The organism is Caulobacter sp. CCNWLW153 (assembly GCF_036889365.1).
Classification (GTDB): domain Bacteria; phylum Pseudomonadota; class Alphaproteobacteria; order Caulobacterales; family Caulobacteraceae; genus Caulobacter; species Caulobacter radicis.
This window is the reverse complement of record NZ_JBAKFV010000002.1, coordinates 335,958-391,666: the sequence shown is the minus strand read 5'-3', so window position 1 is coordinate 391,666 and position 55,709 is coordinate 335,958. Positions and strand designations below refer to the sequence as shown.

The 55,709-nt window shown below is 66.8% G+C and carries 53 protein-coding genes (2 of these 53 cut by a window edge); 27 read left to right on the top strand and 26 right to left on the bottom strand.

From position 1 onward, the window contains the following. A protein-coding gene (locus V6S85_RS05535) for an ABC transporter permease/M1 family aminopeptidase (RefSeq protein ID WP_334348299.1) crosses the window boundary here: on the top strand, window positions 1-810 show its 3' end. Its footprint begins 2,790 nt before the window's first position; the window shows 810 of its 3,600 coding nt (coding positions 2,791-3,600); its start codon lies beyond the left edge, outside the window; its stop codon occupies window positions 808-810. A 226-nt stretch (window positions 811-1,036) separates the two neighbouring features. Here the strand turns inward: V6S85_RS05535 and V6S85_RS05530 are convergent, their stop codons facing one another. Beyond that, the gene (locus V6S85_RS05530; RefSeq protein WP_116569269.1) at window positions 1,037-1,633 is read right to left on the bottom strand and encodes a DUF4142 domain-containing protein; all 597 of its coding nucleotides are present in this window, start codon (window positions 1,631-1,633) and stop codon (window positions 1,037-1,039) included. Window positions 1,634-1,749: 116 nt separating this feature from the next. Here V6S85_RS05530 and V6S85_RS05525 point away from each other — a divergent pair, with 116 nt between their 5' ends. Further along, entirely contained in the window at window positions 1,750-2,946 is a 1,197-nt protein-coding gene (locus V6S85_RS05525; protein WP_334348298.1) for a CaiB/BaiF CoA transferase family protein, read from the top strand. Window positions 2,947-3,110: 164 nt separating this feature from the next. On the opposite strand, the gene V6S85_RS05520 is transcribed toward V6S85_RS05525, so the two are convergent. Next, window positions 3,111-4,163, bottom strand: coding sequence for an aldo/keto reductase (locus V6S85_RS05520; protein WP_334348297.1), 1,053 nt, complete (start codon window positions 4,161-4,163; stop codon window positions 3,111-3,113). Between the two features lie 196 nt (window positions 4,164-4,359). Between V6S85_RS05520 and V6S85_RS05515 the strand changes: the two genes are divergently transcribed. Further along, window positions 4,360-5,106, top strand: coding sequence for a Bax inhibitor-1/YccA family protein (locus tag V6S85_RS05515; RefSeq protein ID WP_101720337.1), 747 nt, complete (start codon window positions 4,360-4,362; stop codon window positions 5,104-5,106). Window positions 5,107-5,172: 66 nt separating this feature from the next. On the opposite strand, the gene V6S85_RS05510 is transcribed toward V6S85_RS05515, so the two are convergent. The 3 genes from V6S85_RS05510 to acnA form a co-directional block, all read right to left on the bottom strand. Continuing rightward, the gene (locus V6S85_RS05510; RefSeq protein WP_334348296.1) at window positions 5,173-5,502 is read right to left on the bottom strand and encodes a DUF2794 domain-containing protein; all 330 of its coding nucleotides are present in this window, start codon (window positions 5,500-5,502) and stop codon (window positions 5,173-5,175) included. 617 nt (window positions 5,503-6,119) lie between these two features. After that, window positions 6,120-6,830 (bottom strand): DUF1223 domain-containing protein, encoded by a 711-nt coding sequence (locus tag V6S85_RS05505; RefSeq protein ID WP_334348295.1) that lies wholly within the window; start codon window positions 6,828-6,830, stop codon window positions 6,120-6,122. A 173-nt stretch (window positions 6,831-7,003) separates the two neighbouring features. Further along, entirely contained in the window at window positions 7,004-9,691 is a 2,688-nt protein-coding gene (gene acnA / locus V6S85_RS05500) for an aconitate hydratase AcnA (protein WP_334348294.1), read from the bottom strand. A gap of 181 nt (window positions 9,692-9,872) precedes the next feature. Between acnA and ccmA the strand changes: the two genes are divergently transcribed. From ccmA to V6S85_RS05470, 6 genes are all read left to right on the top strand, one after another. Further along, window positions 9,873-10,490, top strand: coding sequence for a heme ABC exporter ATP-binding protein CcmA (gene ccmA, locus V6S85_RS05495; protein WP_334348293.1), 618 nt, complete (start codon window positions 9,873-9,875; stop codon window positions 10,488-10,490). Beyond that, a complete protein-coding gene (gene ccmB, locus V6S85_RS05490) occupies window positions 10,487-11,152 on the top strand; it encodes a heme exporter protein CcmB (RefSeq protein ID WP_116490964.1) in 666 nt (221 codons plus the stop codon). Before ccmA ends, ccmB begins: the two co-directional genes overlap by 4 nt. A gap of 164 nt (window positions 11,153-11,316) precedes the next feature. Continuing rightward, complete coding sequence (locus V6S85_RS05485) at window positions 11,317-12,429, top strand: HlyD family secretion protein (RefSeq protein WP_334348292.1); 1,113 nt, start codon at window positions 11,317-11,319, stop codon at window positions 12,427-12,429. 12 nt (window positions 12,430-12,441) lie between these two features. After that, entirely contained in the window at window positions 12,442-14,037 is a 1,596-nt protein-coding gene (locus tag V6S85_RS05480) for a DHA2 family efflux MFS transporter permease subunit (RefSeq protein WP_334348291.1), read from the top strand. Next, window positions 14,037-14,645, top strand: coding sequence for a TetR/AcrR family transcriptional regulator (locus V6S85_RS05475; RefSeq protein ID WP_116569278.1), 609 nt, complete (start codon window positions 14,037-14,039; stop codon window positions 14,643-14,645). Before V6S85_RS05480 ends, V6S85_RS05475 begins: the two co-directional genes overlap by 1 nt. A 382-nt stretch (window positions 14,646-15,027) precedes the next feature. After that, window positions 15,028-15,849, top strand: a complete 822-nt coding sequence (locus V6S85_RS05470; RefSeq protein WP_334348290.1) for an arginase family protein — start codon at window positions 15,028-15,030, stop codon at window positions 15,847-15,849. 162 nt (window positions 15,850-16,011) lie between these two features. Here V6S85_RS05470 and V6S85_RS05465 read toward each other — a convergent pair whose 3' ends face one another. Then, a complete protein-coding gene (locus tag V6S85_RS05465; RefSeq protein WP_334348289.1) occupies window positions 16,012-17,760 on the bottom strand; it encodes a DNA methyltransferase in 1,749 nt (582 codons plus the stop codon). A gap of 282 nt (window positions 17,761-18,042) precedes the next feature. Further along, a complete protein-coding gene (locus V6S85_RS05460; protein WP_334348288.1) occupies window positions 18,043-18,327 on the bottom strand; it encodes a DUF2218 domain-containing protein in 285 nt (94 codons plus the stop codon). A gap of 202 nt (window positions 18,328-18,529) precedes the next feature. On the opposite strand from V6S85_RS05460, the gene V6S85_RS05455 reads away from it, so the two are divergent. Further along, window positions 18,530-20,779 (top strand): TonB-dependent siderophore receptor, encoded by a 2,250-nt coding sequence (locus V6S85_RS05455; protein WP_334348287.1) that lies wholly within the window; start codon window positions 18,530-18,532, stop codon window positions 20,777-20,779. A gap of 6 nt (window positions 20,780-20,785) precedes the next feature. On the opposite strand, the gene V6S85_RS05450 is transcribed toward V6S85_RS05455, so the two are convergent. Continuing rightward, window positions 20,786-21,766: a helix-turn-helix transcriptional regulator gene (locus V6S85_RS05450; protein ID WP_334348286.1), complete on the bottom strand. Its 981-nt coding sequence runs from the start codon at window positions 21,764-21,766 to the stop codon at window positions 20,786-20,788. Window positions 21,767-21,956: 190 nt separating this feature from the next. Between V6S85_RS05450 and fepB the strand changes: the two genes are divergently transcribed. The 6 genes from fepB to V6S85_RS05420 all read left to right on the top strand — a co-directional run bounded on the left by fepB (window position 21,957) and on the right by V6S85_RS05420 (window position 29,443). Continuing rightward, the gene (gene fepB / locus V6S85_RS05445; RefSeq protein WP_334348285.1) at window positions 21,957-22,934 is read left to right on the top strand and encodes a Fe2+-enterobactin ABC transporter substrate-binding protein; all 978 of its coding nucleotides are present in this window, start codon (window positions 21,957-21,959) and stop codon (window positions 22,932-22,934) included. A 71-nt stretch (window positions 22,935-23,005) separates the two neighbouring features. Beyond that, on the top strand, window positions 23,006-23,983 hold the full coding sequence (locus V6S85_RS05440) for a FecCD family ABC transporter permease (protein WP_334348284.1): 978 nt from the start codon (window positions 23,006-23,008) through the stop codon (window positions 23,981-23,983). Further along, entirely contained in the window at window positions 23,976-25,040 is a 1,065-nt protein-coding gene (locus V6S85_RS05435; protein ID WP_334348283.1) for a FecCD family ABC transporter permease, read from the top strand. Before V6S85_RS05440 ends, V6S85_RS05435 begins: the two co-directional genes overlap by 8 nt. A 67-nt stretch (window positions 25,041-25,107) precedes the next feature. Beyond that, complete coding sequence (locus V6S85_RS05430) at window positions 25,108-25,887, top strand: ABC transporter ATP-binding protein (RefSeq protein ID WP_334348282.1); 780 nt, start codon at window positions 25,108-25,110, stop codon at window positions 25,885-25,887. Then, complete coding sequence (locus V6S85_RS05425; RefSeq protein WP_334348281.1) at window positions 25,884-27,188, top strand: NtaA/DmoA family FMN-dependent monooxygenase; 1,305 nt, start codon at window positions 25,884-25,886, stop codon at window positions 27,186-27,188. The genes V6S85_RS05430 and V6S85_RS05425 overlap by 4 nt, the downstream gene beginning before the upstream one ends. Before the next feature lie 227 nt (window positions 27,189-27,415). Next, window positions 27,416-29,443, top strand: coding sequence for a DUF3363 domain-containing protein (locus tag V6S85_RS05420; RefSeq protein ID WP_334348280.1), 2,028 nt, complete (start codon window positions 27,416-27,418; stop codon window positions 29,441-29,443). 2 nt (window positions 29,444-29,445) lie between these two features. Here the strand turns inward: V6S85_RS05420 and V6S85_RS05415 are convergent, their stop codons facing one another. The 4 genes from V6S85_RS05415 to V6S85_RS05400 all read right to left on the bottom strand — a co-directional run bounded on the left by V6S85_RS05415 (window position 29,446) and on the right by V6S85_RS05400 (window position 31,757). Then, complete coding sequence (locus V6S85_RS05415) at window positions 29,446-29,880, bottom strand: ribbon-helix-helix protein, CopG family (protein ID WP_334348279.1); 435 nt, start codon at window positions 29,878-29,880, stop codon at window positions 29,446-29,448. Then, entirely contained in the window at window positions 29,877-30,395 is a 519-nt protein-coding gene (locus tag V6S85_RS05410; protein ID WP_334348278.1) for a DUF2840 domain-containing protein, read from the bottom strand. The genes V6S85_RS05415 and V6S85_RS05410 overlap by 4 nt, the downstream gene beginning before the upstream one ends. A 123-nt stretch (window positions 30,396-30,518) precedes the next feature. Continuing rightward, window positions 30,519-31,253, bottom strand: coding sequence for a hypothetical protein (locus V6S85_RS05405; RefSeq protein ID WP_334348277.1), 735 nt, complete (start codon window positions 31,251-31,253; stop codon window positions 30,519-30,521). 6 nt (window positions 31,254-31,259) lie between these two features. Further along, window positions 31,260-31,757 (bottom strand): Panacea domain-containing protein, encoded by a 498-nt coding sequence (locus tag V6S85_RS05400; protein WP_334348276.1) that lies wholly within the window; start codon window positions 31,755-31,757, stop codon window positions 31,260-31,262. A gap of 605 nt (window positions 31,758-32,362) precedes the next feature. Here V6S85_RS05400 and V6S85_RS05395 point away from each other — a divergent pair. The 3 genes from V6S85_RS05395 (at window position 32,363) to V6S85_RS05385 (ending at window position 35,064) form a co-directional block, all read left to right on the top strand. Continuing rightward, entirely contained in the window at window positions 32,363-32,893 is a 531-nt protein-coding gene (locus tag V6S85_RS05395; RefSeq protein WP_334348275.1) for a hypothetical protein, read from the top strand. Between the two features lie 254 nt (window positions 32,894-33,147). Next, complete coding sequence (locus V6S85_RS05390; RefSeq protein WP_334348274.1) at window positions 33,148-33,333, top strand: hypothetical protein; 186 nt, start codon at window positions 33,148-33,150, stop codon at window positions 33,331-33,333. Between the two features lie 12 nt (window positions 33,334-33,345). Further along, a complete protein-coding gene (locus V6S85_RS05385; RefSeq protein ID WP_334348273.1) occupies window positions 33,346-35,064 on the top strand; it encodes a recombinase family protein in 1,719 nt (572 codons plus the stop codon). Window positions 35,065-35,132: 68 nt separating this feature from the next. On the opposite strand, the gene V6S85_RS05380 is transcribed toward V6S85_RS05385, so the two are convergent. From V6S85_RS05380 to V6S85_RS05365, 4 genes are all read right to left on the bottom strand, one after another. Beyond that, complete coding sequence (locus V6S85_RS05380; RefSeq protein WP_116569279.1) at window positions 35,133-35,948, bottom strand: enoyl-ACP reductase FabI; 816 nt, start codon at window positions 35,946-35,948, stop codon at window positions 35,133-35,135. Window positions 35,949-36,034: 86 nt separating this feature from the next. Next, the gene (gene fabB / locus V6S85_RS05375) at window positions 36,035-37,249 is read right to left on the bottom strand and encodes a beta-ketoacyl-ACP synthase I (RefSeq protein WP_334348272.1); all 1,215 of its coding nucleotides are present in this window, start codon (window positions 37,247-37,249) and stop codon (window positions 36,035-36,037) included. Window positions 37,250-37,318: 69 nt separating this feature from the next. Continuing rightward, window positions 37,319-37,834, bottom strand: coding sequence for a 3-hydroxyacyl-[acyl-carrier-protein] dehydratase FabA (gene fabA, locus V6S85_RS05370; protein ID WP_101720350.1), 516 nt, complete (start codon window positions 37,832-37,834; stop codon window positions 37,319-37,321). Window positions 37,835-37,919: 85 nt separating this feature from the next. Beyond that, window positions 37,920-38,459, bottom strand: coding sequence for an SH3 domain-containing protein (locus V6S85_RS05365; RefSeq protein WP_334348271.1), 540 nt, complete (start codon window positions 38,457-38,459; stop codon window positions 37,920-37,922). Window positions 38,460-38,532: 73 nt separating this feature from the next. On the opposite strand from V6S85_RS05365, the gene V6S85_RS05360 reads away from it, so the two are divergent. Together V6S85_RS05360 and V6S85_RS05355 are read left to right on the top strand one after the other, a co-directional pair. Continuing rightward, a complete protein-coding gene (locus V6S85_RS05360) occupies window positions 38,533-39,519 on the top strand; it encodes a 2-hydroxyacid dehydrogenase (RefSeq protein WP_116490956.1) in 987 nt (328 codons plus the stop codon). A 119-nt stretch (window positions 39,520-39,638) separates the two neighbouring features. Continuing rightward, entirely contained in the window at window positions 39,639-41,717 is a 2,079-nt protein-coding gene (locus V6S85_RS05355; protein WP_334348270.1) for an alpha/beta hydrolase family protein, read from the top strand. A gap of 182 nt (window positions 41,718-41,899) precedes the next feature. On the opposite strand, the gene V6S85_RS05350 is transcribed toward V6S85_RS05355, so the two are convergent. The 3 genes from V6S85_RS05350 to V6S85_RS05340 all read right to left on the bottom strand — a co-directional run bounded on the left by V6S85_RS05350 (window position 41,900) and on the right by V6S85_RS05340 (window position 45,137). Further along, the gene (locus V6S85_RS05350; RefSeq protein ID WP_334348269.1) at window positions 41,900-42,706 is read right to left on the bottom strand and encodes a DUF3800 domain-containing protein; all 807 of its coding nucleotides are present in this window, start codon (window positions 42,704-42,706) and stop codon (window positions 41,900-41,902) included. A 48-nt stretch (window positions 42,707-42,754) separates the two neighbouring features. Continuing rightward, window positions 42,755-44,269: an acetyl-CoA hydrolase/transferase family protein gene (locus tag V6S85_RS05345; RefSeq protein WP_334348268.1), complete on the bottom strand. Its 1,515-nt coding sequence runs from the start codon at window positions 44,267-44,269 to the stop codon at window positions 42,755-42,757. Window positions 44,270-44,399: 130 nt separating this feature from the next. Beyond that, window positions 44,400-45,137, bottom strand: a complete 738-nt coding sequence (locus tag V6S85_RS05340; protein WP_334348267.1) for a HesA/MoeB/ThiF family protein — start codon at window positions 45,135-45,137, stop codon at window positions 44,400-44,402. Between the two features lie 5 nt (window positions 45,138-45,142). Between V6S85_RS05340 and hslV the strand changes: the two genes are divergently transcribed. The 4 genes from hslV (at window position 45,143) to V6S85_RS05320 (ending at window position 50,881) form a co-directional block, all read left to right on the top strand. Then, a complete protein-coding gene (gene hslV, locus V6S85_RS05335; protein WP_165829005.1) occupies window positions 45,143-45,742 on the top strand; it encodes an ATP-dependent protease subunit HslV in 600 nt (199 codons plus the stop codon). Between the two features lie 127 nt (window positions 45,743-45,869). Further along, window positions 45,870-46,709 carry a DUF4440 domain-containing protein gene (locus V6S85_RS05330; protein ID WP_334348266.1) on the top strand — a complete coding sequence of 280 codons (840 nt, stop codon included), beginning with the start codon at window positions 45,870-45,872 and terminating at the stop codon, window positions 46,707-46,709. Continuing rightward, on the top strand, window positions 46,706-48,001 hold the full coding sequence (hslU, locus tag V6S85_RS05325) for an ATP-dependent protease ATPase subunit HslU (protein ID WP_116569285.1): 1,296 nt from the start codon (window positions 46,706-46,708) through the stop codon (window positions 47,999-48,001). The genes V6S85_RS05330 and hslU overlap by 4 nt, the downstream gene beginning before the upstream one ends. A gap of 366 nt (window positions 48,002-48,367) precedes the next feature. Continuing rightward, window positions 48,368-50,881: an FtsK/SpoIIIE family DNA translocase gene (locus V6S85_RS05320; protein WP_334348265.1), complete on the top strand. Its 2,514-nt coding sequence runs from the start codon at window positions 48,368-48,370 to the stop codon at window positions 50,879-50,881. 179 nt (window positions 50,882-51,060) lie between these two features. Here V6S85_RS05320 and V6S85_RS05315 read toward each other — a convergent pair whose 3' ends face one another. From V6S85_RS05315 to V6S85_RS05295, 5 genes are all read right to left on the bottom strand, one after another. Then, window positions 51,061-51,339, bottom strand: coding sequence for a hypothetical protein (locus V6S85_RS05315; protein ID WP_116490949.1), 279 nt, complete (start codon window positions 51,337-51,339; stop codon window positions 51,061-51,063). A gap of 78 nt (window positions 51,340-51,417) precedes the next feature. Continuing rightward, on the bottom strand, window positions 51,418-51,930 hold the full coding sequence (locus V6S85_RS05310) for a DsbE family thiol:disulfide interchange protein (protein WP_334348264.1): 513 nt from the start codon (window positions 51,928-51,930) through the stop codon (window positions 51,418-51,420). Further along, complete coding sequence (gene ccmD, locus V6S85_RS05305) at window positions 51,927-52,103, bottom strand: heme exporter protein CcmD (RefSeq protein WP_116569288.1); 177 nt, start codon at window positions 52,101-52,103, stop codon at window positions 51,927-51,929. The genes V6S85_RS05310 and ccmD overlap by 4 nt, the downstream gene beginning before the upstream one ends. A 7-nt stretch (window positions 52,104-52,110) precedes the next feature. Next, entirely contained in the window at window positions 52,111-52,860 is a 750-nt protein-coding gene (gene ccmC, locus V6S85_RS05300; RefSeq protein ID WP_116569289.1) for a heme ABC transporter permease CcmC, read from the bottom strand. A gap of 49 nt (window positions 52,861-52,909) precedes the next feature. Continuing rightward, a complete protein-coding gene (locus tag V6S85_RS05295; RefSeq protein ID WP_334348263.1) occupies window positions 52,910-53,518 on the bottom strand; it encodes a Spy/CpxP family protein refolding chaperone in 609 nt (202 codons plus the stop codon). 295 nt (window positions 53,519-53,813) lie between these two features. Between V6S85_RS05295 and V6S85_RS05290 the strand changes: the two genes are divergently transcribed. Next, complete coding sequence (locus tag V6S85_RS05290) at window positions 53,814-54,707, top strand: DMT family transporter (RefSeq protein WP_116569546.1); 894 nt, start codon at window positions 53,814-53,816, stop codon at window positions 54,705-54,707. On the opposite strand, the gene V6S85_RS05285 is transcribed toward V6S85_RS05290, so the two are convergent. Both V6S85_RS05285 and V6S85_RS05280 read right to left on the bottom strand, forming a co-directional pair. After that, a complete protein-coding gene (locus V6S85_RS05285; RefSeq protein ID WP_334348262.1) occupies window positions 54,704-55,132 on the bottom strand; it encodes a putative signal transducing protein in 429 nt (142 codons plus the stop codon). The genes V6S85_RS05290 and V6S85_RS05285 overlap by 4 nt on opposite strands. 12 nt (window positions 55,133-55,144) lie before the next feature. Then, a complete protein-coding gene (locus V6S85_RS05280) occupies window positions 55,145-55,600 on the bottom strand; it encodes a hypothetical protein (protein WP_334348261.1) in 456 nt (151 codons plus the stop codon). A gap of 96 nt (window positions 55,601-55,696) precedes the next feature. Between V6S85_RS05280 and V6S85_RS05275 the strand changes: the two genes are divergently transcribed. Beyond that, window positions 55,697-55,709, top strand: the 5' portion of a protein-coding gene (locus V6S85_RS05275; RefSeq protein WP_334348260.1) for a surface-adhesin E family protein. It continues 491 nt past the right edge of the window; 13 of the gene's 504 nt are visible here — the first part of the coding sequence; its start codon is at window positions 55,697-55,699; its stop codon lies off the right edge, out of view.

The following is a 55,709-nucleotide window of genomic DNA, read 5'->3' as shown; positions in this document are numbered from 1 at the left end:
ATGGTCACCTATGTCGGCGCGCACGAGATCGGCCACCAGTGGTGGGCCCACCAGGTGCTGGGCGCCGACCAGCAGGGCTCGACCATGCTGTCGGAGACCTTCGCCCAGTATTCTGCCCTGATGGTGATGAAGCGGATGTATGGCGAGGCCCAGATCCGCAAGTTCCTGAAGTTCGAGCTCAACAGCTACCTGCGCTCGCGCGGCGGCGACGTGCTCGAGGAGCAGCCGCTGGCCCGGGTCGAGAACCAGGGCTACATCCACTACCGCAAGGGCTCGCTGGTCATGTACCGGCTGCAGCACGAGGTGGGCGAGGAAACGGTCAACCGGGTCCTGCGCAAGCTGATCGCCGACCACGGCTTCAAGGGCGCGCCCTATCCGACCACGCTCGACTTCCTGGCCGCCCTGCGCGCCGAGGTCCCGGCCGACAAGCAGGCCCTGGTCACCGACCTCTTCGAGAAGATCACGCTCTATGACCTGAAGACCAAGAGCGCGAGCGTGAAGAAGCGGGCCGACGGCCGGTTCGACGTCAAGCTCGTGGTCGAGGCCAAGAAGATGTACGCCGACGGTCGCGGCAAGGAGACGGACGCGCCTCTGAACGAAGTGCTGGACGTGGGCCTGTTCACCGCCGAGCCGGGCAAGAAGGGCTTCGAGCAGAAGAACGTGGTGGTCATGGAGCGCCGCCCGATCCGCAGCGGGACCCAGACCCTGACCTTCGTCACGCCAGTCGCCCCGCGCTTCGCCGGCGTCGACCCGTACAACTTCGTCATCGACCGCAACGGCGACGACAACGTCGTGAAGGTGGCGGACTGACCTGCTCCTCCCCCGCAAGCGGGGGAGCGGGACCACGAAGTGGTGGAGGGGGCGGCGGCGCGCACAGCGCTCCGTCCCTCGCCCCCTCCGTCACGCTGCGTATCCGCAGCGCGCCACCTCCCCCGCTGACGCGGGGGAGGTGCATGACGCCCCAAAGAAAAACCCCCGGCCTCGCGACCGGGGGTTTTCCACGTCAGGGCTCCAGAGAGCCTTACTGCATGCCGTTCTACTTCATGCCGTTCTTCAGGCCCTCGGCCATGTTCAGGTGCTCCTGGATCTTCGGCGCGGTCTCGGCGGCGAAGGTCTTGATGGCCGCGTTGTCGCCGTCCTGGGCGTAGCGCTGGAACAGGTTCAGCGCGGCCTGGTGGGCGTCGACCTGGTCATCGGCGTACTTCTTGTCGAAGTCCTTGGCGTCGGCCTTGTTCAGGTCGTCCAGCTTGCCTTGCAGGTCGTCGGGCAGGGCGGCCGGCAGGGTGAAGGTCGCGCCCGAGGCGGCGATGGCGGCCTTCAGGCCCTGGCTGGTGGCGGTGTGGGCGTCGATCATGGCCTGGGCGAACTTCTTCACGTCGGCGTTGGTCGAGCGCTTGAGGGCGATCTTGGCCGACTCGATCTCGAAGGTGTCGCCGGCGGCGGCCTTGGCCGAGAAGTCCGGCGCCTTGGCCTCGTCGGCCATGGTCGGGACGGTGGCGGCGGGGTTGGCGTCCGGGGTCGCGGCCTGCTCGGCCGGGGTCGCCGCGCCCTTGGTTTCGTCGGTCTTCTGGCCGCAGGCGGCGAGGCTGAGAGCGGCGAACGCGGCGCCGACGATGAGAAGCTTGCGGGTCATGGCTTTCTTTCCCTACGTGTTTTTCTAAGGAAGAAGCGGCAGCTTCACGCGCCGCCGTCATGGCGAAGAAAGCCTCACGGCCGCGTGATGGTTCCGTGATCGGGGAGAGGAACAAAATGACCCAAGGACCGTTGGCGGGCGTCCGCGTCATCGAGATGGGACAGCTGATCGCCGGTCCGTTCTGCGGCCAGGTGCTGGGCGACTTCGGCGCCGAGGTCATCAAGCTGGAAGATCCCAGGACCGGCGACCCGATGCGCCAGTGGGGGCGCTCCAAGCCCAAGGGCCTGTCGCCCTGGTGGCCGGTGATCGGCCGCAACAAGAAGTCGGTCACCGTCGACCTGCGCACCGACGAGGGTCGCGCCATCGCCCGCGACCTGATCGCTGCAGCCGACGTCGTGGTCGAGAACTTCCGACCCGGCACGCTGGAGAAATGGGGCCTGGGCTACGACGAACTGGCCAAGACCAATCCCGGCCTGGTCATGGCTCGCGTCTCGGGCTTCGGCCAGACCGGCCCCTACGCCAAGCGGGCCGGCTACGCCCTGGTCGGCGAGGCCATGGGGGGCCTGCGCCACATCACCGGCGAACCCGACCGCAATCCGGCCCGGGCCGGCATATCGATCGGCGACAGCCTGTCGGGCCTCAACGCCGCGCTCGGCGTGATGATGGCCCTGCACGCCCGCCACGCCACCGGCAAGGGCCAGGTGGTCGACACGGCGATCTACGAGAGCGTGCTGACGGTGATGGAGAACCTGGTCACCGAGTACGACCTGACCGGCTACATCCGCGAACGTTCGGGCGCGGTGCTGCCCGGCATCGCCCCGTCCAACGTCTATCCGACGAAATCGGGCGAACTGGTGCTGATCGGCGCCAACCAGGACACCCTGTTCAAGCGCCTCTGCGACCTGATGGGCCGCCCGGACCTGGCCGACGACCCCCGCTATCGCGACCACGCCGCCCGGGGGATCAACCAGGCCGAGCTCGACGCCCGCATCGCCGCCTGGACCCTCGACCAGGACATCGACGACCTGCTGCCGAAACTGGAGACCGCCGGCCTGGCCACGGGCCGCATCTACCGCGCCCCCGAAATGCTGGCCGACCCGCAGTTCCAGGCCCGCGAGTCTATCGTCAGCGTGCCCCATCCGGTGTTCGGCCAGGTGAAGATGCAGAACGCCTTCCCCCGCCTGACCGACACCCCCGGCGGGGTGCGCTGGCCGGGCCCCACGCTGGGCGAGCACACCGAAGAGGTGCTGACGCGTGTGGCCGGGATGTCGGCGGAGAAGATCGCCGAGTTGAAGGCGCGAGGGGTGGTCTAGCGTCGGAGATCCTCCCCCTGAAGGGGGAGGTGGCCCGAAGGGCCGGCGGGGGAGGTGCCTGATGAAGTCAGTTCACCCATAAAGCCAGCAATCCCTTCCCCCTCAGTCGCTCCGCGACAGCTCCCCCTTCAGGGGGAGCATCCTCAGGAACGGCCGCACCCCGATCACGGGCAAGGATTCGGCCGCGCGGCATGGATGGCGTTGACCGCCTTCTCCAGCTCCTCGGTCCATTCCACGTCGAAGGCGTCGATGTCGGTCTTCAGCTGGTCCATGCTGGTCGCGCCGATGATGGTGGCGGTCACGAACGGGCGGGCGTCGACGAACTTCAGGGCCAGCTGGGCCGGATCCAGGCCGTTCTGCCGGGCCAGATCCACATAGGCCGTGAACGCCTCGATCGCGCCGGGGCCCTCGTAGCGCTGCATGCGGTTGTAGAGCGCCTTGCGCGAGCCCTCGGGCAGGTTTCCGCCCAGGTACTTGCCGGTCAGCTGGCCCTGGGCCAGCGGCGAGTAGGCCAGCAGGCCCACCTGCTCGCGCATGGCGATCTCGGCCAGGCCGTATTCGAACACCCGGTTGGCCAGGTGATAGGCGTTCTGGATCGAGGCGATGCGCGGCAGGCCCCGGCTTTCGCTCTCGGCCAGGAATTTCATCACGCCCCACGGAAACTCGTTGGAGACGCCGATGCTGCGGATCGAGCCCTTCTTCACGTGCGCGTCCAGCGCCTCGAGGATGTCGCCGAAGCGCTCGTAGTCGTCGTCATAGTCCTTGTAGGTCTGGCCGCCGAACACCCGCACGGCGCGGTCGGGCCAGTGCAGCTGGTAGAGGTCGAGATAGTCGGTCTGCAGGCGCCTCAGCGAGCCTTCCACCGCCTCGTCGATCTGGGCCTTGGTCTGGCGGGTGCTGGCGCCGTCGGCGCGCATCCAAGGCAGGCCGCCGAAGGCCGAGCCGCGGCCGGCGACCTTCGAGGCCAGGACGATGTCCTTGCGACGCCTCGTCTTGGCCAGCCAGCTGCCGATGTAGCGCTCGGTGCTTCCTTGCGTCTCGGCGGTGGGCGGGCTGGCGTACATCTCGGCCGTGTCCCAGAAGGTGACCCCGCGGCCCAGGGCGTAGTCCATCTGGGCGTGGGCCTCTTCCTCGCTGTTCTGCGAGCCCCAGGTCATGGTGCCCAGGCAGCAGCGCGAGACCTGGATGCCGGTGCGGCCGAGTTCGACGTAGTCCATGAAGTCCCCTGCTTGGCTTTGCCGTCCTATTTAGGACGTCGCGGCGCGTAGGCGAACCCAAACCTCGGGCGCCAAGACATACTTTGATACATTCGCGCGCCCCTGCTCTTTCCGCGGGAAGCCTTGCGTCGGACGCCATTCGATCCGATATTTCACACGTGTCCCCTCAGGGACGTTGAAATAAGGGTTTCTTTCGATGAACGACTTCAACCGCGACTATGCGCGCACGATCCCGGCGGATCGCGTCGACATGTCGGTTGACGCCGGGCTGCGCACTTTCATGCTCGGCGTCTACAACAAGGTGGCGCTGGGCCTGCTGCTGTCGGCCGCCCTCGCCTGGACGACCAGCTCGTTCCCGCCGGTGCGCGACCTGCTGTTCCAGGTGAACGGCAACCGCGTGGGCTACACTCTGCTAGGCATGGTCATCGCCTTCGCCCCGCTGGGCATCCTGCTGTTCTCGAGCTTCGTGATGAAGTCGATCAACCCGCGCACGGCGGGCGTGATCTACTGGTCGATCGTGTCGCTGATCGGCGCGTCGCTCGGCACCGTGGTGCTGATGTACACCGGCGGCAGCGTGGCCTCGACCTTCCTGATCACGGCCACGGCCTTCGGCGCGCTCAGCCTGTTCGGCTACACCACCAAGAAGGACCTGACCGGCTTCGGCAGCTTCCTGATCATCGGTCTGGTGGGCCTGATCCTGGCCTCGATCGTGTCGATCTTCTTCCCGTCGGGCCCGCTGGTCTTCGCGATCAACGCCATCGGCGTGCTGATCTTCGCCGGCCTGATCGCCTACGACACGCAGAACCTGAAGATGACCTACTACCAGGTCGGCGGCGACGCGGCCGCCAAGTCGGTGGCCACCAACTACGGCGCGCTGAACCTGTACCTGGACTTCATCAACCTGTTCCGCTTCCTGCTGTTCTTCCTGGGCGACCGCCGCTAAGGCGCCTTCCAGGCCGAAACGACGAAGCCCCGGCGGATCGCTCCGCCGGGGCTTTTTCGTGGGCCGCTAGTCCACCACCTTGAACCGGCCCTTGTCGAACAGCCGCAGCACCTGGGCCAGGTCGTGGCCGCGCTTGAGCACCAAGCCGCCCTGGCCGCGCACCAGCCACTGACCCTGCTTGCGAGCCAGTTCCGGCCACTTCTCGACGCGATAGAGCGGGGCCTCGGCGGCGTGGCGAAAGATCGAGAAGGCCGCGTGATCGCTGGCGCCGCCCATGCCGTAGTCGCGCCACTCGCCGGCCGCGACCATCCGGCCGTACAGCCGCAGCAGCTGGTCGATCTCACGTCGCTCGAAGAACACGACGCCGCCGACGGGAGGGGAGACATCCAGGGCCATCGGACGAATCCTAACCCCAAATCAGGCGTTTAAGCGAGCGTCGCAAAAGCGCAACATCGTTCGACGAAGCGAAAAGCCAAGCTGGACCAGGCCACGAAATGACCTTGTTTCGGTCGTTCGCCCGCCCGCTTCCCCAGCGAAAAAGTCAGTGTCGGCTGATCGGAGACCCCACGGTCCAGGATCCTGAACAGCCCCCCCAGCCCCCCTTGATCGCGGGCCGGTCGGCCGACAGACCAAATCAAGAGAACCCCTCTCTTAAACTGCAGAGCCCGCGTGGAGCCCCCTCCCACGCGGGCTTTTCGCATCTGGGGTTCTTGCCTCGATTTCTTGGCGGCTTGCGGAACTGCAAAGATCGCCACAGAGCCGCCCCACCCCGTCGCGAAACGACCCTGATCGCGCCCTTCGTCGGCCGCTTGGCCCCTCGATAGTCTCATGGTCGGTCGATCGGAACGCCTTGCGGTCCGGGATCCTGAACAGCCCCTCCAGCCCACCGGCTCGCGGGCGGCCCGTTCGACCGGCGCGTATCTTCTATCCCCTCCCCTAAAGACCCCGCTTCGCCGATCATCCCCTAAGGCGAGGCGGGGTTTCTTTTGCGTGGAGAGCGGAGAAGGAGAGCCCTACCGGCTCTTGCCGCCGGGGGGCAGCACGCCCAGCACCCGGCCGCCCTTGGCGCCCTGGACGATGATGGCGGTGGCCAGGTCGTCGTCCTTGGCCAGCGCGGGCAGGCGGTACATCTTCGGACGGCCCGTCCAGGCGCCGATCTTGACGATCTCGCGCACGACGTTGCGGTGGACGATGGTCTGGCCGCGGTTGTCGCCGCGCTTGACGGCGATCTCCTGCTTGCGCGGATCGAAGCGCACCAGCCACACCTCGGCCCCGCCGCGCGGCGAAGCGCCAGAGCCGATGGCGACGCGACCCGTCCCGACGAACTCCATGTCCGGAGCCGGCGGCAGGTGGGCGGCGTCGATCAGCTTCTCGACGGTCTCGGCCTTGGCGCCCGAGGCCTGTACCTTGCCGGCCACCACCACCTGGGGCGTGGGCACGTCCCGCAGGGCGAAGGCCTTGGCGTAGGCGCGCTGGCGCTCGCCGAAGGCCGGCTTGGCGAAGGTGTCCTTCCAGCCGAGATAGTCCCAGTAGTCGACCGAGTAGGTCAGCGCCAGGACGTCGTCGCGCTCGGCCAGCTCGGCGGCGGCCAGATTGGCCTTGCCGCAGGACGAACAGCCCTGGGAGGTAAACAGCTCGACCAGCACGGGCGACTTGGCCGCGGCCGGGGCGGCGACGAGGCTCGTCAGGGCGAGGGAAAGAAGAGAGATCAAGGCCGTACGCATGTGCGGCGCACTTAAGCCAAGAAACCGCTGCGTCGCCCCTCACGAGGCCGTGAAATGGCCGCTTCGGCCCCAGGAAATCCACACGACAACGATGTCGGGCTCCCGACAAAGCAAAACGGCCGGCCCCAGGGGGGCCGGCCGTCTCGTATTCAACGTCTGAAGACCGTCGCTGCTTAGTCGGCCTTGGCCAGGTTACGCAGCACGTAGTTCAGGACGCCGCCGTTCTTGAAGTATTCGAGTTCGGTCGGCGTATCGATGCGGCAGCGCACCGGGAAGCGGGCGATGCGGCCGTCGGTCGGGCGGTAGAGCTCGACGATCAGCTGCTTGCGCGGAGCCAGGTCCGTCAGGCCACGGATCGAGACCAGCTCTTCGCCGGTCAGCTCCAGCTTCTGCCAGCCGTCCTGGATGAACTGCAGCGGCAGCACGCCCATGCCGACCAGGTTCGAGCGGTGGATGCGCTCGAAGCTCTCGGTGATCACCGCGCGGACGCCCAGGAGCTTGGTGCCCTTGGCGGCCCAGTCACGCGACGAGCCGGTGCCGTATTCCTTGCCGGCGAACACGACGGCCGGACGGCCTTCGGCCTGGTACTTCATGGCCGCGTCGTAGATCGGCATCACTTCGCCCGAGGGGAAGTGCTTGGTCACGCCGCCTTCGATCTCCGGGGTGATCTTGTTGCGGATGCGGATGTTGGCGAAGGTGCCGCGCATCATGACTTCGTGGTTGCCGCGGCGGGCGCCGTAGCCGTTGAAGTCGATCGGCTCGACGCCGTGGTTGACCAGGTACTGACCAGCCGGGCTGGAGGTCTTGATCGAACCGGCCGGGCTGATGTGGTCGGTGGTGATCGAGTCGCCGAACACGGCCAGGACGCGGGCTTCCACGATGTCGGTGACCGGCGAGGGGGTCATCGACATGTTCGGGAAGTACGGCGGGTTCTGGACGTAGGTCGACTCGCCTTCCCAGGCGTAGGTCTGGCCGCCGGTCACCTTGATGCCCTGCCAGTTCTTGTCGCCCTTGAAGACGTCGCCGTAGCGGCTGGCGAACATCTTCTCGTTGATCGACTTGCGCTGCAGGGCGGCGATGTCCTCGTTCGACGGCCAGATGTCGCGCAGGAAGACGTCGTTGCCCTTCTTGTCCTTGCCGATCGGCTGGGTGTTCAGGTCGATCTTCAGCGAACCGGCCAGGGCGTAGGCCACCACCAGCGGCGGCGAGGCCAGGTAGTTGGCGCGGACGTCCGGGTTCACGCGGCCTTCGAAGTTACGGTTGCCCGACAGCACCGAGCAGGCGACCAGGTCGTTCTCGTTGATCGTCTTGCTGATGTTTTCCGGCAGCGGGCCCGAGTTGCCGATGCAGGTGGTGCAGCCGTAGCCCACCAGGTTGAAGCCCAGGGCGTCGAGGTGCTTGGTCAGGCCGGCCTTGGCCAGGTAGTCGGTGACCACCTGCGAGCCGGGGGCCAGCGAGGTCTTCACCCACGGCTTGGCCTTCAGGCCCTTGGCGACCGCGTTCTTGGCCAGCAGGCCGGCGGCGATCAGGACCGAGGGGTTGGAGGTGTTGGTGCACGAGGTGATGGCGGCGATCACCACGTCGCCGTGGCCGACGTCGAAGTCCTCGCCTTCCACCGGAGCGCGGAACTCGGGGCTTTCGGCCTTGCCGAACTCACCGACCAGCGACTCGGCGAACTTGCTCGAGGCGTCCGACAGCAGGACGCGGTCCTGCGGGCGCTTGGGGCCGGCCAGCGACGGCAGGACGCTGCCCAGGTCCAGTTCCAGGCTGTCGGTGAAGGTCGGCTCGGCGACGCCGGGCTCCCACCACAGGCCCTGTTCCTTGGCGTAGGCTTCCACCAGGGCGACGCGCTCGGCGTCGCGGCCGGTGCCCTTCAGGAAGGCGACGGTGGCGGCCGAGATCGGGAAGAAGCCGCAGGTGGCGCCGTATTCCGGAGCCATGTTGGCGATCGTCGCCTGGTCTTCCAGGGTCAGGTTGGCCAGGGCGTCGCCGTAGAATTCGACGAACTTGCCGACCACGCCCTTCTTGCGCAGCATCTGGGTGACGGTCAGCACCAGGTCGGTGGCCGTCGCGCCTTCCGGCATGGCGCCGGTCAGCTTGAAGCCGATGACTTCCGGGATCAGCATCGGGATCGGCTGGCCGAGCATGGCGGCTTCGGCTTCGATGCCGCCGACGCCCCAGCCCAGGACCGAAAGGCCGTTGACCATGGTGGTGTGGCTGTCGGTGCCGACGACGGTGTCGGGGTAGGCGACTTCCGAACCATCGACCTGGGCGGTCCAGACGGTCTGGGCCAGGTACTCCAGGTTCACCTGGTGGCAGATGCCGGTGCCGGGGGGCACGACGCGGAAGTTGTTGAAGGCCGACGAGCCCCAGCGCAGGAAGCGGTAGCGCTCGATGTTGCGCTCGTATTCGCGCTTCACGTTGGCGTCGTAGGCCTTCGAGTCACCGAAGTTGTCGACCATCACCGAGTGGTCGATGACCAGGTCGACGGGGTTCAGCGGGTTGATCTTGGCCGGGTCGGCGCCCAGGGCGACCATGGCGTCGCGCATCGCGGCCAGGTCGACGACGGCCGGAACGCCCGTGAAGTCCTGCATCAGCACGCGGGCCGGGCGGAAGCTGATCTCGTGCTCGACCGAGCCCTTGTTTTCCAGCCAGTTGGCGACGGCCTTCAGGTCGGCTTCGTTGACCGAGACGCCGTCTTCGTAACGCAGCAGGTTTTCCAGCAGCACCTTCATCGAGACGGGCAGCGAGCCCGTGCCGGCCAGACCGGCTTCCTCGGCGGCGCGAAGGCTGTAATAGACGTAGGTCTTACCGTCGACGACGAGTTCGCGGCGGGTTTTGAGGCTGTCTACAGACGCCATTTGGAAGGATCCCTTCTCTGTTCACGGCCGCCGGAAAACCACTCCCGGGATCGCGCGATCGAGGCGGACCCACAGCGTCCATCCTCGCGCCGCGTACGCCCCATCCAATGCGGAGGGTGACGGCCGAGCGCTTCTTAGCGCCGGTTACCCACAACGTCCATGCGCGCGGCATGGACTTCAAATGATGAGAGCCGTTCGCATAAAGGGTTTGAGCCTGTCGCGGGGCGAACGGACCCTGTTTTCGGGGCTGGATCTGGACCTCGAAAGCGGTGACGCCGTGGCCCTCACCGGCCGCAACGGTGCGGGGAAAACCAGCCTCCTGCGAGCCGTCGCCGGCCTGCTGCGCCCCCAGGCCGGAACCATCGGTTTCGAAGGCTCCGAAGGGCGGATACTGGAGGCCGAAGCCGCCCGCGCCGACCACCTGCACCTGGCCGGCCACCATGACGGCCTGAAGAGCGCCCGCACCGCCTGGGAGGAGCTCCTGTTCCAGGCCCGCTGGACCGGCGGGACCGAGGCCTCGGCCCGCGCCGCGGTCGAACGGCTGGAGCTTGGCCGACTGCTCGACCTCGAAGTCCGCCGCCTGTCGGCCGGCCAGCGCCGCCGCGTCTCGCTGGCTCGCCTGTTGGCCAGTCCCCGCCCCCTGTGGCTGCTCGACGAGCCGATGGCCCCGCTGGACGCGGCCCACCGCGCCGCCTTCGGCGAGATCCTGGCCGAGCACCTGGCCAAGGGCGGCATGCTGCTGGCGGCGGTGCACGACCCCCTGCCCCTCCCCGCCCGCCTGGTCGGGGTCGGCGCATGAGGGGGTTCGGCGTCCTCTTCCGGCGCGAGTTCGCCCTGGCCTGGGGCCGGGGCGGCGGTCCGCTGCTGGCGCTGGCCTTCTACGCCTGCGTCGTCACCCTGCTGCCGCTCGCCGCCGGCCGCGCGCCCGAACGGTTGGCGAGCCTGGCCCCCGGCATCGCCTGGCTGGCCCTGGCGCTGGCCGCCCTGCTCTCGCTGGAGCGCCTGTTCGAGCGCGACTTCGAGGACGGGGCGCTCGACCTGCTGGCCCTGGGCCCCGCCCCGCTCGAGGCCGTCGCGGCGGCGAAGTGCCTGGCCCACTGGCTGGCGGCCGGCGCGCCGCTGGCCCTGGCCGCGCCCGTGGCGGCGGTGGCGCTGGGCGCCTCGCCGGCGATCATGCCCCTGCTGTTCGTCTGCGCCCTGGCGGGAGGGCTGGCCTTCTCGTTCCTCGGCGGGCTGGGGGCCGCCCTATCGCTGGGCAGCAAGCGCGGCGGCCTGCTGGTCGCGGTCATCGTCCTGCCGCTCTACGCCCCGCCGGTGATCTTCGGGGCCGGCGCGCTGGACGCCTTGAGCGGCGGCCTGCCGTGGACGGGCGGCCTGCTGTTCCTGCTGGCCTACAGCGCCGCGGCGATCGCGCTCAGCCCGCTGGCCATGGCCGCGGCCTGCCGCAACGCCCTCGACTGAGCCCCCCGGGAAGGCCCCGGCGATCGCGTTCTTCGGCGCCGCACAATGACGCGGCGGGGATGGATTGATTTTTGGACGAAATCGTCCATTTATCCCCCGTCGCGTCCGCTAGGCGAATAGTCGCCCCCGTTTTCGGACGCCCGCAGTCCTTTCAGGGTTGGGCCATGGCCGAGACGAAGAAGAAGAAGCTGGTTCCGTTGCTGGTCGCCGGCGCCGCCGGCGTGGCCATCCTGGTCGGCGGCGTGTTCTGGTACATCGACAAGCAGCGCTTCGAGAGCACCGACAACGCCTTCGTGCAGGCCGACACCGTTTCGGTCAGCCCCCAGGTCACCGGCTATGTCGCCGAGGTGCTGGTGGCCGACAACCAGCGGGTCGAGGCCGGTCAGGTGCTGGCCAAGATCGATCCCTCGACCTTCCAGGCCAGGCTCGACCAGGCGATCGCCAACGCCGCCGCCCTCGACGCCGCCATCAAGAGCGTCGACGACAAGGCCATCCTCGAACAGGCCCTGATCCAGCAGCGCCAGGCCGGCGTCGCCAGCGCCCAGGCCGACGCCGGCCGGGCCCGCGCCGACCTCGCCCGCTACGACTCCCTGGCCCAGCAGGGCTGGGTCTCGCAGCAGAAGGTTCAGACCGAGGCCGCCGGCGCCAAGCAGTCGGACGCCGCCGTGGCCAGCGCCCAGGCCGCCCTCGAGGCCGAGCGCCGCACCGCTTCGTCGCTGGGCTCGGCCCGCGCCCAGACCATCGCCCAGGCCGCCGCCGCCCACGCCGCCGTCGACCAGGCCCGCATCGACCTGGAACGCACCGTGATCCGCGCCCCCGCCGCCGGCGTGGTCGGCGCCCGCACCGTGCGTCCCGGCCAACTGGTGCAGCCGGGCGTCGCCCTGATGTCGGTCGTGCCGCTGGGCCAGAGCTTCGTGGTCGCCAACTTCAAGGAGACCCAGGTCGCCCGCCTGCGCGTCGGCCAGCCGGTCGAGATCAAGGCCGACGCCTTCGGCAAGCAGAAGATCATCGGCAAGGTCGACAGCTTCGCCCCGGCCACCGGCCAGGAGTTCGCCCTGATCCCGGTCGAGAACGCCGTCGGCAACTTCACCAAGATCACCCAGCGCCTGCCGGTGAAGATCGCCGTCGAGCGCACCGGCGCCGGCGCGGCCCTGCGTCCGGGCCTGTCGGTCGAGGTCAAGGTCGACGTCCGCGACCGCTCAGGCGCCTCGTTTGCTGAAGCCGGCCAGGGTTCGGCGCAGGTCGCCCGCGCCTCGACCGCGACCCAGGCCCGCTAAGGGCGCGCCGTCGTGACCGACGCCGCCCTGCCCGCTTCCGCCAAGCCCGCCCCGGCCAAGACCGGGGGCGAGGTCGACTGGACCAAGCTGTTCCTCGGCTTCGGGGCCATGGTCATCGGCCAGTTCATGGCCATCCTCGACATCCAGATCGTCGCGGCCTCGCTGCCGCAGATCCAGGCCGGCGTCGGGGCCAGCGCCGACCAGGTCAGCTGGATCCAGACCGCCTACCTGATCCCCGAGGTCGTGATGATCCCGCTGTCGGGGTATCTGTCGCGCCTGTGGGGCACCCAGCGGCTCTACATGGCCTCGTGCCTGGGCTTCATCCTGATGAGCGTCGCGACGGGCCTTTCGTCGTCGATCGACATGATGATCCTGACCCGGGCGCTGCAGGGCTTCATCGGCGGGGCGATGATCCCGACGGTGTTCGCCGTGGCCTTCACCGCCTTCCCGCCCGAGCGCCGGATCACCGCCAGCGTCATCATGGGCCTGATCGTCACCCTGGCCCCCACCGTCGGCCCGACCCTCGGCGGCCACCTGACCGAGTGGCTGTCCTGGCGCTGGCTGTTCTTCATCAACGTCCCGCCCGGGATCCTGGTGCTGTTCGCGGTCGCCAAGTGGGGCGACTTCGACAAGGGCGACCCGAGCCTGGCCAAGGGCTTCGACTGGTCGGGCCTGGCCTTCATGGCCGCCTTCCTGATGAGCATGCAGTACGTGCTCGAGGAAGGGGCCAAGGAGAACTGGTTCGAGGACGACCTGATCCTGGGACTGACCGTCGTGACCGTGGTCACCGGCGTGGTCTTCATCTGGCGCCAGCTGACCTACAGGAACCCGATCGTCGAGCTGAAGGCCTTCGCCAACCGCAACTTCAGCATCGGCGTGATGATGACGGCGATCTCGGGGGCCAGCCTGTTCGGCGGCACCTTCCTGCTGCCGCAGTTCCTCAGCCGCGTGCGGGGCTATTCGGCCTCGGAAGTCGGCACCACCATGGTGGTCTCGGGCCTGTCGATGTTCGCCACCGGCCCGATCGCCGGCCGCATCGTCCGCAAGGTCGATCCACGCATTCCGATGTGCGTCGGCTTCCTGCTGGCCGGCTGGGGCATGTACATGGCCCACGGCGTGACCAAAAACTGGGGTTTCTGGGAATTCGCCGGGGTCCAGGCTTGTCGCGGCGTCGGGGTCATGATCGCCATGATCGCGACCCAGCAGATCACGATGAGCACCCTGCCCCAGCACATGGTCAAGAACGCCTCGGGCCTCGTGAACCTCTCGCGCAACACCGGCGGCGCCATCGGCCTGGCGTTGCTGGCCACCAGCATCACCCAGCAGACCGCCCTCTACTTCAGCGACATGTCGTCGAAGGTGGCGAACGGCGGCGAGGCGGCGACGATGATGGCGGGCCTGGCCGCGCGCATGCAGCAGCTGGGGGTCAGCGATCCCGACGGCGCGGCCCGCAAGGCGATCGGCAACATGATGAACCAGCAGGCCACCGTGCTGGCCTTCGGCGACAGCTTCACCCTGCTGGCCTACGGCTGTTTCGTCGCCGCCGCCGTCAGCCTGCTGGCCGCCCCGCCCAAGGTCATCCCGCCGCCGCCGTCGGACGCCCACTGATGCCCAGGATCGCCGGACAGATCGACGTCGCCAAGACCGAAGCCATCCTCGACGCCGCCGTCGAGGTGATCGGCCAGCGCGGCCTGTCGGCCCCGATGGAGGAGATCGCCCGCCGGGCCGGCGTCTCCAAGCAGACGGTCTACAACCACTACGGCTCCAAGGCCGAGCTTGTGAAGGCGCTGATGGCCCGCCGCGTCGCCCGCATCACCGCCCCGCTGCGCGAGCCCGGCGCCGTGGACAACCCGCGCGAGGCCCTGGAGGCCTTCGCCCGCTCGATGCTGGAGACGGTGATCACCACCAACGGCTATTCGGTGCTGCGGGTGATCATCCAGGGCGCGGGCGAGATGCCCGACGTGGCCAGCGAGGTGTTCGAGGCCGGTCCCCGCCAGGCCCGCCGCCAGCTTGCCGCCTTCCTCGAGACAGAAACGAAGCTCGGCCGCCTGGACGTCGACGACGCCGAACAGGCCGCCGAGTTCTTCGCCGGCATGGTCATGGGCCACAGCCAGCTGCGCGCCCTGCTGCGCCTGCCGTCCGACCGCACCGCCGCCGAGTTCCACGCCCAGGCGAGCGCCGCGGCGGACCGGTTCATGCGGGCGTATGCGCCCTGATCGCATCCTTCTCCCCCTGCGGGAGAAGGTGTCGGCAAAGCCGACGGATGAGGGGTCGCACAGTTTCCCAGACCGACAAACAGTCTGCGTGTCGGTTTAGGGTTCTCGCTTCAGGCCCTGAAATGAGAGGGATACACCGGTACCGGTAAACTCGGGCGCTGCCGCTGTTAGCGTATGTGCCGGAGATCAGTTCAGGGCAGTTTGCGGGCGGTCGCGCACGCGGGTTTGGCGACCGCGAGGCCTGCAGTGAGAGCTATTGTTTCGGAGCGATACGCTCCATGGTGACCGTTGTTAGTGATGCGGTGAAGAACGATCCCAAGCTAATATTTCAAACGCTGGTTCAGAGTGCAAAGCAGATGGTCGAAATGCAAGAAACGCAGTCGTGAAAGTCACGATCTATGCTGCCAACGCTGGCGATAGAAACCAACGAGGGATGCGGGGAGCCGTAGCCCTTGGAATTGATGTTGCGCGGCGACTGGATCTTCAAACGGAGACCGTGGGTTCGCTGGCGGCGCTCGTTGATGGAGGATGGTTAGAGCAACTGGAGGCCGCCTCGCCGAACTTGCAGCTTTTCGCGCAGAAGGTGTCTGAGCACCTGGATGATGGCGATCGTTTCATTCTCACGATGGGACGTTGTGCAGCGAGCGTCGCCACGCTGCCATTGATAGCTCAGCGTTTTCCTGACGCCGCGATCGTCTGGTTCGATGCGCATGGGGATAGTAACGTCCCCATGGATGGCCCTCAGGCCAACACGAGTTATCTGGGCGGGATGGTCATCACGGGCGCTGCTGGCGAATGGGACACCGGTTTCGGCAATAGTGTGGATCTAGCTAATGTCATTCTTGTTGGCGCTCGCGATCTTGATCCTTCCGAGCACGAGCGCATTGAAAAGGGGCAGATTAGGCTCGTTTCAGTTGGGCCAGATCTGGGTCACCGTCTTGAAGATGCGGTAAAGGGGCGTCGCGTCTACATACACTTGGACTGCGACGTCATGAGCGCTGGTCTGATTGCAACGGAATACCAGGTGCCGGACGGTTTCGCCTTCGCTGACTTGCGTGAGGCATTCGAAACGCTAGCCAAACACGATGTGCTTGGCCTTGAGATAACTGAGTACGAGGATCGCTGGCCTGACGGCAAGCCGAACCAAACCGAGCAGCTTCTTGATGCGATACAGCCCGTCCTAGAGGCGCTTGGCTCCAGATAGCTTGAGAGATAACCGACAAACGTCGTTTTTCGGTGGAAATAGCTATTGGGTTTAGTGCCTGAGAGCCGACCTAAATCGTGGTCGAAACTAATTGTCGGTTCTGGCCGAAACACGCCCACGGCTCGCGGATTGCGCACAGCGAGAAATGCCCTCAGTGGTGCTTCAGGCCGCACCGATGACCATGCGCGGGTTGAAGTGACGCACAACGCCTCGCTCCTCCCGTCCCCCAATGAATGAAAAGGGGAGCTCCGGCTGTGCAGGTGCCGCAGGTTCAGCACGCGCTCGCCGGCCAGCAAAAGCGACTGATGGCAGATGCTCCAGCGGTGGAAGTAGGGGGCGTTTCCCAGCAAACCATTCTTCAATTGAGACGATCTGCAGACGCGGCATGTCGCCGTGGACTACTTCACCGAGGCCAACCGACGCGGCCTCCTTAATCATCTCGCGCGTCCCTTTGTAGAGACAAATAAATAATCCCATCTGTGCTCGCTCTCGCTCCAGCACACGCGCAAAGGCTCTGACATCATTGGGTCCGGTGTGTCCCCCTTTCACGGAGGTCAGCATTCGCCCCCACGGTCGGCCAGGCCCGTTGGGGAAGAAAAGCTCGCCGTCGATCCCTCGATCAGCTCCCTTTTTCTGCTCACGCAGTGCATGAGGATTAAACAGGTAATTCGCCCACCACTGAAATTGATACTTGTCGCGCTCAGCGAGCTTCATCGCTGAAGCGAAATCCCGTGGCATCCCTTCAAGTTCGTAGCGGGGAGTGCCCCCCTCTCTATTTGCTAGGCGACCCTCGATTACCTTGATGGCATGCACGGCAATATCGATCCCAATCCACTGTCGCCCCGCGTTTTCGGCCGCTTCGATGGTCGTCCCACATCCACAGAATGGATCGAGGACAACGTCTCCGGGATTGGTGGAAGCACGAATGATCCTATCCAGAAGAGCAACGGGCTTTTGAGTTGGGTACCCGATCCGCTCCTTCGCTTGAGAGTTTAGTGGAAATATATCGGTTATGACGTCCTGCACCGGTTGGCCGGCAGGGAGATACAACTTAAATTCTGGCACACCTATGCCGCCATTTTTCTTTTGCGGAAAGCGAATGAAACCATGGTCGTAAAGCAGGTCAAGCTGATCCAATAGATCGTTTTCCGGCACGATCACGCCTTCAGCGGCAAGAACTTCCAGTGCTTTCTTTGGAACCGCCCAATGTCGGCCAGCAAGAGTCGGATCATATCCCTGCCATTGGCGACCTGACGCGCCGGTCCGCGTACCGGGGCCCGTAAGAACAACGAGCCGATAAGAGCCGCGCTCGTCCTTGAAGCGATATTTGTTCGAAATATAGCTTTGATCGAGAGGTTGGATCGGGCGCGTCCACGTATACTGGCTCGACGCCGTGTAGAATAGGATGGTGTCGTGCACTGGCCCCCAACGCACTGCCCCGCCATGAGCGGCAGTACGCTTCCAAATCAATTCATTCTGGAAGTGCGAGCCTCCGAAAATTGCATCCATAATGATTTTTAAATAGTGGCTCGCAGTCGGATCGCAGTGGAGGTAGAGGGATCCGCTGGGCTTCAGTTTTGCACGCAGATGGATGAGCCGCGCCGTCATCATGACTAGATAGGCCATCATATCGGACTCGCCGAACGCGGACCTCAATGCGTCAACTATTTTCGCCGCGCTTCCGCCTGAGCGCATGATATCGGCGTAGGATAACTCTGCCTCCACACCCCACGCCCACGTGTCGCGAAATGCCTCGACTTGTGCAGATGCAACGTCCTCTCGCGGACTTGTGAAAAGCACGTTGTAGTGTGCTTGGCTATTGAAAGGAGGGTCGAGATATACGAGATCGACGCTACGATCAGGAACGTATTGCAGAACGTCTAAATTATCACCGAAATAAAGCCTATTCACGACCCACCCCCGCCGCTTGTAGCGCGCAAAGGTCACACTCTCTGGTTGTTGGTAAATTTCACCTCAACGAACATGGTTATCGGATCAATACCAACGCCGTTCACGCGCCCCTCGGGCGGGTGTTCACCGAAACTGACACTGCGTCTGGGCTGTGATCTAGGGTCTGGTTCAAGACCCGACATCTATAGCGGTCTCCGGTATTTTCTATGACTGCAGCGAGGTCGCGATCCCGAGACGGCCGGTCGGCAACTAGCCGCCAATCGCAAGGCTTGCCCTGAGTCTCTACGGTCGCCAGGCGAAATGCAACGGCACCTCCTTGAAGGCAAAGCCGTCCACATGTGACTGGACCACGTCTCTCATGCGCAGGACGCCCTCGGGACTCTCACCCTGGAGCAGGATTTCGAGCGCGTCGGGGAAAGCCTTCAAGGTCAGGCGCGCTTCCGGCAGGGCCACCACCGCATGATCTGGCGTGAAATCCACCTCGAACCGGTGCGCCCAGTGTTTGCAGAGTTGCTGCAGGTACCTGGCGGCGCGCTGGGTGGGGACACGAGTGAGGGCCTCGGGCATGCAATATCCTATACGTTGGGGGGCGACGGGGGCCTGGATCGCCACGATGCTCCTCAGTTAGCGCCCGCCATCACCCATGGCGCGGCTCCAGCGCGTCGATCTGCATATGGCGACAGGAATCCTTCAGCCTGACATAGCCGCCGCTATTGCCGAGCTTGGCTAATCATCATTATTGCGAAGCGTTCTCAACAAAGGTCGAGTTATGCGCCCGCAGCACGCCGTTTCCCCCATCCGCAGCCCGCGTCTGTCCGGGCCGGCCTTCTTCTGTTCGGCGAGCGCCGTCGCCTTGGTTCTTGCCGTGGCGGCGCCGGCTCTGGCCCAGAGGGTCTCGTCGACGCAGAGCGAGCGAGCCGGTTCGGAGGCCCAGGAGGTCGAGGGCGTCGTCGTAAACGCCTACCGCACCGCCGACTCCGTCGGCGCTGCGACCAAGACCCCGACCGCGCTGATCGAGACTCCGCAATCGGTCTCGGTGATCACGCGCGACGAACTGGATGCGCGGGGCGTGCAAAACCTCAATGAGGCGACCCGTTATGTCGCCGGGGTCCTGCCGGAAAGTTCGGGCATGGATAACCGTATCGACGATATGTACATCCGCGGCTTCGACGCAGGCGGCTTTGCCAGCAACGTGATGCTTGATGGGCTTCGCATGCCCTCGGACAGCAGTTCGAGCTGGAACCACGCCGCGATCAACGCCTGGAACATGGAGCGGGTAGAGGTTGTAAAAGGCCCCTCCAGCGTTCTCTACGGTCAACTCGCGCCTGGCGGCATGGTCAATCAGGTCAGCAAGACGCCGGTCGCGGGCCAGAAGCAGGTGCTGCAATTGTCCGCCGACGTCTATGGCAAGTACCAGATCGCGGGCGATGTTGGCGGCGCGGCGGCTGACGGCAAGGTTCAGGCGCGTCTCGTGGCCTTTTTCAAGGACGGAGGAACCCAGCTTGACCATGTCGATCATCGCCAATGGCTCCTGGCCCCCAGCGTCGACTTCAAGTTCAATGACGGCGACACCCGGCTGACGATTCTCGGCCTCTATCAGGAAGATAGCGGCGGCAGCACATTCCAGTTCCTGCCTTACCAGGGCTCTGTCATCCCCGCCGCGAACGGCTATATCGACAATCAAACCTTCCTGGGCGAGCCGGGTTGGAACGTTTATGATCGCAAGGTCTGGTCGGCGGGTTACCAGTTCGAGCACCGCCTCACCGACGCCCTGACCTTGAGCCAGAGCGCGCGCGTGATGCACGTGGATTCCCTGTACCGCGCCACGGTGGTCTACGGCGTTCGCGGCCAGACGGTCACCAATCCCAACACTCTTACCAACGGAAGAATTCTGCCCCGTCGGGCCGTGCAAGGGCAAGGAGACTCCGACGGTTATACGGTCGACACCCGGCTCGCGGGTGAGTTCTCGACCGGCGCGCTCGAGCACGCCTTCCTGGCCGGCGTCGATTGGCAACGAACCGACTGGACCTTCCTGCGCAAACAGGCCGCAGTGTCGCAGACCGCGATCCAGATCGATGTCTATGATCCCGTCTACACCAACTACAATTTTGCCCCCACCCTCGTGAACCAAGTCGGCACAGACGAAACCGATCGGCAGACCGGCGTCTATTTTCAGGATCAGATCAAGTCGGGGAAATGGCGTCTGACCTTGGGCGGTCGCTATGATTGGGCGACCCTGGACTCGCTTAACACCCTGACCAATGTCCGGGTGAAGACCAAGAACGAAGCATTTTCAGGTCGGACGGGGCTGCTGTACGCCTTCGACAACGGCGTCTCGCCCTATGTGAGTTATTCGCAGTCGTTCCAGCCGACCCAAGGCACGGCGCGCAACGGCGCGGCCTTCAAGGCCATCACCGCCGACCAGTGGGAAGCCGGGCTGAAGTACGAACCCCAGGCCATCGACGGCATGATCACCCTATCGGCCTACGAACTGCGCCAGGACAATGTCCTGACCGCCGATCCGTTAAACACGGCGGCGGAGGCCTTTCAGGTCCAGACCGGCCAGGTGCGCATTCGCGGTCTGGAGCTTGAAGGGCGCGTTACGCCGCTCAAGGGCTTGAGCCTGATTGGAGCGGGCACGGTGTTTGACTCAAAGGTCACCCGCGACACCACCAATCAAGGCAACGACATGATCCGCGTGCCCGATTGGATGGGATCGTTCTGGGCGGACTACACCTTCGATCATGGTCCGGCGCGAGGCCTTAGCCTGGCGAGCGGCGTGCGCTATGTCGATAAGACCTACGGCGATCTGGCCAACACGTTGGCGATCGACGCCTATCACCTGTTCGACGCGGCCGTGCGCTATGACCTGGGCCAGATTCGCGGCGCCCGCGCTGTTCTTGCCCTCAACGGCAGCAACCTGGCCGACAAGCGATACGTCGCCACCTGCTCCGCGCTGACCTCTTGCTACTATGGCACGGGCAGGACGCTCACTGCCTCACTGAAGCTCAGCTGGTAGTCGCCTTCACCGGCCGGGGCGGTCTTCGGCGGACGGCGGCCGGCCAAAATGGCGCCGGTACGCCGCGGTGAAGGCCGCCGGGCTGGTGAAGCCGACCCGATAGCCGGCCTCGGCCACGCCCAGGCCGTGCTCCAGGATCAGCTCCCGCCCCATCTCCAGACGTTGGTCGCGCACATAGCCAAACAGGGTCGTGCCGAACGCGGCCTTGAAGCTGGCTTGCAAGGTCGTTAGGTTGATCCCCACGCTCCGGGCGAGCTCAAGGGAGCTGGGGGGGTGGGCCAGCGAGGCGTCGAGAATTTCGCGGGCCTCGCTGGCGCGTCGGTAGTTCAGGCGCCCGATCCGTCGAACCGCGCGATCTTCGTCACGGAGCAGGATCGCGGTCTCAAGCACAAATTGCAGCGCATGGGTTTCGGCGAAGAGATCGGCCAGTCGTCCGCCATAGGGATTGTCCAAAAGCCGGTGTGCAATCTGCGTCAGCCGATGCGAGGCGGGCAGCGCCGTGCTGTGAAAGCCAGGGCGCAGATAGTCGTGAAGGACGGCCAGGCCATCCTCTTCCGCCAGATCGCCAAAGCGTTCGAGGAACCGAGGTGTCAGAGTAAAGCCAGCGCCCCGGCTTTTCGCGCCGGCCCGCCAGGTTCGGCCGCACGGTGTTGATTGTCCAAACCCCATGACGAACGGTCGATTTAGCGCCTGCCTGGCGGGGAGGTAGCCCTCCAGCGCGATCGGCACCACGTCGCCGGTCAGCACCAGACCGCAACTGAGCGAGCGCTCCTTGTCAGCGTCGAAGGCGCAGTTTGAAAGGTAGGTGACGTCGTGGGCGTTGACGATCAGACCCGTCTGCACCTCACGGGCCCACAAGGATCCCGCCACGACCGCAGACCGATGCGCGGGCCCCTCCACTCGGGGCGCCGGCAGGGAACGTCGATGCGCTTCGCTCAGCACCTGCGAAATCGATAACCGGCTTTCGGCGGCTGTGCTGGACTTCATCGCGCTTGGCCTTCCGTCGTCTTGAGGGGCCTCATGCCAAGCGAAACGCCCAGCCCAGGCGGTGAGATCTCGCGACAGCATTTCCCGATCTGGCCAAAGCCAAGACGGTTGAACCGGCCAATTTTTGATTGCTAATGATAACCACTCGCGAGTTCAAGGCGTCCGTCGGCGCCGGTCGATTGGAAACCACATGCTTGCCGCTCGATCGTCACGCTCGATCCAAATTGCCGGGCTTCTCGTTTTGATGGCGGCGCTGGGCCTGACGGCCTGTCAGCGAAAAGCGGCCCAGACCGAACCGCGAGCCAGCGGCGAGTGGCATCGCCGCTTCGCCAATGCTGATGGCTCCCTCACGGAGATTCCCACCAAGCCGCGCCGGATCCTGTCGACATCAACCTCGATCACGGGGACTCTGCTGGCTATCGATGCGCCGGTTGTCGCCAGCACCTCGGCCGCCAACGGCGCCTTCTTCGCGCAATGGGCCAGTGTCGCCAAGGCGCGAGGCGTCGAGAACGTCTGGCCCGCGGGCAGCATTGACATCGAGGCCGCTCAAGCGGTCAGGCCTGATCTGATCGTGGTGTCCACCGGGGGCGCGGACTCGGCGCGCGAGCATCTCGCCGAACTCCAGGCCATAGCCCCCACCATCGTCCTCGACTATGGCGGCCAGACTTGGCAAAGCCTTGCCGTCAAGTTGGGTCAGGCCACGGGCCTTGAGCCTCAAGCCGCCGCCCGGATCGCCGACTTCGACCGCTATGTCGCCAACGCCAGAACGCGGATCGTTCCGCCCACGGGGATGGTCAATATCATCAGCTATAACGGGCCGGGCGCGCGCAATCCTATCGCCACGGGCGATGGCGCGCATGGGCGGCTGCTGGCGGCCATGGGGTTCAAGGTCGAGAACCCGGATCCTCGCTGGCACAGCACGCCCGAGCCCCGCACGGATTTCGTGTGGGCCCAGTACGAGAACCTGACCAAGCTGAAGGCGGAGACGACGTTTCTGTTGCGGGTCGACGACAGCCGCTCCGCCGCGTTCCTGAACGATCCTGTTCTGGCCAACCTGCCATCGGTTCGCGGGAAGCAGGTCCATGGGCTGGGCTCCAACTCCTTTCGGATCGACTATTACAGCGCGACCGAAATCGTCGATGGCCTGACCAAGGCCTTTGGACGGTGATCACGGCCCTGGGAGGGCGTGGCGCTCTTGGATCAACCTGGGTTCGCAGGCTTGGAGGACCAGGCGTCGGCTTGGCTCTGGGCTTGCTTCTTTTGGCCCTATTGGCCTTGGCCAGTCTGCTGCTTGGCGCGCGTGCCATCACTCCCGCGACGGCCTGGAAAGCCATTGTCGCCTTTGATCCGACCGATAGCGATCATCTGCTGATCGGGCATCTGCGCGCGCCCCGGGCTCTGGTCGCCATCGTAACGGGCGCGGCGCTCGGGGCGGCGGGCGTCGTCATGCAGGCCTTGACCCGAAACCCGCTGGCTGAACCTGGCCTGCTAGGCGTCAATGCCGGCGCGGCCGCTGGAGTAGCGGTCGCCATCGCCGGCTTCGGCGGTGCGGGCGTCGCCGGCTATATCGGCGGCGGCCTTGTTGGCGCGGCGCTCGCCGGCGTCGCCGTCTTCCTGCTGGGCGGACTTCTGGGACGTTTCAATCCTGTGCGGCTGGTGCTGACGGGATCGGCCCTGTCGGTTGTCCTGCTCGCGCTCACCCAGATCATCACGCTCAACAGCGAGGCCGAGGTCTTCGATCGGTTCCGTCACTGGGCCGTCGGATCGCTGGAAGGGCGAGGCTATGACGTTCTGGCGTCGGTGACGATCCTCATCGTGCTTGGTTTGGCCATCGTGGCGGGACTTGCCCGCGACCTTGACGCCGTGGTTCTGGGTGAAGATCTGGCGCGTGGGCTTGGGGCGAACCCAACCACCGTCTGGATGATGGCGTCGCTGGCCGTCATTCTTCTGGCTGGCGCGGCGACCGCCGCCGCCGGGCCCATCAGTTTTTTGGGCTTGGCTGCGCCCCATGTCGCGCGCGCGGTCGTGGGGTCAAGCCATCGCTGGCTGATCGCTTATGCGATGTTGATCGCCGCGCTCTTGATGCTCGCGGCCGATTGCGCCGGGCGGCTGGTCGCTCGGCCCGGCGAGATCGACGTCGGCGTCATGGGCGCGCTGATCGGCGCGCCCTTCTTTATCGCGCTGGTCCGCAAGGGAAGGCTCGTCGGCCATGCGTGATCGCGCTTCATTTCGCGTGACCGCCAGCGTCGTGGGGCCGGTGTGGAGAGCAAACCGCATCGCCGTTCGTCTGCACCCCCGGACTATGACGGTCACCTTGCTTCTCGCGCTTCTGACGCTCGGCCTGACCGCGGGCCTGCTGACCATGGGGCGGTTTGAGATTTCGCTGAGCCAGATCGCCGAGGTCCTGTTCAGCGGCGGCGGGGAGGAGCGCGATCGCAGGATCGTTCTGGGCCTTCGTCTGCCGAGGGCGACGACGGGCTTTTTCGTCGGGGCGGCCTTGGGCGTTTCCGGCGCTGTCTTCCAATCCGTGTCGCGTAACCCGCTCGGCTCGCCCGACGTGATCGGGTTCATGACCGGATCAGCAACAGGAGCGATCGCCTGGATCATACTGGTCGGGCAGCAGCCCCTGGGCATCGCGGCGGCGGCGGTTTGCGGCGGCCTGGCCGCGGCCGTGATCGTCTATCTCTTGTCTCTGTCGGGCGGCAGGATCGCCAGCGATCGGCTCGTGCTGATTGGGATCGGCGTTGGCGCCACGCTAGGCGCGCTCAATGGTCTGCTTCTGTCGCGAGGACAGCTGGACAGCGCGGTTCTGGCCAACCTCTGGCTCGCCGGCTCGCTCAACGCCCGCACCTGGGATCATGTCGTTCCGGTGATGATGGCCGTGATCGTCCTCACACCGCTGGCCATGGCGCTGGCGCCTCGGCTCGCGATCATGGAGATGGGAGATGACCTCGCGCGTCAGCTTGGAATCCCGGTCGATCGCACTCGGCTGTTCGCCGTTGCGACCGGCGTGATCCTGGCCGCCCTGGCAACCGGCGCGGCCGGTCCGATTGCCTTCATCGCGCTCGCCGCGCCACAGCTGGCCAAGCGACTGAGCCTGTCGCGGGGCGTCCCGATCGCGACGGCGGCCCTGATGGGCGGAAGCCTTGTGCTTGTGGCCGATCTTGTCACCCAAGCTCTGCCGCTTCACGCCACGCTCCCGATTGGCCGCATGACCGGCCTTATTGGCGGCGTCTATTTCCTCTGGCTGCTCAGCCGCTCGCGCACCCTGTGACCTGATGCCTTACCCCGCAGACGCAATCCTTCGCGGACAAGCCCTCTGGCTCTCCTATGGCCGGCGCGTGATCTCACGCGATCTGGATGTGGACATCCCGCTGGGCCAGATCAGCGTGATCATCGGCGCCAACGCCTGCGGCAAGTCGACTCTTCTTCGCGCGCTGTCACGGCTTTTGACCCCCGGCGCGGGCCAGATATTCCTGGGCGGTCGGAATATCCGCGACTACGGGGCCAAGGCCTTGGCGCGCACCCTGGCGTACCTGCCGCAGTCGGCTAGCGCGCCGCATGGCATTACGGCGGCCGATCTGGTCGCCCGCGGGCGTTACCCGCATCAGACGGTGCTGCGCCAGTGGTCGGACGCGGACGACCAGGCGGTGCGGCGCGCGATGGCCCAGGCGCAGGTGGCCGATCTGGCCGACCGCGTCGTCGATGAGCTCTCCGGCGGTCAGCGTCAACGGGTCTGGCTGGCGCTCGTGCTCGCCCAGGAAACGCCAGTCCTGCTCCTGGATGAGCCGACGACCTATCTGGACGTCGCCCACCAGTTCGAGGTGCTTGAGCTTTGCCGAACCCTCAATCGTGACCATGGCAAGACGCTGGTGATGGTGTTGCACGACCTGAATCAGGCGGCACGATACGCCGACCATGTCATCGCCATGCGGGACGGCGCCATCATCGCCGCCGGCGCGCCGGACGATGTCCTGACGCCAGAGCGGATCGAGCAGGTCTTTGGCTTGGCCTGCTTGGTCTTGCGCGATCCGGTCACCGGCACGCCGTTGATCGTCCCCACCGTCGCGGGCGTGGTCGCGCCCCAAACTGTCTCACATTCACGAAAGGCGGCGTCATGACCCGGCCAGGCAAGCTCTGTATTGGTCTGTCGCTGGCGATCACCTGGCTGAACGGTGAAGGCTGGCGGCACCCCGACAGCGACATCGAGAACATCCATTGCGCCGAGTTCTACATCGACATCGCCAAGCGGGCGGAGGCGGCCAAGCTAGACTTTCTGTTCCGGCCGGACTCGCTCTTTCTCGACGCGTCGCGGCTGTCCAGCGCGCCGGGGTTTAGCAGTCTGGATCCGACCTTGCTCCTGACGGCGATCGGGCGGGAGACCCAGCGCATCGGCCTTGTCTCCACCGCCTCCACCAGCTTCTACCCGCCCTATGTGGTGGCGCGGCAGATTCAGTCCCTCAACTGGTTGAGCCGCGGCCGCGCCGGCTGGAACATCGTGACATCGATGGACGGCAGCGCGAATTTTGGCGATGAGCCCATGCTTTCGTCGGCGGAACGATACGCCAAGGCGCGTGAGTTTACCGATGTCGTGCAAGCCCTGTGGGCCAGCTATCCGGACGAGGCGCTGGTGCTGGACCGCGCGGCCGGTCTCTATGCCAATGCCGAAAGGGTGCGGCCGATTCATCATCGCGGCCGCCATTTCTCGGTCGGGGGCCCCCTGACCGTTCCAACCTATCCCGGCGCAAAGATTCCCCTCTTTCAGGCCGGGGCATCAGAATGGGGTCGGGATTTCGCGGCGCGGGTCGCTCATGGCGTCTTCGCCGCTGCGCCGGACATCGCCGCCGGCATCGATCTGCGCGCCGATCTTCGCGCGAGGGCCAGCGCTCACGGCCGCGATCCTGACGATCTGCGCGTGTTGCCCGGGCTAAGCCTGTTTCTGGCCGACACCGAGGCGGAGGCGCGCGACCTGCATGCGCACACTCATGTTGGGCAGAATCTGCAGCGGAAGGTCGCCTATATTCTGGAGAACCTGGGCATAGACGTCAGCGCCATGCCCACTGACATGCCCATTTCGCTGGACATGCTGCCGAGATTGAAAAGGCCCGTGCGCAGCCGGACCCATGCGGATTTGTTGCGCAGACTGATCGAACGGGAGACGCCGACGGTGGGCGACCTTCTGGATCGGCCAGAAGTGTCTGGATCAGCGCATTGGCTCTTTGTTGGCACACCACAGGGTGCCGCCCGCGAGATCGTCCAGTGGTTCGAAGCGGGCGCCGCCGACGGCTTCATCTCCTTGCCGGGCGGATCGGCGCGATCGATGCAGTTGCTGTTCGAAAACTTGATGCCGCAACTGGTCGAGGACGGGCTGTTTGATGGCGACTATCGCGGCGGAAACTTCGCGGAGCATCTAGGGATTTAATGCCGGGAGCGCTTAAGAAACGCACGTTTTCCTTTCCTCTAAAGACGGCAAGATTGAAGCATTCGGCCCAGGTGGGCGCGATGCGATTGTCTGCACACTGGATTTTCTAGGCCCACGGTGCGGGCCATGGTCCTGGCGATCTTGCCGGAAGTTTCTTTTTCAACGCCATAGTACGCCCTAAGGCCGCTGATCGTTGAACTCCGGCGGCGCGGGCGCAAGCTCGCGGGATGGACGACCACCTCCTGGATTTCGAGTTGCGCCCCGGCCGCATCCGCAACGACGGCCGCCAGACAGTCGGTCGCGCAGGCCGCCTAAGCCGCGTTGTGGCCAAACGTGGCGGCGGACGCCAGCCAACGCGGACTGGAAGCAAGGCCAGGGCGCCAAACGCGCCCGGCCGCTGCTCTCGGATCGGCCGAGGTCAGGACGCCGCCAACGGCCTCAAGCGGCAGGCCGTCCAGCGCCACGCCAGCGGCTATCGCTCGCGCCGGGTGGTGGTGAAGGGTCGCATCGTCGGCTTGAAGGCCGGAAGCAAAGCGGCCGGCGCCCATCTGCGCTACCTCGTCCGCGACGGCGTCAGCCGTGACGGCCAGCCGGCCCGGCTCTATGGCGCGGACTCCGACAACGTCGATGGCGCCGCCTTCACCGAGCGCGGGGCCGGCGACCGTCGCCAGTTCCGGTTCATCGTCGCCCCGGAGGACGGCGCGGAGCTGTCGGACCTGCGGGCCTATACCCGCGAGTTGATGGACCAGATGCAGATCGACCTGGGCACCCGCCTGGACTGGGTGGCGGTCGATCACTTCAATACCGCTCACCCGCACACCCATGTCGTCATCCGAGGCGTAGACGACCGGGGCAAGGACCTGATCATCGCCCAGGACTACATCACCGCCGGCCTTCGCCACCGGGCCGAAGACCTGGCCACCCTGGAGCTAGGCCAAGAGACCGAGTTGGAGGTCAGGAAGAAGCTCCAGGCGGAGATCACGGCCGAACGCCTGACCCGCATTGACCGGGCCATGATCCAGGACCTCGACGCCAGTCGATCCCTCGACCTTCGCCCAGCCTCCGGGCAGCTCTGCGCCGAGGCCGACGCCACCTTGCGGCTTGGTCGGTTGAAGACCCTGGAGGGCATGGGTTTGGCGCGGCAGACCGCGCCCGGCGTCTGGACCTTGTCCAACGACATCGAGCCGACCTTGCAGGCGCTGGGCGAGCGCGGCGACATCATCAAGGCCATGAGCCGGGCGCTTAGCCGCCGGGGGCAATCGCGTTCGCCCGAGGCCCTGGTCATCGACGCCGATGGCGAAGGCTCGACGCCCAAGGTCGGCCGGGTCATCGACAAGCGTCTGATTGATGAGCTGGACGACCGCATGGGCCTGATCGTCGATGGCCTCGACGGCCGGGTCCGTCATGTCGAGGTCGATGGCGACACGGCGACCACCATCCCGATCGGCGCCGTCGTCGAGACCGGGGCGCGGCCGGCCAGCCGTCCAGCCGACCGCATCATCGCCAGCCTCGCCGAGGATGGCGTCTATCGGCCCAGCGACCATCGCCACCGCCTGGAGAGCGGAGAGATGCGCCTACCGCGCGGCGCCAACGCCGACGATCTCGTCGAGTCTCATGTGCGCCGGTTGGAGGCCTTACGGCGGGCCAAGGTCGTCGAGCGCCTGGACGGCGACCGTTGGAGCATCCCCGGCGACTTCCTGGCCCGCGCCGAAGCGTTCGAGGCGACGCAGGGCCGCCGCGCCCAGGTGCGCTTGCTGTCGGCCTTCGATCTGGACCGCCAAGTCACCAGCAATGGCGCGACGTGGTTGGATCGCCAGCTTGTCGGCAAGACCACGCCCGAGGCCGCGCCGAACGGGTTCGGCGGCGAGGTCGGCCGGGCGCTGGAGCGTCGCCGCGAGGCGCTGGTCCGTCAGGGCCACGCCAGCCGCACAGGCGACGGCGGCTGGCGCGCCAAGCCCGACCTTCTCAAGATCTTGGAGCGCCAGGAGATCGCCAAGGTCGGGGCGGCCCTGTCCAAGGAGAAGAACTTGCCATTCCGCGTCCCTGAGACCGGCGAGACGGTGAAGGGCCGGCTTGCCGATAGCATTCAGTTGGCGTCGGGCAAGTTCGCGGTGATCGAGGGGAGCTATGACTTTAGCCTAGTGCCGTGGCGGTCGGCGCTGGAGCCCTACCGGGGCCAGCAGATCACCGGCACGTTGGAGCCCGGCGGCGGCATTGCCTGGCAGCTTGGGCGAAGCCGAGGCCTTGGCATCTGAGATCAGGCCTTGGGCGCGCCGTCCTCGTCGAACTGGCCACCGTTGGACTCGAAGGCCTGATCGGCCAGCGACGCGCCGCTGGAAAGTCGGCGCCCAAGCGCCTCAAGGAAGCTAGCGTATCGCTTCTGCCCCAGCGCTTGCACGGCGGCTTGATCGCCTGACGTCACGATCGGCGTCGTGCCCAGCCATGTGCGGATGAAGATCGCCAGGGCCTCGTTGCTGACCTGGGCCTCTCGCTCGACACGCTCGATGTGGCGGGTCATCCGATCCAGCCGCCGCAGCAAGGCCGCCTCTGTGCGCTCGGCTCCGTCCGGTGACAGGAACGAGGCCACCGCCGCGCGCACGATCTCCGACTTTGGCCGCCGCATACGGGCGGCCGTCCTGTCCAGCTCCTTGGCGAGGTCCGGCGGCAGATAGACCTTGGTTTCGACTTTCATGCGGAATCTCCGGCGCCCGCCAGGAGGTCGTTGTCGCCCGTCAGGCCCAGGCGCTTGCGCATCAGCCAGGCGCGATGACGGGTTCGAGTGTAGGGCGACGGCGTTTGCGCCACGGCGATGCGCCCGCCAACATGGCGCCAATGATCGGGCGCGACGTGTTCGGGCCGCAGGCGTTGGGCTTCGATGGCGTCCATCACCGCCAGGGCGGCTTGGACCTTCACCCAGGTTTTGAGGTCCAATAGGATTTCGGCGCCGGGGGTGACGAAGGGGACAGGGTCGAAGGCCTCGCCGGCCGCCGCCGCGCGCAGGACCCAGAGCCGCGACAGGGTCGTGCCGTATTGGCCCGCTTCCCAATGGACGACGGCGAAAACCGCGCCGGGGGCGAACGACACTACGCGGCGGCGGCGGTCGATCTGCTGGTCAGCGGTGGGGTGGCCGAAGCGAATCCAGCGCTGGAAGCGGTCTTTGAGCCAGATCAGTTCGACGGTAGCGGCGTCACGCTCGACCTGGCCCATGCGGATCCTCCAAGAGATCGCGCATGGTTTGCCGTCACGGGCCGCCTATCAATCCTTCGAACCATCAAGGCGAACAAAGACAGGCTCTGGGATAGGAAAGGAAAGTCTGGCGTATGAGTGGGTCTATTCGGCCGGGGGATCACGAGGGTCGAACAGATCCGGCCCACGATCCTTGCGCTTTTTCTCCGCCCTTTCGGCCCTCTCAGCGGACCTACGTTCCGCCTTGCGTTCGCTATGCAGTTCGAATGCCGCCAGAAGGATTTCGAGGGCACCGGTCAGTTCATCTTGTGTAACCGTCCCAAGCTTATCGCCGTCCACAACATCAATGCTCCGCCCTGCTTTCGGCACGGCTTCTCGCAAATCCACGAACTCCAGCGCCGCATCCTTAAAGTCGCCGACGAAGAAGGTCTGACGGAGGATAGTGTTGAAGATGGCTCGTTGAAGCGGATCGAGCGTGCGGCCCTTCCAGCTTTGAACCCAGAGCACCCGCAGCTTTCCGTCCTTCGCCCAGAAACCAGAGGGCCGCACGGGGATTACGACGCCACCCCCGATTGGAAAGCCGTAGGATTGGCATTCCCTGAACCAAGGAACGTTCGCCCCAGTCGCGTACGGAGAGAAGGCGGTAACCAGCTCCTTGTTCGGCTTAATGTTCTTCGCGTGCTTGTCCGCTTCAACCTGACGGATGGCCCAGTCTAGCGACTGACCTTCCATCAAGGGCTTGAAGAGCTTGCGGCCGGGGTTAAGCGTGAATGGGATTCCTCCATCCAGCTTCTCCAACTCTAGGAGTGTCGCTGCGACCGTAGGGCGGATCAGCGCCACGGCGTGTTGGACCGACGGAGTTTTACGCAGATCAGCCATAGCGGGTTACACGCCTCTCTTTAGGATTTCGCGGTAGTACGCCTCTGTTACTGAGTCCGGGATGACCATGCCCGGTACGGGTTTTTCTTCAGCAGCGGTCCAGACTTGATCCCAGGGAGCCCCTGGTTCGTGCGTTTTCTGGACAAGCCAATATGCGGACTTGCAGCCATAAAAACGAGTCATTTGCTCTATGTGAGCCATTGCTCGTTCATCTAATTTAACTTCAACTGGGACATCTTCGCCGGTATCCAGGTCAATTCTGGTCAGCCATCCCGTGATAACTTGGTCTCCATACTGGCGCATTTGCCGATAAATTTGGGGGTGCACGGGACCGTACTGCCAGGCTTCAAAACCGGAATCGACCAACGGTTCGCCGTAATGGGCGAGATACCAAGCGTGGGCGAAGTATACGATCTTGTTGAAAGGCAGGTTGGAAAGGGCGAAGCCCTCTCGCCTCGCGACCGCCAGGATCGCATTCCCGACCTCTCGAACGTCCCTTGCCATTCACCTCGCCTACCTGACCGACTATCGAGTCGCGCGGGCTTAGGTTAACTCGGTTCGCAATATGTTCCTAGGCGCCGGCTGGTCCCTATCGCGCATTGTCAATGCGCGTGCCGGGCGGAGAGCGCCCCCTCAAGGGCGGCTTCGCCGTCGCCTACGGCGATGCGCTTCGCGCACCCTTGACCGGCCGCTCTCCGCCCGGCTTGGGCTCGGCAAGCGGTTTAGGCCTAACTAGGCGCGGACCGCGCCTGGTTAGGCCTAAACCGCTACCTTAAGGCTTGAGGCGAACGCCGGGACCAGTACCGGCGGTCTCGTCGGCGCTCAGGAATTCGACGCCAGCTTCTTCTAGTGCGCGCTGGATAGCTTGCACGTTGGCTACGGAACTCCTGCCCGTGCCCACTTCGCCCTCCATCCGACGGATTGTTTGGAGAGACACGCCAGCCGCTTTCGCCAGATCGGCGCCCGTCCAATCGACCAGGGCTCTACCCGCCCGTATTTGCGCACCTGTCAGCATGTTTGTAACTTTTTAAGCCGTATGGCACTTTTTGATTGATTTGGCGGAATCAGATTGATAGCTTGACGATACCCACTGAATTAGGACCAACGCTATGGGCCAGCGTCGAAAGACGGGCGACGGCACGCGCCTGCCTGTTGTCTCACGTCGCACTGTCGTCGGCGCGACCGTCATTCCGTTGATGGGGCCCGCGCGGGGGGCAGCGCCGGTAAGGACCGCAAGCATCCCCGCGCGGTGCGCCAGTTGGCTCGCCCTGGATCAGGAAATCGACCGGCTCGGGCGGCGCGCCTCGGCGCTGGAGACCTCAATGATCGCCCAATACCCCTACTTCACACTGACCGAGCGTCAGATCAGCGCCTTGCCCGAGGGTAGGGAGATGGACGCCATCTCCGCCGAGTGTGATCGCCTTTACGAGGTTCGCGACAAGGCGCTGGTCGCCCTGTCGAAGCTCAAGCCTCGCACCGTGCAAGACGCCACGGCCATGCTCTCCATCGGCTTTCGCCTCAATTACTGCCAGGACGGAGAGGCTTGGCCTTTCGTCCGTGAGGCCCAGGCTTTCCTCACCAAGGCCCATTGCCCCGACTGTGGCGCGGCCTACGCACCCGTCGAACCGTTGCCGGTCTAGCGGCAATGATTTGGAGGTCCGACCCCAGATCGTTGCGCATGACCACCGTCCTGGTTGCCGGTCTGGCGCATCTAAGGGTCATGACGCGACTTAATCTCACTCTTTTCTCTCGTTTCCCGTTGACGCCGAGAGCATCTCGCGAGGTTCCCGCAGCTTGCCGGAGTGGGAGGCAAGACCGCGCCGCCTGGGCTGGCGCGCCTTTGACCTGGGGCGAAGAGCCCCGAACCGTGACGGCTCCAGTTGTGGAGCCAAGCATGGACGAGCCCTCTCCCCCGCCTTCGCAGACCATCACCCCCGCCAATGACGGCCCGCCCATCAGCGAGCAGGGCCAAGCCGCGCTCGTGACCTTGGCCCGCCTGATCGGCCGCCAGATTGCGCGCGAGGAGTTCGCTCGGCGGATGGCGGCGGCCAATGCCGAGACCAACGACACCCCAGTTTAAAGGGAGCTTTCGATGACCCGCGCTGCGCTCTACGCCCGCTATTCCGACGACAAGCAGTCGGCCGCTTCCATCGAAGACCAGTTTCGCATCTGCCGCCTGTACGCCGACAAACAGGGCTGGTCGGTGACGTCGGACTATTCGGACGCGGCGATCTCAGGCTCGACGATGATCTTGCGCCCTGGGGTTCGCTCGCTCCTGCATGATGCGATGGCGGGCAAGTTCGATGTGGTCCTTGCCGAGGCGCTGGACCGGCTCAGCCGCGATCAGGAGGACATCGCCGCGCTCTTCAAACGGCTGCGGTTCGCGGGCGTGCCGATCATCACCTTGTCGGAGGGCGAGATCAGCGAGCTTCACGTCGGTCTCAAGGGCACTATGAACGCCCTGTTCCTCAAGGAGCTTGCCGCCAAGACCCACCGAGGCCTTCGCGGGCGCGTCGAAGCCGGCAAGGCCAGCGGCAACAAGTGCTACGGCTATGGCGTGGTCCGCGCCTTCGACGCCGCCGGCAAGGTGACGACCGGCGAGCGCGAGATCATTCCCGAGCAGGCCGAGGTCGTTCGGGAAGTCTTCAAGGCGTACGTCGCCGGGAAGAGCCCCCGCCAGATCGCCGTCGAACTCAACGAAGCCGGCGTTCCCGCGCCGCGTGGGCGGGCCTGGAGTTCGCAGACCATTCGCGGCAAGTCCAACGGCGTCCACGGCATCTTGAACAACCCCCTCTATGTCGGCCGCATGGTCTGGAACCGGGCCAGGGACCTGCGCGACCCCGACACTGGTGGCGTCAAGCGCCGGGCCAATCCCGAGAGCGAGTGGGTTCACGCCGAGGTGCCGCACCTGCGGATCGTCGATGACGGTCTGTGGAACGCCGCCAAGGCGCGGCAGGAGGAGTTCTCGCGCGTCTATGAGCAGGCCGTGGCAGATGGCAAGCGCCTGCTGGGCGCGGCGTCGGCGGCGCGCCGTCCGATGAGCCTGTTGTCGGGTCTGGTCGCCTGCGGGGTCTGTGGCGGGGCCATCACCCGCCGGGGCAATGGTCGCATGGTCTGCCTGGGCCGCATCACCGGCAAGGGATGCTCCAACAAGACCACCCTGGTCGCCGAGCGCCTGGAGGCCAGGGTTCTGACCGGTCTGCGCGATCGGCTGCTGACGCCGCAGATCGCGGCCGAGGCGATGCGGTCGTTCATCGAGGAGACCAACCGGCTCAACCATGAGCGCCGGGCCAACGAGGCCGTCGATCGCCAGCGCCTGGAGAAGGCGCGCAAGGCCGCCAAGGGCATCCTGACCATGATCGAGGAGGGCGAATACACGCCGGGGATGGTGGGACGCCTTCGCGAGCTGGAGAACGAGGTCGCCGCCATCGAAGCGGCCATGGCCGAGGCGCCGCGTGATGTTCCCGACATTCACCCCAACGTCGCCGGGCTCTATCGCCGCAAGGTGGAGCGGTTGATCGAGACGCTGGCCAATCCCGACAGCCGCACCGAGGCGGCCACCGCCTTGCGGGCTCTGATCGAGAAGATCGTCGTCACCCCAACCGAGCGGCGCGGCGAGCACGATGTGCGGATGTTCGGGGATTTGGAGAAGATACTAGCCTGGGCGGAGGATCGTGGAGCGATCCAGCAAGCCCCGCTGAGGTTGTCCTTTCGCAACGGCGGCGAAGGGGTGCGCGTAAAGGACTTTGAGGGGTCGCACAAACGCAAAACGCCGCGACGGCGGATGGCTGTCGCGGCGTTCGACTTCTGAGAGACCCCTCACCCGACCTCCTTCGGAGGCCACCCTCTCCCGCAAGGGGAGAGGGATCGGGAAAGCGATCAGCCCTCGACTTCGTCGGGCATGCCCATCATGTGGAAGCCGGCGTCGACGTGGACGACTTCGCCCGTGGTCGAGCGGCCCAGGTCCGAGACCAGCCACAGGGCGGCGCCGGCGACGCCTTCCATCGAGGTGTCTTCCTTCATGGCGCTGAAGGCGCGGCCCTGGGCGATCATGCCGCGGCCGCCGGCGATGCCGGCCAGGGCCAGGGTGCGCATGGCGCCGGCCGAGATGGCGTTGCAGCGGATGCCCTTGGGGCCGAGGTCGCGGGCGATGTAGCGGGTCGCCGCTTCCAGGGCGGCCTTGGCCACGCCCATGGTGTTGTAGTTCGGAATGGTCCGCTCCGACCCCAGATAGGTCATGGTGATCAGCGAGCCGCCGTTCGGCATGATCTTGGCGGCGCGCTTGGCGACATCCACGAAGCTGAAGGCCGAGATGTTCATGGCCGTGAGGAAGCCCTCACGGGTGGTGTTGTCGACGAACGAGCCCTTCAGCTCGTCCTTGTTGGCGAAGGCCACCGAGTGGACCACGAAGTCGAGCGTGCCGAACTTCTCCTCGACGGCGGCGAAGGCCGCGTCCATCGAGGCGTCGTCGGTGACGTCGGCCGGGATCAGGGTGTTGACGCCGATGCTTTCGGCCAGCGGGCGCACGCGGCGCTCCAGCGCCTCGCCCTGGTAGGTGAAGGCCATCTCGGCGCCCTGGGCGGCCAGCTGGCTGGCGATGCCCCAGGCGATCGAGTTGTGGTTGGCCACGCCCATGACCAGGCCCTTCTTGCCCGCCATCAGCTCGCCCTTGGGGAATGCGTAGTCGTCGGCCATCGGTCGGCTCCTTGGATCTTGGATCGCTGGTTAGCAGGCGGGCTTCCGCTTCGGAACCCGCCTGCCCCGGCGTGTCTGGAAAAGGCTCAGTCGACCTGGCCGAAGATCAGCGTGCCGTTGGTGCCGCCGAAGCCGAAGCTGTTGGACATCACCGTGTCGAGCGGCTTGTCGGCGCGCTCGCGCAGGATTGGCAGGTCGGCGAACTCGGGGTCGAGGTTCTCGATGTTGGCGCTCTCGGCGGCGAAGCCGTTCTTGAGCATCAGGATCGAATAGATCGCCTCCTGCGCGCCGGCCGCGCCCAGGCTGTGGCCCGTCAGCGACTTGGTCGACGAGATCAGCGGCGCCTTGTCGCCGAACACCTCGCGCACCGCGCCCATCTCCTTGCTGTCGCCGACCGGCGTCGAGGTGCCGTGCGGGTTCAGGTAGTCGATGGTGCGGCCGCCCGCTTCCGCCATGGCCAGCTTCATGCAGCGGGCCGCGCCCTCGCCCGACGGCGCGACCATGTCGTAGCCGTCGGAATTGGCGGCGTAGCCGATCAGCTCGCCATAGATCTTGGCCCCGCGCGCCTTGGCGTGCTCGTATTCCTCGAGCACCACGATGCCGGCGCCGCCAGCGATCACGAAGCCGTCGCGGTCCTTGTCGTAGGCGCGGCTGGCCACGGCCGGGCGGTCGTTGAAGTTGGTGCTCATGGCGCCCATGGCGTCGAACAGGTTCGACAGGGTCCAGTCCAGCTCCTCGCAGCCGCCGGCGAAGACGATGTCCTGCTTGCCCAGCTGGATCTGCTCGGCGCCCGCGCCGATGCAGTGGGCGCTGGTCGCGCAGGCCGAGCTGATCGAGTAGTTGATCCCGCGGATCTTGAACCAGGTCGACAGCACCGCCGACGGACCCGAGCTCATGGCCTTGGGCACCGCGAACGGACCGATCCGCTTGGGACCCTTCTCCTTCGTCGTGGCCGCGGCCTCGACGATGACGCGGGTGGACGGGCCGCCCGAACCGACGATCAGGCCGGTGCGCTCGTTGGAGATGTCGCTCTCCTCGAGGCCGGAATCGGCGATCGCCTGTTCCATGGCGATGTGGGCATAGGCCGTGCCGGGCGCCAGGAAGCGGGCGGCGCGGCGATCGACCAGGCCTTCCCACTCGATCTGGGGCGCGGCGTGCACCTGGCAGCGGAAACCAAGTTCCGCGTACTCCGGCGCGGCGACCACGCCCGACTTGGCCTCGCGAAGCGAAGCCAGCACCTCGTTGGCGTTGTTGCCGATGGACGAGACGACGCCCAGTCCCGTGACGACGACGCGACGCATATCAGTACCTCTTTCTCCCCGATCGCCGGAGCCGGCTCCTTGAACAGAACGGCCGGCCTGTCGGTTGGATCAACCCGCCATCTGTTCGGCCGTGAACAGGCCGACCTTGAGGTCCTTGGTTTCGTAGATCACCTTGCCGTCGGCTTCCATGACGCCGTCGCCGATGCCCATGACCAGCTTGCGCATGATCACGCGCTTGAGGTCGATCTTGTAGACGACCTTCTTGACCTCGGGGGTGACCTGGCCGGTGAATTTCACTTCGCCCACGCCCAGGGCGCGGCCGCGACCCGGCGCGCCCGACCAGCCCAGGAAGAAGCCGACCAGCTGCCACATGGCGTCCAGGCCGAGGCACCCGGGCATGACGGGGTCGCCGATGAAGTGGCAGCCGAAGAACCAGAGGTCCGGGTTGATGTCGAATTCGGCTTCGACATAGCCCTTGCCGTACTTGCCGCCCTCGGATTCGATCCGGACGATGCGATCGAACATCAGCATCGGCGGCACGGGCAGCTGGGCGTTGCCGGGGCCGAACATTTCGCCCCGGCCGCAGGCCAGGAGCTCTTCGAAGGTGTAGGCGCTCTTTTGCATGCGAACGCCCCTAGCACGGCGCCGGGGCGGGCCTCAATGTTACATTCGGCGACAATTGGTGAGAGCGCGCCGAAAGGGACCAAAATCAGCGCCCCTCCGGACACTGCAGGGCCTCTTTCGCCCCCCAGATCTCGCCTTCCGGGGCCCAGCCCGACGCGCCGTCGGCCTTCAACCGGCACCAGCCCTTCTCGCACTTGTCGAGATTGGCGATCGAGCGGCCGGCCAGATAGGCGCTGATCCGCGACTCCGGCTTGGGCGAGGCGCGCAGGGGCAGGGGGCTGTCCTGCACCCGCATGGCCGTGCGCCGGCCGTCGGTGGTGCGCTTGTGCACCCAGGCAAGGCCGCCCTCCGGATCGCAGATCCGCCGCCATTCGCGGGTTTCGGCCACCACCTGCACCGGCAGGCCCTTGGCCTTGTAGATCCACAGCAGGCGGTGCTGCTCGTCCGGGCCCTGGCGCGCGTTGACCTCGCCGTACTTCAGCACGACGTAGCGCGGCACCGGCAGGCCGGACGGCGTGGTGGCCGGCGCCTGGGCCAGGGCGGGCCCCGCCAGCAGCAGGGTCGCCGCCGCAAGGCCGCCCAGCGCCCATCCGCCCAGCGAACGATGTTTGCATTTCACCGGCATGTTGCTTGGCCGCTTCCGGCCCCTTTGCTACAGATTTCCAACGCCCGTCAGGGAAAGGCTTTTCGGACCGCCCATGCCTGCCCGCAAGCTCAAAGTCGTCGTCACGCGCAAGCTGCCCGATCCGGTCGAGACGCGCATGTGCGAACTGTTCGACACCGAACTGAACCTGTCCGACACGCCGATGACCGCCGACGAGCTGGTCGAGGCCATGGGACGGGCCGACGTTCTGGTGCCGACGATCACCGACCGCATCGACTCGCGCCTTCTGTCGCGATCCGGCGAGCGGCTCAAGCTGATCGCCAATTTCGGGGCCGGGGTCGACAATATCGACGTCGCCACCGCCAACGCGCGGGGGATCATCGTCACCAACACCCCGGGTGTTCTCACCGAGGACACCGCCGACCTGACCATGACCCTGATCATGGCCGCCGCCCGCCGCGTCGTCGAAGGCGCCGAGGTGGTCAAGGCCGGCGAGTTCAAGGGCTGGTCGCCGACCTGGATGCTGGGCCGCCGCCTCTGGGGCAAGCGCCTGGGGATCGTCGGCATGGGCCGCATCGGCCAGGCCGTGGCCCGCCGCGCCAAGGCCTTCGGCATGCAGGTGCACTATCACAACCGAAAGCCGGTCAGTCCGCGCATCGCCGAGGAGCTGGGCTGCACCTACTGGGAAAGCCTCGACCAGATGCTGGCCCGGATGGACATCATCTCGATCAACTGCCCGCACACCCCGGCCACCTACCACCTGCTGTCGGCCCGCAGGCTGAAGCTGCTGCGGCCGCACGCCATCGTCGTCAACACCGCCCGCGGCGAGGTCATCGATGAGGGGGCCCTGGCCAACATGCTGGCCCGGGGCGAGATCGCCGGCGCGGGCCTGGACGTCTACGAGCACGAGCCGGCCATCAATCCCAAGCTGCTGAAGCTGCCAAACGTGGTGCTGCTGCCGCACATGGGCTCGGCCACGGTCGAGGGCCGCATCGACATGGGCGAGAAGGTCATCGTCAACGTGAAGACCTTCATGGACGGCCACCGGCCGCCCGACCGCGTGATCCCCGCCATGCTTTGACCGCCCTCCGGGCGATCGCATCTTCCAATTGCAAAGCTTGTGGAAACTCGCGACTGTGAGGTCGCGGGGGACCGAGCCCTCGCGCCTGTAGTCTTCAGCGCGACCGGGGGGCCGCCGCCTTGCTTACTCGCCGTTTCATGATCGCGGCCGCCTCGTCGGCGCCGCTGGCCATCGATCACGCCTTCGCCGCGGATGACAAGCCGGGCGAAAAGACGGGCGATGCGAAAAAGGCCGACGCCAAGAAGGTCGAGACCAAGACCGACAAGACGGTCATCGTGCCGCCCAGCGTCGACGAACTGCTGCAAGGCGCCGAGGTGCTCGACACCGCCCTGTCGCCGGACGGCTCGCGCGTGGCCATCCTCGTGGAGCGCAAGAAGGGCGACAAGACCAACGCCCTGATCATCTTCTACGAGACCGCCGGCAGCGACGAGTCGATCAAGCCGGTGCAGCTGGGCGAGACCGTCGTCGACCAGGTAGAATGGGCCAACGAGGAGCGCCTGCTCATCTGGGTCCGGATGACCAAGGACGCCAAGGGCCACCCCATGGGCCTCTATTTCTACGGCGAGTTCATCCCCATTCCGGTGCGCCGCATCCTGGCGATCGGGGCCGACGGCCGCGATCCCGTGGTGCTGTTCAACAACCAGAAAGGGGTGATGAAGCGGCAGTTCAATCTGGCCAACGTGGTCGACCGGATGAACACCGACCCCAAGCGGATCCTGATGCAGATCTGGGACACCGTCACCGAGTGCGAGACCCTCTACGTGGTCGACGTCTACACCGGCGAGGCGGTCCATCTCGAGCGCGGGGCTCCGTCGACCGACGGCTGGTACACCCAGAACGGCGTGCCGGTGATCCGCTACGACTCCAACGCCCGCGGCACCGTGGTCAGCGTCATGGCCCGCGCGCCGGGCGAAAAGGAGTGGAAGCTCTACAAGAAGGTCCGCCGCAACGAGCTGAAGAAGCTGTCGGACCTGGAATTCGTGGCCCCGACGCCCGAGCCGGGCGTGCTGCTGATGCTGTCGACCGACGAAGGCGCCGACATGCCCACCATCCGGCGCTTCGACACCAGGTCGATGAGCGTCGGCGACGTCGTCTCGCACGACGACAAGCGGCCGATCCAGGGCGTGTTCGTCGACGAAAGCTACAAGACGCTCAGCATCTCGGTCAGCGACGACCGCACCAACCACCGCTTCCTCGATCCGAAGCTGGCGGCCCACTACAAGGGGATCAACGCCTTCTTCGGCGACGAGTGCAACGTCAGCCCCTTCGACGTCAGCGCCGACCACAAGCGGTTCATCTTCTTCGTCAGCGGCCCGCGCCAACCGGGCGCCTTCTGGCTGTACGACCTCGACAGGAAGGACCTGCGCCTGCTGGGCGACAAGCGCCCGTGGCTGACCCAGGAACGCCTGGCGCCGATGAAGGCCCTGCCGGTCAAGACCCGCGACGGCCAGACGATCACCGCCTACCTGACGACCCCGGTGATCGCATCCGACAAGCCCCGGCCGATGGTGGTGCTGCCGCACGGCGGGCCCGAGGTGCGCGACACCTTGAGCTTCGACCTGTTCGCCCAGGCGCTGGCCGCCCAGGGCTGGCTGGTTCTGCAACCCAACTTCCGGGGCTCGGGCGGCTACGGCAAGGCCTTCGCCAACGCCGGCCGCAAGCATTGGGGCGACCTGATGCAGGAGGACGTCGAGGACGCCGTGGCCCAGGTCGTGGCTTCCGGCGCCGCCGATCCCGACCGCATCGCCATCTGCGGCGTCAGCTATGGCGGCTATGCGGCCCTGATGGGCGCGGTGCGCAAGCCCGACCTCTACAAGGCCGTGGTCTCGATCGCCGGCGACGCCGACCTGGTCGAAAGCCTGGCCTTCTCGCGCTCGGAAGACGGCTCGGATTCCGACGCCTACGCCTACTGGTGCAAGACGATCGGCGACCCCCGGGCCGACAAGGCCATGCTGGTCGCCGCCTCGCCCTCCGAACGCGCCGCCGAGATCAAGGCCCCGGTCCTGCTGATCCACGGCACCGAGGACACCATCGTCACGCCCAAGCAGTCGAAGATCATGGCCAAGGCCCTGAAGGCCGCCGGCAAGCCGTGCGAGCACGTCGAGATGAAAGGCGTGGGCCACCGCGACTGGTCGGACGACAACTGGAAGCTGGTGCTGACCAAGTCGATCGAGCACATCCGCAAGGGGTTTGCGTAAGGGGGGCCTACCCCGATCTTGACAAGACGCGCTTCTGGAGTCCGTTGATCTTTTGTTCTGAGTCGCTACATTTAGAGCGAGGCGGCCATGCGCCGGAACACCCCAGAGCACTCCAAGAGTGCAGGCGAGAATTCGCAATTATGGGCCGGGGGGTCGCCTCACTTTCACGATCTACCTGCTTCTCAATCCCTGGCCTCGAAGAGGGCCACGAATTTGCGTTGCTGAGGTGTCAGCGCCAGCCTGTCGGCCCCGGGATAAAGCTTCACGCCATAGCTCAGATAGTTTCCCTTGCGGCTATAGATGCGAGGCTTCAACGCCTCGGCATATTTGAGCTCGCAGTTGCCATAGAAATCGGGCTCGACGCCCGAGGTTATCGATGAGGCGACGATATCAGCGATTTGCAGGCCGGCACGCTTGCCATGGTCCTGCGCGTCGATGCCGTTGATGTCGACGACCGACCAGTTAACTTGCACGGCGGGATCATCGAAGTTCTTCAGCTTGAGCAAATACGCACGAAACGCCTCGTAAGAGAGGCCGCCGCGCCGCGAGAAGATGATCTTCACACGCCCGTCGCCCTCCGGGACCATGCGGCGCAGGTCCCGACAAAGCCACGATATGCGTTCGATCAGATACCGGCAGAGGTAGAAATAGAGCTGGTTTTTCTCAGTGTAGGTCTCCGCCAGCAGGCTGGGCTTGTGCGCCGCGACACAGATGCCCCGCAAGGCCTTGGCCGCCAGAACCTGACTCGCCATGGTCCTTTGGCCGTGATTCATATCCTTGAAGTGAAGGGGCTTGTTCTCGGCTTTCCGGCCCAGCTTGGACCGGATCTCGTTTCGCCATTCGACCATCTCCAGATCACGAGACATCCGACAAACGGTCGCTGACAGCGTCAGCCAAGTCGAGGCTCCGCCGGTCTGGCCCGGGATCCTGTACCGGCCAAGACCGTCGTCGCCTGACTCATCGATGTAGGCGATGTAGCTGTGCGCCATTCAGGAGAGAAGATCACCCTCAACCTGGAATGGCAACGCTTGGTCGCCTCAGCCCCGCATGTCCCCCGTCTCCATGAACCGCTGGTGCCATGACAGCGCCTCGCCCGGCAGGGTCGGGGTCTGGCGGCCGTAGGCGCCCAGCTGGGCGCGCTGGAAATAGTCCTCCAGGGCCGGGCGGAAGTCGGGGTGGGCGCAGTTGTCGATGATCACCCGGGCCCGCTGCTTGGGCGACAGGCCGCGCAGGTCGGCCAGGCCCTGCTCGGTGACGATCACCTGGACGTCCTGGTTGATGTGGTCGACGTGGCTGACCTGCGGGACGATGGCCGAGATCTTGCCGCCCTTGGCCGTCGACGGGGTCATGAAGATCGACACATAGGCGTTGCGGGCGAAGTCGCCCGAGCCGCCGATGCCGTTCTGGATCCGCGAGCCCATCACGTGGGTCGAGTTCACCGCCCCGTAGATGTCGGCCTCGATCAGGCCGTTCATGGCGATGCAGCCCAGGCGCCGGATCAGCTCGGGGTGGTTGGAGATCTCCTGCGGGCGCAGGATCATCTTGTCGCGAAAGCTCTGCATGTCGGCGTTGAGGCCCGCGGCGGCCTCGGGGCTCAGCGAGAAGGCCGTCGCGGAAGCCATGCGCAGCTTGCCGGCGGCCAGGAGGTCGAGCATGCCGTCCTGGATCACCTCGGTATAGGCGGTCATGTTCTCGAACGGCGCGTCGACCAGGCCGGTCAGCACGGCGTTGGCGATGTTGCCCACGCCCGATTGCAGCGGCAGCAGCGACGGGGGCAGGCGACCCATCCTCACCTCGTGGGCGAAGAACTCCAGCAGGTGGCCGGCGATGGCCAGGGCCGAGGCGTCGGGCGCGGCGAAGGGCAGGTTGCGGTCCGGCGCGTCGGTCTCGACCACCGCCACGACCTTGCTGGGATCGACCCGGAAATAGGCCTCGCCGATGCGGTCGTCGGGCTTGACCAGCGGGATCGGCACGCGGCTGGGCGGCAGGGCGGTGCCGTAGTAGATGTCGTGCATCCCCTCCAGCGCCGGGTTCTGCCAGCGGTTGACCTCGAGAATGATCTTCGAGGCCCGGTCCAGCCAGGTCTTGTTGTTGCCCACCGACGAGGACGGGATCAGCGAGCCGTCGGACCGAATGCCGGCGATCTCGACCACCGCCGTGTCGAGCGGCCCCAGGAACCCCTGCCAGGCCATCGGGGCGACCTGGGACAGGTGCATGTCGAAATACTCCATCTCGCCGCGATTGATCTTCTCGCGGGCGATGGGGTCGGAATTGTAGGGCAGGCGGAACTCGACGCCGTCGGTCTTGGCCAGGGCGCCGTCCAGCTCCGGGCCGGTCGAGGCGCCGGTCCACACCTTGACCCGGAACTTGTCGCCGGCGGCGTGGGCCGTCTCGATGCGCTCGGCCAGGGCCAGCGGCACGGCCTTGGGATAGCCCGAGCCGGTGAAGCCGCTCATGCCGACAGTCGAGCCCGGCTCGATCAGGGCGGCGGCGTCCTGCGCGCTCATGACCTTGGCGGCCAGGCCGGGGTGGGCGATGCGAGAGGTGGTCATCGGTTTTCTCCCTTGGCCGACCGGCGGCGAGGGGAGGTCCGCCGGGACCGGCGGCCGGCAACCTAGACCAAACGATCCGCCGGCTCGACCCCGTAAAGCCCCGTAGGCACAAGGTTTTCGCCGAACGGCGCTATGCTCCGCAGGCCGGGCAGCCCGGATCCGCGCCGATGCGCACCGTGCGCGTCTCGGCAGCCAGGGCGTCGTAGATCAGGAGGCGCCCCGACAGCGGCTGGCCGGCCCCGGTGATGACCTTCACCACCTCCAGCGCCATCATCGAGCCGATCACCCCGGCCAGGGCCCCGACCACGCCCACGAGGGCGCAGGTCTCGGCGTCCGGCGGGATCTCGGGCACCAGGCAGCGATAGCAGGGCTGGCCGTGGAACACCCCGACCTGGCCCGTCCAGCGCCCCAGCGCCCCGCTGACCAGCACCTTGCCTTCGGCCAGGCACGCGTCGCTGACGGCGAAGCGGGTGGCGAAATCGTCGGTCCCGTCCAGCACCAGGTCGTAGCCGCGCACGATCTCACGAGCGTTGCCCGCATCCAGCCAGACCGGATGGGGAACCACCGTCACGTTCGGATTGAGCCCCGCCAGATGCGCGGCGGCCGCCTCGACCTTGGGGACGCCGACGTCGGCCTCGGCATAGAGCACCTGCCGCTGCAGGTTCGACAGCGACACCGCGTCGGCGTCGGCCAGACCGATGGTCCCCACGCCCGCGGCCGCCAGATAAAGCGCGGCGGGCGCGCCCAGCCCCCCGGCGCCGACCAGCAACACCCTGGCCGCCTTGAGCTTCTGTTGCCCCGGCCCGCCGATCTCGCGCAGCACCAGGTGGCGGGCGTAGCGCTCGACCTCGCGTTCGGAAAAGCTCATGGCGCTTGACCCTCCAGCCCGGCCTCGCCACATGCGAAGCCATGCAAAGCTCGAACTCGTTCCCCGACTGGCACGGCACCACCATTCTCGCGGTGCGCAAGAACGGCCAGACCGTGATCGCCGGCGACGGACAGGTCTCCATGGGCCCAACCGTCGTCAAGGGCAACGCCCGTAAGGTCCGCCGCCTGGCCGGGGGCGCCGTCGTCGCCGGCTTCGCCGGGGCCACGGCCGACGCCTTCACCCTGATCGAGCGGCTGGAAGCCAAGCTCGAGCAGTATCCCAACCAATTGGCCCGGGCCTGCGTGGATCTCGCCAAAGACTGGCGCACCGACCGCTACCTGCGCCGCCTGGAGGCCATGCTGCTGGTCGCCGACAAGGACGCCATCTACACCGTCACCGGCGTCGGCGACGTGCTGGAGCCGGGCGAAAGCCCCGGCGGCGGCGCGGTCGCGGCCATCGGCTCGGGCGGCAACTACGCCCTGGCCGCCGCGAAGGCCCTGATCGACCAGGACCTGACCGCCGAGGAGATCGCCCGCCGCTCCATGGCCATCGCCGCCGAGATCTGCGTCTACACCAACGGCAACCTGACGGTCGAAGGGCTGTAGGGCGGGTAGACGCCGCCCTCGCCCTTCGACAAGCTCAGGGCGAGGGCTAGTTCCAGCCTCGCAGTAGAAATCCTCACCCTGAGCCCGTCGAAGGGCGGGGATTTCGGCTCAGCAGGAGGTCCTGACCATGCTCAAGATCCTTCCCCCCACCCTGATCGCCGCCGCCATCGCCGGCCCGGCCCTGGCGCAGGACATCTCGGCCGCGCCCATCGAGGCCGCCGAGCGGGCCTTCGCCGCCGACGGCCTGGCGCTGGGGATCAGGGGCTCGTTCCTGAGGCACATGGCCGACGACGCCATCGTCTTCGCGCCAGGCCCCGTGAACGCCCGCGAACTCTACGAGAAACGACCCGGAACGAACGAGCCCAGGCTGTTCTGGTGGCCGCAGAAGGTGGTGATCGCCCGCTCCGGCGACCTTGGCCTGTCGCTGGGCCCCTGGAGCATCGACGACAAGCGCGTCGGCTACTACGCCACCATCTGGCGCAAGGGCGCCGACGGGGTGTGGAAGTGGGTCTATGACGGCGGGGCGCAGGCCGATCCCGGCAAGGCCCCTGGTCCCGACGCCGCCGCCCAGGTCGGGCCGCTGGCCCCGGAAGGCGCTTCGTCCCAGGCCCGGGGTTTCGAGGAGGCCCGCGACGCCGAGGCCGCGCTGGCTTCGGCCGCCTCCACCGACGCCCCCGCCGCCTACAGGGCCGTGCTGACCGCCGACGCCTGGCTGCTGGGTCCCAAGGACTCCCAGACCCTGGCCGGAAACGACCTGACCAGGCGCCTGGCCCTGCGTCCGGCCTCGATCGCCCTGCGCCCGCAAGGCGGCGGCGCGTCGGGCGCCGGCGACCTCGTCTGGACCCACGGCGAGGCCAGTTGGAGCGGACCCGATAACAAACCCGTCGCCGCGCACTATATGCACGTGTGGCAGAAACGCGCCGAAGGCTGGCGCCTGATCTTCGAGACCCTGATCAACGACACATGACCGAGTTCTCCCCCCGCGAAATCGTCTCCGAACTGGATCGCTTCATCGTCGGCCACGCCGAGGCCAAGCGCGCCGTGGCCGTGGCCCTGCGCAACCGCTGGCGCCGCCGCCGCACCCCGGCTGACCTGCAAGACGAGATCACCCCCAAGAACATCCTGCTGATCGGCCCCACGGGCGTGGGCAAGACCGAGATCGCCCGGCGCCTGGCCAAGCTGGCCCAGGCCCCGTTCCTCAAGGTCGAGGCCACCAAGTTCACCGAGGTCGGCTATGTCGGCCGCGACGTCGACCAGATCGTCCGTGACCTGGTCGAAAGCGCCCTGGCCATGGTCCGCGACAAGCGCCGCGCCGGCGTGAAGGCGAAAGCCGAAGCGGCCGCCGAGGACCGCATCCTCGACGCCCTGACCGGCCCCGGTGCCACGGCCGCCCGCGACAGCTTCCGCAAGAAGCTCCGCGCCGGCGAGCTCGACGACAAGGAGATCGAGCTGACCCTGGCCGACAATGGCGGCGGCGGCATGTTCGAGATCCCCGGCCAGCCCGGCGCCTCGGTGCTGAACCTGGGCGAGATGATGAAGTCGTTCGGCGGCGGCCGCACCAAGACCCACAAGACCACGGTCTCGGGCGCCTGGGCGCCGCTGATCGCCGAGGAGAGCGACAAGCTGCTCGACCAGGAGGCCCTTACTCAAGAGGCCCTGGCCCTGGCCGAGAACCACGGCATCGTCTTCCTCGACGAGATCGACAAGGTCGCCAGCAGCTCGCAGCGCGGCGGCGCCGACGTTTCCCGCGAAGGCGTGCAGCGCGACCTGCTGCCGCTGATCGAGGGCACCACGGTGTCGACCAAGTACGGGCCGGTGAAGACCGACCATATCCTGTTCATCGCCTCGGGCGCCTTCCACGTGGCCAAGCCCAGCGACCTGCTGCCCGAGCTGCAAGGCCGCCTGCCGATCCGCGTGGAGCTGAAGGGCCTGTCGCGCGACGACATGCGCCGCATCCTCACCGAGCCGGAAGCCAACCTGCTGCGCCAGCACCAGGCCCTGATGGCCACCGAGAACCTGACCCTGGTGTTCACCGACGAGGCCATCGACGCCCTGGCCGACGCGGCCGTGGCCGTCAACGCCTCGGTCGAGAACATCGGCGCCCGCCGTCTGCAGACGATCATGGAAAAGGTCGTCGAGGAGATCAGCTTCACCGCCACCGACCACGGCGGCGAGACGGTCACCATCGACGCCGACTACGTCAACAAGCGGGTAGGGGTCCTGGCCGCCAACGCCGATCTGAGCCGGTACATCCTGTAGAACCCTCTCCCTGAAGGGGGAGGTGGCCCGAAGGGCCGGAGGGGGAAGTTCCTGATGAGCCGGCAACAGCCTCAGACGCCGCAGCAACTTCCCCCCCAGTCGCTCCGCGACAGCTCCCCCTTCAGGGGGAGCATCTTGACGAAAAACGACCCGGGCGTCGCCGTCCGGGCCGCGAAGTCAGAGGGGATGTTACTAGGGGGATACGACAGATGAATGCGCGTTCCGCGCGTCCGGTTCCATGAAGCTCTCGTGACGACGTGCGACACTAAGTCTTTGTTTCCAGAGGCCCCGCGGACCCGATCTCGGTAAACGCCCCTTAACCATCTGGGGCCACAAGGTAGCATTCGAAGTGCTTCGGAGTGGTTCATGGCGCGAGTTGCGCGGCGATCGAATGTGGAGCTGGTCTGGGAGGCCGTGCGCTACGGCTGGGACCAGCCGTGGACGGCCCGATTCCGGGGCGGCGTGCTCGCCGTTCTGGGCGCGGGCCTGCTACTGTCGCTGGCCACCTACGACGCCGCTGATCCCAGCTTCAACGCCGTCAGCGGCGCGCCGGCCAGCAACGCCCTAGGCGGCGCCGGCGCGGTGATCGCCGACGTGGTCGTCCAATCCCTCGGCCTCGCCGGCTGGGTGGCGGCAATCATGATGCTGGTGTTCGGCCTGGCCCGCACCGCCCAGCCCGATCCCGACGCCCACCGCCGCGAGCTGCGCGTGCGCGCCGGCGTCGGCGTGGCCGGCCTCCTGGCCCTGGCCGGCTTCCTGACCGTTCTGGCCAAGCCCGCCGTCTGGCCGCTGGCCAAGGGCCTGGGCGGATTCTGGGGCGACGGCCTCCTGAACCTGCTGTCCGGGATCTTCAGCTTCGCCCACATCCCCGGCGCCCGGATCATCGCCGCCCTGCTGCTGCTGGTCGGGGCCGTGATCGGCGTCGGCTACGCCCTGGGCGTGCGCCGTGTCGACCCCGAAAGCGTCCTCTCCTTGGTCGCCCGCCTGACCGCGCCGCGCGAGCGCGCGCCCCGCCAGGAGCGCGAACCCGAGCCGGTCCGCGCCCAGCGTCCCAAGGCCGCGCCGCGTCGCCCGGTGCGCGACGCCATCGACGCCATCGACAACGACGAAGCCCAGGCGCCCGCGCCCCGCCGCGCCGCTCGCGCGCCCGCCCCGGCAGGCGACGAGGACGACATGGTCGTCGCGCCCCAGCCCGCGCCGCGCGCCGGCAAGGCCGCCCGCCCGGCCCCGCCGCCGGTGGAGGACGACGAGGACGACTTCGCGCCCAGCTTCGAGCCCCGCCCCCTGGCCATCCGCCAGCCCAAGGCCCCGGCCGCGACCAGCAACCGCGAACTGCGCGAGCAGCAGAAGACCTTCGACTTCGAGGAAGAGGAAGACGGCTTCCAGCTGCCGGAACTGGCCATGCTGGCCAAGGCCAAGCCGCGCTCGGCCGAGTTCGACGAAGGCGCCCTGCGCCAGAACGCCCGCCTGCTGGAAAGCGTGCTGGCCGAGTTCGGGGTGAAGGGCCAGATCGACCAGATCCGCCCCGGCCCCGTCGTGACCATGTACGAGCTGGTGCCGGCCCCGGGCGTCAAGACCGCCCGCGTGGTCGCCCTGGCCGACGACATCGCCCGCTCGATGAGCGTGATCTCGTGCCGCGTGGCCGTGGCCCAGGGCCGCAACGCCATCGGCATCGAAATGCCCAACCAGCGTCGCGAGACCGTCTACCTGCGCGACCTGCTGTCCAGCGCCGACTACGACAAGGCCAGCTCGATCCTGCCCATGGCCCTGGGCGAGACCATCGGCGGCGAGCCCTACATCGCCGACCTCGCCAAGATGCCCCACCTGCTGATCGCCGGCACCACCGGCTCGGGCAAGTCGGTCGGCGTCAACGCCATGATCCTGTCGATCCTCTACAAGCTGCCGCCCGAGAAGTGCCGCTTCATCATGATCGACCCGAAGATGCTGGAACTGTCGGTCTATGACGGCATCCCGCACCTGCTGGCCCCGGTCGTGACCGACCCGAAGAAGGCCGTCGTGGCGCTGAAGTGGACCGTCCGCGAGATGGAGGATCGCTATCGCCGCATGTCCAAGATCGGCGTGCGCAACATCGGCGGCTACAACGAGAAGGCCAACGAGGCCCTCGAGAAGGGCGAGCACTTCGAGCGCACCGTTCAAACGGGGTTCGACGACGCCGGCCGCCCGATCTACGAGACCGAGCAGATCCGCCCCGAGGCCATGCCCTACCTGGTCGTGGTCATCGACGAGGTCGCCGACCTGATGATGGTCGCCGGCAAGGACATCGAAGGCGCCGTGCAGCGCCTGGCCCAGATGGCCCGCGCTGCCGGCATCCACCTGATCATGGCCACCCAGCGCCCGTCGGTCGACGTCATCACCGGCACCATCAAGGCCAACTTCCCGACCCGGATCAGCTTCCAGGTCACCAGCAAGATCGACGCCCGCACCATCCTGGGCGAGCAGGGCGCAGAGCAGCTGCTGGGCCAGGGCGACATGCTCTATATGGCCGGCGGCGGCCGCATCACCCGCCTGCACGGCCCGTTCGTGTCGGACGGCGAGGTCGAGGCCGTGGCCAAGTTCCTGCGCGACCAGGGCATCCCGCAGTACCTGGAAGAAGTCACCGCCGGCGGCGACGAGGAGCAGGAAGAGGCCATCGAGGGCGCCTTCGCCGGCGAGGGCGGGGCCAACGACCTCTACGACCACGCCGTGGCCGTGGTCACCCGCGATCGCAAGGCCTCGACCAGCTACATCCAGCGCCGCCTGCAGATCGGCTACAACCGCGCCGCCTCGCTGATGGAGCGGATGGAGAAGGAAGGCGTCGTCGGCGCCGCCAACCACGCCGGCAAGCGCGAGATCCTCGCCCCGCCCCCGCCGCCGCTGTAGATTTCCCGGTCCCTCTCCCCTTGCGGGAGAGGGCGGCCCCGCGGAGTGGGGTCGGGTGAGGGGTCGCACGTACGAAAACGCCGCGAAAGCCGATCAGCTTCCGCGGCGTCTTGTGTTTGAGAGACCCCTCATCCGTCGGCTTACGCCGACACCTTCTCCCGCAAGGGGAGAAGGAAGCCTCAGACCAGGATGTTCAGCAGCGAGCCGGGACGCAGGATCTTCTGCGGCTGTTCGGTCGGGGCGGTGAAGGCCTTGGGCGGCACGGTGCGGCGCGCCTGGGGCTCGGTCTGGGTCTGCAACTGCACGGTCATCGGCGAGGCCGTGGGACGCGCGCTCGTGGCGTCGGTGACCGCCGCCTGGAAGAAGGCCGCCGCGCGCGACTGGCCGGCCGGAGTCACGGCGCCCGACGAGGATCGGGCGGGGACAGCGGGCAAGCCGGTGGGACGAACGGTGCTCATGACGCGGTTGATAGCATGGTTAATGCAGAGTGCGCGAGCGTGGTTAACGAGCTTCTAAGCCCAGGGACGCGCGACGCTTCAACGCAGCTTGGAAACGAGCGCGTCCAGATCCTCGGCCGTGATCGGGCCGGTATGCTTGGCCACTACCTGCCCCTGGGCATCGACCACGAAGGTCTCGGGCACGCCGGTGACGCCGAATTCCACGCCGGCTCGGCCGTCCCGGTCGACCAGCCGGGCGGCGAACGGATCGCCCAGCCGACCCAGGAACGCCTCGGTATTGGCCGGCGCGTCCTTGTAGGCGACGCCGACCACGCGCACGCCGCGGGCCTTCAGCGCCATCAGTTGCGGATGCTCGATCTCGCAGGGGGCGCACCAGGAGGCGAAGAAATTGACCAGCATCGGCCCGTCGCCGGGGCTGCGGACCGGGGTCGGCGTCCCGCTGTCGAGGTCGGGCAGCGACAGGGCCGGAACCGGCTTGCCGACCAGGGCGTCGGGGCTGACCTGCGGATTGCGCTTGAGGGCGTAGCCGGCGAACAGCACCGCCAGGGCCGCCAGCACGATCAGCGGCGAGAAGGCCAGCCAGCGCTTCACTTGCCAGCGTCCTTCGCCTCGGCTTGCCGGCGCTCGGCCTCGGCGCGCCAGCGGCGGGCCGCCAGGAGACTGTCGGCGATCATCCAGGCGAACACCGCCGCCGTCAGGGCGAAGGCGGGCCAGACATAGACGGCGTACTTGCCGGCGTCGAAATCGAAGTTCCCGAGGGTCATTGGGGAATCAGGCCTCCGCCGCCTTCAGGGCCAGGCTGCGCGCCTTGCGCCGCCAGACCAGCGCCCGGATCCGCACCAGCCACAGCGAGCCGAACGCCGACAGATAGGCCAGCTGCATCAGCAGCATCGGCCAGGCGTAGACGACCGGCAGCCGGTTCTCAGGCTTGGCTAGCAGGGTCGAGGAGCCCTGGTGCAGGCTGTTCCACCAGTCGACCGAGAACTTGACGATCGGCAGGTTGATGACGCCGACCAGGGCCAGGATGGCGGCGGCGCGGGCGGCCTTCTGCTCGTCGTCGATGGCCCCGCGCAAAGCCAGATAGCCGAGATAGAACAGCAGCAGCACCAGCACCGAGGTCAGGCGGGCGTCCCACACCCACCAGGTTCCCCACATCGGCTTGCCCCAAAGCGATCCGGTGGCCAGGGCCAGCACCGTGAAGGCCGCGCCCAGCGGGGCGCAGGCCTGGGCGGCCGCGTCGGCCAGGGCGTGGCGGAACACCAGGGCTAGAAAACTGGCGATCCCCAGGCACAGATAGACGAACATCGCCAGCACGGCCGCCGGCACGTGGATGAACATCATCCGCACCGTGTCGCCCTGCTGGTAGTCCTCGGGGACCGTGAAGGTCAGGACCAGGCCCACCACCGCCAGCACGCCGGCGATCGCGCCGAACATGGGCGCGGCCCAGCGCGAGAAGGCCATGAACCGCTCGGGGTTGGCCAGGAAGTCGAACGGGTTCTTGTTGTGGTTGCGGGCGCCCATCGACCTTGACTTAGATCGGCCTGAGTACGCCCGCAATCGTCTCGCGCGCTTACGAGCCCGACTTGCGCTGGATGATCACCCGGCGTTCGCCCGGACCACCCTTGGGACCGCGGGTCTCGAAACGACGCACGGTGACGTTCGGGGCGCCGGTCACTTCCGGGCCGAGGGCGTCGAAGGCCTTCTTCTGGCTGGGGGTCAGGGCGTTGTAGAAGCTGCGGGTGGCGTCGGCGCGGCCCTTGAGGTCGGCAGCGACCTTGGCCATGCGCTCGGCCTGCTCGTCGAGGCGCTCCAGCGCGGTCGGCGGCGCCTTGTCCCTGGCGCTTTCGTCCCCGGTCGGCTTGGTGGCCGGCCTCGGCTCAGGGCGCTCCTTAGGACCGGTCGCGGCGACGTAGGCCTTCAGCGCGCCGTCCTGGCGGTCGGTCAGTTGCAGCACGTCGCGCAGGCGCTGGGCGCGGGCTTCCGGATCCTGGTGCAGACGGACCGGACCGACGCGGTCGCGGAACACCATGTGATCGAAGCTCGGCGGAGGCGGCGGGGGCTGCGGCGCTTCCGGCGGCGCAGGCGGCGGCGGAGCGGCGGGCTGGGCCGAGGCGGCGACGACGCCGGCCGCCAGGGCCGCGCCGGCGGCGAGGGTGAGAGACTTCAGGACGAGACGCATGGCGATCTCCATCGCAAGGGGTGGAAACGAACTGCGGCCTAGGTTGAAGGCGGTTGTGGCGCGAAAATGTCTGAAGTTGTGAACAATGTTACACGAATGAAGCTTTGCCGGGCGCGCCGATACGAAGTGCATGCAAATCAAGCACTTGATCCTGTGGCTCGAAGGCCGCGATCCGCCGTCTTTCGAAAATTTCATCTCCCTGATGGCCCTGCTGACAGGCCCTGACACGCACTCGGGCGATATCGGGGCCGCGCCGCCTCTCGCCAGGCGGCCACGGATACGCCATGAGGCCCCCATGAAACGCGTCGCCTTCCTCGCCCTGATCCTCGCCGGCACGCTGTGGGGCCTGGGCTTCCCGCTGGGCAAGCTGATCCTGCGCGAGACCGACGCGGCCCACATGGTGCTGCTGCGGTTCATCGTCGCCGCCGTGGTCGCCGCCCCCTTCGCTCTGGCGACGAAGGAAGCCCGCGCCCTCTTCAAGTCACCGGTGATGCTGGCCTCGGGCGCGCTCTATGGCGTGGCCTTCATGGTGCAGTTCGAGGGCCTGGCCCATGTCAGCGTCACCCTGGCCGCTCTATTGGTCGGGGCCATGCCGGCCCTGATCGCCGTCTGCGCCAAGGTGATGGGCGAGAAGGTCAGCCGCGCCTCGTGGATGGGCGTCGGCGCGGCCACCCTCGGGGCGGCCCTGATCGCCGGCAAGCCCGACGGCGCCGGCTCGCTGCTGGGCGTGGCCCTGTCGCTGGGCTCGCTGCTGATCTTCCTGGCCTGGCTGGTGGTGCTGAAACGCGCGCCCAAGCCGCCGACGCCGATGGCCATCCCGGCGGTGACCGTGATCGTCGCCGCCTTCACCGTGCTGCCGATCGCGTTGGCCATGCACGGCCCGCCGAAGCTGGACCTGTCGCCGATCGCCTGGACGAGCGTGCTGGGCCTGGGCGTGCTGTCGACCCTGCTGGCCACGGCCGCCTGGCAGTACGGCTCGTCCCGCGTCGGCAGCGCCAGCGCCGGGGTGTTCATCAACATCGAGCCCTTGATGGGCGCCTCGATCGGCGTCCTGCTGTTCGGCGACCACCTGACCCTGGCCCTGGCCATCGGCGGCCTGATGATCATCGCCGGCAGCTTCGTCGTGGTGCTGGGCGAGAAGCAGGCCGATCCGGAGAGCTTGCAGGCGACCCCGGCCCCGGCGCCCTAGCCCAGCAGGGCGAAGGCCCAAGCCGTCAGGCCGAACGCCAGGCAAAGCCCCGCCACCCCGACCGCGACCGGCCGCATCCAACCGCCGCGACCCTTGCCGCCCAGCAGCAGTGCGACCGTCGGCCCGAAGGTCGCCGCCAGGGCCAGCGCCGCCCCGGCCTTGGCCGTCGAGGTCACGCCGCCTGGGGCCGGAGTCTCGGTCGAAATCTCGCCGCCGCGCAGATCAGCGATCAGTCGCCGCGCCTCATCGGCATCGACGTCGGGCGTCCACAGCCGAAAGCCGCCCATGGCGATGGTCATCAGGTAGTCGCTGGCGCCCCAGTGCTCGTTCTGGACCAGCACCGGCACGCCCTCGGCCCGCAGCCGCGAGGCGGCGACCTGGGCCTCGACGAGGTCGGCGAAGCGGGCGATCTCGGTCAGGCTCATCGACCGACCTCCTCAGCGCGGCTCCGATCCCAGCCGCCACAGATAAAGCTGCCGCGCCGGCGTGCCGATGCGCAAGCCCTCAAGCTCCTCGCGCTCGGCCTTGGTCAGCTTGAAGCGGTTGTAGCCACGCTGGGCCAGGCAGGTCTCGACCGCCCCGGTCGCCTGCCGCCGCACCTCGCGCCAGTTGCGGTTCATGTGCAGCTTCTGCTGGTCGGCATAGGCGTACATGGCGTCGAGCCCGCCCGCTGGATCCACGGCCATGTCCATCTCGAACACCACGTCGACCAGCGGCAGCTTCACCGGCGCGGCGGTCTCGACATAGTGCAGGCACTCGGCGGCGTCGGTGCGGTACTTGAGGTAGCTGATCCCCGGCTTGCCCCAGCTGTCCTTGCGGGTCGGGGCGGCCTGCGCCGCGCCGGCCAGGGCGGCGATCAGCAGCATCGACAGCACGGCGGCCCTGTTGGTCATCGGCAAGCCCTCGGCCGGTTGATCGTTCGGATACCCATGTTACCGTGACCAGCAACGAAGGAAAGGGCGCCGCGCGCCCGGCATGGGAGGCCGCCGGTGAACCTCGCCG

Coding starts and splice junctions, on each gene's coding strand:
- V6S85_RS05530 (WP_116569269.1), bottom strand. CDS start 1,633: ATGACCCGCAAGCTTCTCATCGTCGGCGCCGCGTTCGCCGCTCTCAGC.
- V6S85_RS05525 (WP_334348298.1), top strand. CDS start 1,750: ATGACCCAAGGACCGTTGGCGGGCGTCCGCGTCATCGAGATGGGACAG.
- V6S85_RS05520 (WP_334348297.1), bottom strand. CDS start 4,163: ATGGACTACGTCGAACTCGGCCGCACCGGCATCCAGGTCTCGCGCTGC.
- V6S85_RS05515 (WP_101720337.1), top strand. CDS start 4,360: ATGAACGACTTCAACCGCGACTATGCGCGCACGATCCCGGCGGATCGC.
- V6S85_RS05510 (WP_334348296.1), bottom strand. CDS start 5,502: ATGGCCCTGGATGTCTCCCCTCCCGTCGGCGGCGTCGTGTTCTTCGAG.
- V6S85_RS05505 (WP_334348295.1), bottom strand. CDS start 6,830: ATGCGTACGGCCTTGATCTCTCTTCTTTCCCTCGCCCTGACGAGCCTC.
- acnA (WP_334348294.1), bottom strand. CDS start 9,691: ATGGCGTCTGTAGACAGCCTCAAAACCCGCCGCGAACTCGTCGTCGAC.
- ccmA (WP_334348293.1), top strand. CDS start 9,873: ATGATGAGAGCCGTTCGCATAAAGGGTTTGAGCCTGTCGCGGGGCGAA.
- ccmB (WP_116490964.1), top strand. CDS start 10,487: ATGAGGGGGTTCGGCGTCCTCTTCCGGCGCGAGTTCGCCCTGGCCTGG.
- V6S85_RS05485 (WP_334348292.1), top strand. CDS start 11,317: ATGGCCGAGACGAAGAAGAAGAAGCTGGTTCCGTTGCTGGTCGCCGGC.
- V6S85_RS05475 (WP_116569278.1), top strand. CDS start 14,037: ATGCCCAGGATCGCCGGACAGATCGACGTCGCCAAGACCGAAGCCATC.
- V6S85_RS05460 (WP_334348288.1), bottom strand. CDS start 18,327: ATGCCCGAGGCCCTCACTCGTGTCCCCACCCAGCGCGCCGCCAGGTAC.
- V6S85_RS05455 (WP_334348287.1), top strand. CDS start 18,530: ATGCGCCCGCAGCACGCCGTTTCCCCCATCCGCAGCCCGCGTCTGTCC.
- V6S85_RS05450 (WP_334348286.1), bottom strand. CDS start 21,766: ATGAAGTCCAGCACAGCCGCCGAAAGCCGGTTATCGATTTCGCAGGTG.
- fepB (WP_334348285.1), top strand. CDS start 21,957: ATGCTTGCCGCTCGATCGTCACGCTCGATCCAAATTGCCGGGCTTCTC.
- V6S85_RS05435 (WP_334348283.1), top strand. CDS start 23,976: ATGCGTGATCGCGCTTCATTTCGCGTGACCGCCAGCGTCGTGGGGCCG.
- V6S85_RS05425 (WP_334348281.1), top strand. CDS start 25,884: ATGACCCGGCCAGGCAAGCTCTGTATTGGTCTGTCGCTGGCGATCACC.
- V6S85_RS05420 (WP_334348280.1), top strand. CDS start 27,416: ATGGACGACCACCTCCTGGATTTCGAGTTGCGCCCCGGCCGCATCCGC.
- V6S85_RS05415 (WP_334348279.1), bottom strand. CDS start 29,880: ATGAAAGTCGAAACCAAGGTCTATCTGCCGCCGGACCTCGCCAAGGAG.
- V6S85_RS05410 (WP_334348278.1), bottom strand. CDS start 30,395: ATGGGCCAGGTCGAGCGTGACGCCGCTACCGTCGAACTGATCTGGCTC.
- V6S85_RS05405 (WP_334348277.1), bottom strand. CDS start 31,253: ATGGCTGATCTGCGTAAAACTCCGTCGGTCCAACACGCCGTGGCGCTG.
- V6S85_RS05400 (WP_334348276.1), bottom strand. CDS start 31,757: ATGGCAAGGGACGTTCGAGAGGTCGGGAATGCGATCCTGGCGGTCGCG.
- V6S85_RS05395 (WP_334348275.1), top strand. CDS start 32,363: ATGGGCCAGCGTCGAAAGACGGGCGACGGCACGCGCCTGCCTGTTGTC.
- V6S85_RS05390 (WP_334348274.1), top strand. CDS start 33,148: ATGGACGAGCCCTCTCCCCCGCCTTCGCAGACCATCACCCCCGCCAAT.
- V6S85_RS05385 (WP_334348273.1), top strand. CDS start 33,346: ATGACCCGCGCTGCGCTCTACGCCCGCTATTCCGACGACAAGCAGTCG.
- V6S85_RS05380 (WP_116569279.1), bottom strand. CDS start 35,948: ATGGCCGACGACTACGCATTCCCCAAGGGCGAGCTGATGGCGGGCAAG.
- fabB (WP_334348272.1), bottom strand. CDS start 37,249: ATGCGTCGCGTCGTCGTCACGGGACTGGGCGTCGTCTCGTCCATCGGC.
- fabA (WP_101720350.1), bottom strand. CDS start 37,834: ATGCAAAAGAGCGCCTACACCTTCGAAGAGCTCCTGGCCTGCGGCCGG.
- V6S85_RS05365 (WP_334348271.1), bottom strand. CDS start 38,459: ATGCCGGTGAAATGCAAACATCGTTCGCTGGGCGGATGGGCGCTGGGC.
- V6S85_RS05360 (WP_116490956.1), top strand. CDS start 38,533: ATGCCTGCCCGCAAGCTCAAAGTCGTCGTCACGCGCAAGCTGCCCGAT.
- V6S85_RS05350 (WP_334348269.1), bottom strand. CDS start 42,706: ATGGCGCACAGCTACATCGCCTACATCGATGAGTCAGGCGACGACGGT.
- V6S85_RS05345 (WP_334348268.1), bottom strand. CDS start 44,269: ATGACCACCTCTCGCATCGCCCACCCCGGCCTGGCCGCCAAGGTCATG.
- V6S85_RS05340 (WP_334348267.1), bottom strand. CDS start 45,137: ATGAGCTTTTCCGAACGCGAGGTCGAGCGCTACGCCCGCCACCTGGTG.
- V6S85_RS05330 (WP_334348266.1), top strand. CDS start 45,870: ATGCTCAAGATCCTTCCCCCCACCCTGATCGCCGCCGCCATCGCCGGC.
- hslU (WP_116569285.1), top strand. CDS start 46,706: ATGACCGAGTTCTCCCCCCGCGAAATCGTCTCCGAACTGGATCGCTTC.
- V6S85_RS05320 (WP_334348265.1), top strand. CDS start 48,368: ATGGCGCGAGTTGCGCGGCGATCGAATGTGGAGCTGGTCTGGGAGGCC.
- V6S85_RS05315 (WP_116490949.1), bottom strand. CDS start 51,339: ATGAGCACCGTTCGTCCCACCGGCTTGCCCGCTGTCCCCGCCCGATCC.
- ccmD (WP_116569288.1), bottom strand. CDS start 52,103: ATGACCCTCGGGAACTTCGATTTCGACGCCGGCAAGTACGCCGTCTAT.
- ccmC (WP_116569289.1), bottom strand. CDS start 52,860: ATGGGCGCCCGCAACCACAACAAGAACCCGTTCGACTTCCTGGCCAAC.
- V6S85_RS05295 (WP_334348263.1), bottom strand. CDS start 53,518: ATGCGTCTCGTCCTGAAGTCTCTCACCCTCGCCGCCGGCGCGGCCCTG.
- V6S85_RS05290 (WP_116569546.1), top strand. CDS start 53,814: ATGAAACGCGTCGCCTTCCTCGCCCTGATCCTCGCCGGCACGCTGTGG.
- V6S85_RS05285 (WP_334348262.1), bottom strand. CDS start 55,132: ATGAGCCTGACCGAGATCGCCCGCTTCGCCGACCTCGTCGAGGCCCAG.
- V6S85_RS05280 (WP_334348261.1), bottom strand. CDS start 55,600: ATGACCAACAGGGCCGCCGTGCTGTCGATGCTGCTGATCGCCGCCCTG.